This is a genomic window from Mycobacteroides franklinii (assembly GCF_001853795.1).
Taxonomy (GTDB): Bacteria; Actinomycetota; Actinomycetes; order Mycobacteriales; family Mycobacteriaceae; genus Mycobacterium; species Mycobacterium franklinii.
Genome location: NZ_MLIK01000004.1, coordinates 1,023,626 through 1,081,296 on the forward strand (window position 1 = coordinate 1,023,626; position 57,671 = coordinate 1,081,296).

Annotated in this window: 45 protein-coding genes (2 of these 45 running past the window's edge); 20 read left to right on the forward strand and 25 right to left on the reverse strand. The window is 65.2% G+C overall.

Annotated features, from left to right (window positions below):
• Nucleotides 1-665, forward strand: partial view of an NAD(P)-binding domain-containing protein gene (locus tag BKG76_RS05525; RefSeq protein WP_070936557.1) — the 3' portion only. Its footprint begins 433 nt before the window's first position; the window shows 665 of its 1,098 coding nt (coding positions 434-1,098); the start codon falls outside the window, past its left edge; its stop codon occupies nt 663-665.
• A 6-nt stretch (nt 666-671) separates the two neighbouring features.
• Here BKG76_RS05525 and BKG76_RS05530 read toward each other — a convergent pair whose 3' ends face one another.
• The gene (locus BKG76_RS05530) at nt 672-1,232 is read right to left on the reverse strand and encodes a hypothetical protein (RefSeq protein ID WP_109420629.1); all 561 of its coding nucleotides are present in this window, start codon (nt 1,230-1,232) and stop codon (nt 672-674) included.
• Between the two features lie 319 nt (nt 1,233-1,551).
• On the opposite strand from BKG76_RS05530, the gene BKG76_RS05535 reads away from it, so the two are divergent.
• Together BKG76_RS05535 and BKG76_RS05540 are read left to right on the forward strand one after the other, a co-directional pair.
• On the forward strand, nt 1,552-2,262 hold the full coding sequence (locus tag BKG76_RS05535) for a response regulator transcription factor (RefSeq protein ID WP_070936559.1): 711 nt from the start codon (nt 1,552-1,554) through the stop codon (nt 2,260-2,262).
• A gap of 105 nt (nt 2,263-2,367) precedes the next feature.
• The gene (locus BKG76_RS05540) at nt 2,368-3,681 is read left to right on the forward strand and encodes a sensor histidine kinase (protein WP_070936898.1); all 1,314 of its coding nucleotides are present in this window, start codon (nt 2,368-2,370) and stop codon (nt 3,679-3,681) included.
• A gap of 13 nt (nt 3,682-3,694) precedes the next feature.
• Here BKG76_RS05540 and BKG76_RS05545 read toward each other — a convergent pair whose 3' ends face one another.
• The 4 genes from BKG76_RS05545 to BKG76_RS05560 are packed head-to-tail and all read right to left on the reverse strand — an operon-like array spanning nt 3,695 to nt 6,712.
• The gene (locus tag BKG76_RS05545) at nt 3,695-4,054 is read right to left on the reverse strand and encodes an FKBP-type peptidyl-prolyl cis-trans isomerase (protein ID WP_070936560.1); all 360 of its coding nucleotides are present in this window, start codon (nt 4,052-4,054) and stop codon (nt 3,695-3,697) included.
• A complete protein-coding gene (locus BKG76_RS05550; protein ID WP_070936561.1) occupies nt 4,051-4,872 on the reverse strand; it encodes a GntR family transcriptional regulator in 822 nt (273 codons plus the stop codon). Before BKG76_RS05550 ends, BKG76_RS05545 begins: the two co-directional genes overlap by 4 nt.
• A gap of 25 nt (nt 4,873-4,897) precedes the next feature.
• Nucleotides 4,898-5,674, reverse strand: a complete 777-nt coding sequence (fabG, locus tag BKG76_RS05555) for a 3-oxoacyl-ACP reductase FabG (protein ID WP_070936562.1) — start codon at nt 5,672-5,674, stop codon at nt 4,898-4,900.
• A 21-nt stretch (nt 5,675-5,695) separates the two neighbouring features.
• Entirely contained in the window at nt 5,696-6,712 is a 1,017-nt protein-coding gene (locus BKG76_RS05560; protein ID WP_070936563.1) for a phosphotransferase enzyme family protein, read from the reverse strand.
• A 256-nt stretch (nt 6,713-6,968) separates the two neighbouring features.
• Here BKG76_RS05560 and BKG76_RS05565 point away from each other — a divergent pair, with 256 nt between their 5' ends.
• The 3 genes from BKG76_RS05565 to BKG76_RS05575 are packed head-to-tail and all read left to right on the forward strand — an operon-like array spanning nt 6,969 to nt 11,343.
• Nucleotides 6,969-8,531 carry an APC family permease gene (locus BKG76_RS05565; protein WP_070936564.1) on the forward strand — a complete coding sequence of 521 codons (1,563 nt, stop codon included), beginning with the start codon at nt 6,969-6,971 and terminating at the stop codon, nt 8,529-8,531.
• Nucleotides 8,528-9,847, forward strand: coding sequence for an aspartate aminotransferase family protein (locus tag BKG76_RS05570; protein ID WP_070936565.1), 1,320 nt, complete (start codon nt 8,528-8,530; stop codon nt 9,845-9,847). The genes BKG76_RS05565 and BKG76_RS05570 overlap by 4 nt, the downstream gene beginning before the upstream one ends.
• Nucleotides 9,848-9,873: 26 nt before the next feature.
• A complete protein-coding gene (locus tag BKG76_RS05575) occupies nt 9,874-11,343 on the forward strand; it encodes a phytoene desaturase family protein (protein ID WP_070936566.1) in 1,470 nt (489 codons plus the stop codon).
• A 7-nt stretch (nt 11,344-11,350) separates the two neighbouring features.
• Here the strand turns inward: BKG76_RS05575 and BKG76_RS05580 are convergent, their stop codons facing one another.
• The 8 genes from BKG76_RS05580 to BKG76_RS05615 form a co-directional block, all read right to left on the reverse strand.
• Nucleotides 11,351-11,737 (reverse strand): MarR family winged helix-turn-helix transcriptional regulator, encoded by a 387-nt coding sequence (locus tag BKG76_RS05580; protein WP_070936899.1) that lies wholly within the window; start codon nt 11,735-11,737, stop codon nt 11,351-11,353.
• A 28-nt stretch (nt 11,738-11,765) separates the two neighbouring features.
• Complete coding sequence (locus BKG76_RS05585) at nt 11,766-13,178, reverse strand: DHA2 family efflux MFS transporter permease subunit (RefSeq protein WP_070936567.1); 1,413 nt, start codon at nt 13,176-13,178, stop codon at nt 11,766-11,768.
• A 95-nt stretch (nt 13,179-13,273) separates the two neighbouring features.
• Complete coding sequence (locus BKG76_RS05590; RefSeq protein WP_070936900.1) at nt 13,274-14,551, reverse strand: citrate synthase; 1,278 nt, start codon at nt 14,549-14,551, stop codon at nt 13,274-13,276.
• 78 nt (nt 14,552-14,629) lie between these two features.
• On the reverse strand, nt 14,630-15,409 hold the full coding sequence (locus BKG76_RS05595) for a DJ-1/PfpI family protein (RefSeq protein WP_070936568.1): 780 nt from the start codon (nt 15,407-15,409) through the stop codon (nt 14,630-14,632).
• Nucleotides 15,406-16,383 carry a GlxA family transcriptional regulator gene (locus BKG76_RS05600; protein ID WP_070936569.1) on the reverse strand — a complete coding sequence of 326 codons (978 nt, stop codon included), beginning with the start codon at nt 16,381-16,383 and terminating at the stop codon, nt 15,406-15,408. The genes BKG76_RS05595 and BKG76_RS05600 overlap by 4 nt, the downstream gene beginning before the upstream one ends.
• Before the next feature lie 62 nt (nt 16,384-16,445).
• Nucleotides 16,446-17,822, reverse strand: a complete 1,377-nt coding sequence (locus BKG76_RS05605) for a DUF2252 domain-containing protein (protein WP_070936570.1) — start codon at nt 17,820-17,822, stop codon at nt 16,446-16,448.
• A 9-nt stretch (nt 17,823-17,831) separates the two neighbouring features.
• Nucleotides 17,832-19,085, reverse strand: a complete 1,254-nt coding sequence (locus BKG76_RS05610) for an MFS transporter (RefSeq protein WP_109420582.1) — start codon at nt 19,083-19,085, stop codon at nt 17,832-17,834.
• A gap of 102 nt (nt 19,086-19,187) precedes the next feature.
• Nucleotides 19,188-30,332: a type I polyketide synthase gene (locus tag BKG76_RS05615; protein ID WP_070936572.1), complete on the reverse strand. Its 11,145-nt coding sequence runs from the start codon at nt 30,330-30,332 to the stop codon at nt 19,188-19,190.
• A 299-nt stretch (nt 30,333-30,631) separates the two neighbouring features.
• On the opposite strand from BKG76_RS05615, the gene BKG76_RS05620 reads away from it, so the two are divergent.
• Genes BKG76_RS05620 through BKG76_RS05635 form a run of 4 tightly spaced genes read left to right on the forward strand, consistent with a single transcriptional unit; the run spans nt 30,632 to nt 38,090 of the window.
• Entirely contained in the window at nt 30,632-32,053 is a 1,422-nt protein-coding gene (locus BKG76_RS05620) for a condensation domain-containing protein (protein ID WP_083337947.1), read from the forward strand.
• A 32-nt stretch (nt 32,054-32,085) separates the two neighbouring features.
• Nucleotides 32,086-35,094 (forward strand): MMPL/RND family transporter, encoded by a 3,009-nt coding sequence (locus tag BKG76_RS05625; RefSeq protein ID WP_070936574.1) that lies wholly within the window; start codon nt 32,086-32,088, stop codon nt 35,092-35,094.
• A gap of 53 nt (nt 35,095-35,147) precedes the next feature.
• Nucleotides 35,148-36,314, forward strand: coding sequence for an acyltransferase PE (gene pe, locus BKG76_RS05630; RefSeq protein ID WP_070936575.1), 1,167 nt, complete (start codon nt 35,148-35,150; stop codon nt 36,312-36,314).
• A gap of 24 nt (nt 36,315-36,338) precedes the next feature.
• Nucleotides 36,339-38,090: an AMP-binding protein gene (locus BKG76_RS05635; protein WP_078282622.1), complete on the forward strand. Its 1,752-nt coding sequence runs from the start codon at nt 36,339-36,341 to the stop codon at nt 38,088-38,090.
• Between the two features lie 10 nt (nt 38,091-38,100).
• Here BKG76_RS05635 and BKG76_RS05640 read toward each other — a convergent pair whose 3' ends face one another.
• Both BKG76_RS05640 and pdxH read right to left on the reverse strand, forming a co-directional pair.
• A complete protein-coding gene (locus BKG76_RS05640) occupies nt 38,101-38,754 on the reverse strand; it encodes a GAP family protein (RefSeq protein WP_070936577.1) in 654 nt (217 codons plus the stop codon).
• 5 nt (nt 38,755-38,759) lie between these two features.
• Complete coding sequence (gene pdxH / locus BKG76_RS05645; protein WP_070936901.1) at nt 38,760-39,407, reverse strand: pyridoxamine 5'-phosphate oxidase; 648 nt, start codon at nt 39,405-39,407, stop codon at nt 38,760-38,762.
• A gap of 121 nt (nt 39,408-39,528) precedes the next feature.
• Here pdxH and BKG76_RS05650 point away from each other — a divergent pair, with 121 nt between their 5' ends.
• Both BKG76_RS05650 and BKG76_RS05655 read left to right on the forward strand, forming a co-directional pair.
• Nucleotides 39,529-40,665 (forward strand): citrate synthase 2, encoded by a 1,137-nt coding sequence (locus tag BKG76_RS05650; protein ID WP_070936578.1) that lies wholly within the window; start codon nt 39,529-39,531, stop codon nt 40,663-40,665.
• 49 nt (nt 40,666-40,714) lie between these two features.
• Complete coding sequence (locus BKG76_RS05655; RefSeq protein ID WP_070936579.1) at nt 40,715-41,179, forward strand: VOC family protein; 465 nt, start codon at nt 40,715-40,717, stop codon at nt 41,177-41,179.
• A 3-nt stretch (nt 41,180-41,182) separates the two neighbouring features.
• Here the strand turns inward: BKG76_RS05655 and BKG76_RS05660 are convergent, their stop codons facing one another.
• Nucleotides 41,183-42,865, reverse strand: coding sequence for an FAD-dependent oxidoreductase (locus BKG76_RS05660; RefSeq protein ID WP_070936580.1), 1,683 nt, complete (start codon nt 42,863-42,865; stop codon nt 41,183-41,185).
• Nucleotides 42,865-43,920 (reverse strand): AurF N-oxygenase family protein, encoded by a 1,056-nt coding sequence (locus BKG76_RS05665; protein ID WP_070936581.1) that lies wholly within the window; start codon nt 43,918-43,920, stop codon nt 42,865-42,867. Before BKG76_RS05665 ends, BKG76_RS05660 begins: the two co-directional genes overlap by 1 nt.
• A 200-nt stretch (nt 43,921-44,120) precedes the next feature.
• Here BKG76_RS05665 and serC point away from each other — a divergent pair, with 200 nt between their 5' ends.
• On the forward strand, nt 44,121-45,236 hold the full coding sequence (gene serC / locus BKG76_RS05670; protein ID WP_070936582.1) for a phosphoserine transaminase: 1,116 nt from the start codon (nt 44,121-44,123) through the stop codon (nt 45,234-45,236).
• A gap of 75 nt (nt 45,237-45,311) precedes the next feature.
• Here the strand turns inward: serC and BKG76_RS05675 are convergent, their stop codons facing one another.
• Together BKG76_RS05675 and BKG76_RS05680 are read right to left on the reverse strand one after the other, a co-directional pair.
• On the reverse strand, nt 45,312-47,198 hold the full coding sequence (locus BKG76_RS05675) for a glycosyltransferase family 39 protein (protein ID WP_070936583.1): 1,887 nt from the start codon (nt 47,196-47,198) through the stop codon (nt 45,312-45,314).
• Nucleotides 47,195-48,418: a bifunctional glycosyltransferase family 2/GtrA family protein gene (locus BKG76_RS05680; RefSeq protein WP_083337948.1), complete on the reverse strand. Its 1,224-nt coding sequence runs from the start codon at nt 48,416-48,418 to the stop codon at nt 47,195-47,197. The genes BKG76_RS05675 and BKG76_RS05680 overlap by 4 nt, the downstream gene beginning before the upstream one ends.
• 232 nt (nt 48,419-48,650) lie before the next feature.
• On the opposite strand from BKG76_RS05680, the gene BKG76_RS05685 reads away from it, so the two are divergent.
• Both BKG76_RS05685 and BKG76_RS05690 read left to right on the forward strand, forming a co-directional pair.
• On the forward strand, nt 48,651-49,655 hold the full coding sequence (locus tag BKG76_RS05685; protein WP_070936903.1) for an alpha/beta hydrolase family protein: 1,005 nt from the start codon (nt 48,651-48,653) through the stop codon (nt 49,653-49,655).
• Between the two features lie 5 nt (nt 49,656-49,660).
• Nucleotides 49,661-50,044, forward strand: coding sequence for a hypothetical protein (locus BKG76_RS05690; RefSeq protein WP_070936584.1), 384 nt, complete (start codon nt 49,661-49,663; stop codon nt 50,042-50,044).
• Here BKG76_RS05690 and BKG76_RS05695 read toward each other — a convergent pair.
• Together BKG76_RS05695 and BKG76_RS05700 are read right to left on the reverse strand one after the other, a co-directional pair.
• Complete coding sequence (locus BKG76_RS05695; RefSeq protein ID WP_070936904.1) at nt 50,037-50,897, reverse strand: PaaX family transcriptional regulator C-terminal domain-containing protein; 861 nt, start codon at nt 50,895-50,897, stop codon at nt 50,037-50,039. The two genes, BKG76_RS05690 and BKG76_RS05695, sit on opposite strands and share 8 nt — an antisense overlap.
• Before the next feature lie 74 nt (nt 50,898-50,971).
• Nucleotides 50,972-52,201 (reverse strand): saccharopine dehydrogenase family protein, encoded by a 1,230-nt coding sequence (locus tag BKG76_RS05700; protein ID WP_070936585.1) that lies wholly within the window; start codon nt 52,199-52,201, stop codon nt 50,972-50,974.
• 106 nt (nt 52,202-52,307) lie between these two features.
• On the opposite strand from BKG76_RS05700, the gene BKG76_RS05705 reads away from it, so the two are divergent.
• The 5 genes from BKG76_RS05705 (at nt 52,308) to sepH (ending at nt 55,043) form a co-directional block, all read left to right on the forward strand.
• Nucleotides 52,308-52,652, forward strand: coding sequence for a YidH family protein (locus tag BKG76_RS05705; RefSeq protein WP_070936586.1), 345 nt, complete (start codon nt 52,308-52,310; stop codon nt 52,650-52,652).
• Nucleotides 52,649-52,957, forward strand: coding sequence for a DUF202 domain-containing protein (locus tag BKG76_RS05710; protein WP_070936587.1), 309 nt, complete (start codon nt 52,649-52,651; stop codon nt 52,955-52,957). Before BKG76_RS05705 ends, BKG76_RS05710 begins: the two co-directional genes overlap by 4 nt.
• 89 nt (nt 52,958-53,046) lie before the next feature.
• On the forward strand, nt 53,047-53,523 hold the full coding sequence (locus tag BKG76_RS05715; protein ID WP_070936588.1) for a lipoprotein LpqH: 477 nt from the start codon (nt 53,047-53,049) through the stop codon (nt 53,521-53,523).
• A gap of 79 nt (nt 53,524-53,602) precedes the next feature.
• Nucleotides 53,603-54,085 carry a lipoprotein LpqH gene (locus BKG76_RS05720; protein WP_070936589.1) on the forward strand — a complete coding sequence of 161 codons (483 nt, stop codon included), beginning with the start codon at nt 53,603-53,605 and terminating at the stop codon, nt 54,083-54,085.
• Nucleotides 54,086-54,236: 151 nt separating this feature from the next.
• Complete coding sequence (gene sepH / locus BKG76_RS05725; protein WP_070936590.1) at nt 54,237-55,043, forward strand: septation protein SepH; 807 nt, start codon at nt 54,237-54,239, stop codon at nt 55,041-55,043.
• Between the two features lie 12 nt (nt 55,044-55,055).
• Here the strand turns inward: sepH and BKG76_RS05730 are convergent, their stop codons facing one another.
• The 4 genes in view from BKG76_RS05730 to BKG76_RS05745 are tightly spaced (at most 34 nt apart) and all read right to left on the reverse strand, a layout consistent with a single transcriptional unit that may run on beyond the window.
• Complete coding sequence (locus tag BKG76_RS05730; protein ID WP_070936591.1) at nt 55,056-55,328, reverse strand: DUF2537 domain-containing protein; 273 nt, start codon at nt 55,326-55,328, stop codon at nt 55,056-55,058.
• Entirely contained in the window at nt 55,325-56,137 is an 813-nt protein-coding gene (locus tag BKG76_RS05735; protein ID WP_070936592.1) for a TrmH family RNA methyltransferase, read from the reverse strand. Before BKG76_RS05735 ends, BKG76_RS05730 begins: the two co-directional genes overlap by 4 nt.
• Nucleotides 56,138-57,448: an MFS transporter gene (locus BKG76_RS05740; protein WP_070936593.1), complete on the reverse strand. Its 1,311-nt coding sequence runs from the start codon at nt 57,446-57,448 to the stop codon at nt 56,138-56,140.
• A 34-nt stretch (nt 57,449-57,482) separates the two neighbouring features.
• On the reverse strand, nt 57,483-57,671 hold the 3' portion of the coding sequence (locus BKG76_RS05745; RefSeq protein ID WP_070936594.1) for an Rv0880 family HTH-type transcriptional regulator. Its footprint extends 243 nt past the window's final position; only the last 189 of its 432 coding nucleotides appear in the window; its start codon lies off the right edge, out of view; its stop codon occupies nt 57,483-57,485.

The window sequence follows — 57,671 nt, forward strand, 5'->3', positions numbered from 1 at the left end:
ACAAGCCGTTCGTGCCGTTCGTGCCCGGTGCCGGCACCTTCCGGGGACGTCAACTGCACACCCACGACTACCAGCGTCCCGAGGAATTCGCCGGCCGGCACGTGCTCGTGGTGGGTGGCGGGATCTCGGCCGTGCAGCTGCTCATCGAGATCGCCGGAATCGCGTCCGTCACGACCTCCTGGGTCACTCGGCGCGAGCCGGTGTTCGTCACAGATCTCACCGTCGATCGGCTGCGGGCGGCGGTGGCGGGCGTCGACGAGCGATCGCGGCGGGGTGAACCGCAGCGGTCGGTGGTCTCGGCGACGGGGCTGCCGTGGACACCGGAAATCGCCGCGGCCGCACAGCGCGGGGTGCTGGCCCGGCGCCCCATGTTCAGCCGGATCACCCCGACCGGGGTCGCCTGGCCCGACGGCAGCTCCATGGATGTCGACGTGATCCTGTGGTGCACCGGGTTTCGGCACGCGCTGGATCACCTGGCGCCGCTGCACCTGCGTAACGGTCGGGGCGGCATCACCATGACCGGCCGGCTGCTCACGCAGGTCGCGGGGCAACCCGCCATCCATCTGCTGGGATACGGCTCATCGGCAAGCACCATCGGCGCCAACCGGGCATCCCGTGCCGCCGTCGTCGAGCTGATGAACTACCTGGACGAGCGCGCTTCCTAGGGCTTCCTAGAAGGAGGTGCTTCCCGAGGGCTGCAGCACGAAGCCGTGCTTCTGATCCCCCGTCGTCACCTGGCACGCGGTGACACTGCCCGCACCGACAGCACACGTGACGTTGCCGTACGTGAGCTTCTGCCCGACGTTGAGCTGCGGTGCCTCGGGTTTGGTGCCACAGGACCACGCGCCCTTGCTGATCTCGAAGGCGCCGTCACCCTTCTGTGCGACGGTGCCCATCGGACACGTGCCAACACCAGGGATGTTCACGCCGCCCAGTCCGGGCACATTCGCGCTCGCTCCACCGATACCGGGCACGTTCGGGGCGTTCGGAGCGTCTCCGGGAATCCCGGGAACCGCGCCATCGCAGCTGAGGCGTTGACGCGAGGTGGGCGTCATGTTCGGGGAGGCGCGGAACATGCAGCCGATCCCGTCGGGGGTGGAGAAGTGGATCGACCGGACCGAAGAGTTCTCGTTGGTGACGAAGAATCCGTCGGGCGGTACCACGGCGAAGCCGCTCAAATCGGGGAAGGCCGGATCGGCGTGCGCGACGGTCACACCGGCGAGACCACCCATGACCGCGGCCGATATCGCGACGCAACCTGCCATAACTCTGCCCATCCACATGAGATCCGATTGTACGGACGGCGTCCGGCACCGATTTCAAGCGTTGGGGACTTCCGCCGCCTGACGTGAATAAGAACGCACCGATACTGCCGCCCATGCACTCGCTGACCACCGCCGGCAGGACGGGGCTCACCGCCGGTAAGAGTGTCATCAGCTACCGCGCCGGGGGCGGCGAGGAAACAGGCTTCGTAGCGCCACCGCAAGGAAGTCGCGTCTGGCGCACCAAGCTGCGACGGCATCCCACCTCTGGGGACACTCATCGGGCAAGATGGCAGGCATGGTTGATGGCCAAGGCTCCCCGCGCGTACTGGTGGTGGACGACGACGCCGACGTGCTCGCCTCGCTGGAACGCGGCTTGCGCCTCTCCGGTTTCGAGGTGAACACCGCCAGCGACGGCGCCGAGGCGCTGCGCTGCGCCACCGAGCATCGTCCGGACGCGATCGTGCTCGATATCAACATGCCCGTACTCGACGGTGTCAGTGTGGTGACCGCACTGCGGGCCATGGACAACGACGTGCCGGTCTGCGTGCTGTCCGCGCGCACCTCCGTCGACGATCGCGTGGCCGGTTTGGAGGCCGGCGCCGACGACTACCTCACCAAGCCGTTCGTGCTCGCCGAGCTGGTGGCCCGGGTGAAGGCGCTGCTGCGCCGCCGCGGCGCGGTGGCCACCTCATCCACTGAAACCATCACCGTCGGTCCGCTTGAGGTTGAGATTCCGGGCAGGCGTGCCCGCATCAACGGTGTCGAGGTCGATCTCACCAAGCGCGAGTTCGATCTGCTGGCCGTGCTCGCCGAACACAAGACCGCGGTGTTGTCCCGGGCCCAGCTGCTCGAGCTGGTGTGGGGCTACGACTTCGCCGCCGACACCAACGTCGTCGACGTGTTCATCGGCTATCTGCGCCGCAAGCTGGAGACCAGTGGCGCGCCTCGCCTGCTGCATACCGTCCGCGGTGTCGGGTTCGTGCTGCGTTCGCAGTAACGACGGATGAGCAGCTTGCGCGAAAACCAACCAGTCATGGGCCGCCCCAGTAAGCACCGCAGCCAACGGATCACCGATCTGTCCTACCGGCTGCTGGAGAAGCCCATGCGGATCTTCTCGCTGCGCACCCTGGTCGCCATCGCCGCGCTGGGCGTGATGGTGCTTGTGGTCACGCTGGGCACCTGGGTGTGGCTGGGCGTCGAGGAAGACCAGTACAGCCAGCTGGATCGGCGGCTCGACTCGGTGTCCAGCCTCGGCGCCGTCTCGAACCTGCTGAATTCGGTGATCAGCTCCGATCAGAAGCTCGACAGCCCCGACGGTTTGGTGCTTACCGCGCGCGTCGCCGGAATCACCAAATCCATCCCGACCGATACCGAGCTTCCGCTCCTGGAACCCGGTTACGCCAACACCAAGATCAACGGCGTCGAGTACCGCGTCCGGTCATTCGTCGCCCCGGGCAACATCCCCGTTGCCGTCGGCGCCCCCGTCGCCGAGACGCAGCGGCAGATCGACCGGTATCACCTGCGCATCTTGGCGATCTGCGGCGGCGTGCTGGTCGGCACCGTGATCGTCGGCTGGGTGATCTCGCTTATCGTGGTGAGCCCGTTCCGGCTGCTGGCGCAGCAGGCCCGCCTGATCAACGCGCAATCCAACCCCGATGACGTGAACGTCCGTGGTGTGCGTGAGGCGGTCGAGATCTCCGAGGCCGTCGAGGGAATGCTCGAACGCATCAACACCGAGCAGGAAAAGACCAAGGCCGCACTGGAATCCGCGCGTGATTTCGCGGCCGTCGCCTCACACGAACTGCGGACCCCGCTCACCGCGATGCGAACCAACCTCGAGGTGCTGTCCACCCTCAATCTCAGCGCCGATCAACGCACCGAGATCCTCGACGAGACCATCCGCACCCAAAGCCGGGTCGAGGCAACACTTTCCGCGCTGGAACGGCTGGCACAGGGCCAGCTCACCACCGAGGACGACCACGTGCCCGTTGATATCACCGAGCTGCTGGACCGCGCCGCCCACGACGCGGATCGCAGCTACCCGAATCTCGAGATTTCCCTAGTGCCGTCGTCCACGATCCTGATGCTCGGGTTGCCCGCCGGGCTACGGCTGGTGATCGACAACGCGATCAAGAACGCCGTGAAACACGGCGGCGCGAACAAGATTCAGCTCTCGGCCACCAGCACCGTGCACGGGGTGGAAATCGCGGTAGACGACGACGGCAGCGGCATCCCCGAGGCCGAGCGTGTCCAGGTGTTCGAGCGCTTCTCACGCGGCTCCACCGCCTCGCACTCCGGCTCCGGCCTGGGGCTGGCGCTGGTGGCACAGCAGGCCGAACTCCACGGTGGCACTGCCGCTTTGGAGTCCAGCCCGTTGGGAGGCGCAAGACTGGTGCTGCGCCTCCCCGGGCATTGATCCTGGCGAAGCCCTAGCGAGCGCCCAGCAGGTCGATCACGAACACCAGCGTCTTGCCCGACAGCTGGTGTCCGGCACCGGCCTCGCCATAGGCCTGCGCCGGCGGCACAGTGAGCTGACGACGTCCGCCGACCTTCATGCCGGGAATACCGTCCTGCCAGCCCTGGATGAGCGCCTGGAGCGGGAACTCGATGGACTCACCGCGGTTCCACGAGCTGTCGAACTCCTCGCCGCTCTCGAATTCGACACCGACGTAGTGCACGTCGACGACCGATCCGGGTGTGGCCTCGGCGCCGTCGCCGACGGTGATGTCCTTGATGACCAGTTCGGTGGGCGCTGGACCGGGCTGGAAATCGATCTCTGGTTTCGTCATGCCAGCAGCGTATCGTCCGGCCGCCGGTGAGCCGCCAGCCTGCTCACCACACGTTCGACCTTGCCATCCACACCACGGGTTTCCTGCGCCACGGCCGATGTCATGGTGGCAGTCAGACGTACCCGATCAGCCCGGAACAGGTCGTAGCTGTATTCGAAAGGCCTGCCGTCGGTGTTGCGGGTCACCCGGGTGATCGCCAACAGGGGCCTGCGATGAGGCACGTCGAGCCATTCGGCCTCGCGTGGATTGGCACTCACCACTTCGATCGTCTCGGTCGAGGAGTCCGCCGTCAATCCGTAGCGCACCTGGCACAGCTCGTACAGGGATCCGCCGAGTGGTTGCTCCAGCAAGTCGGGCACCAGCTCGGCGGCAAAACACGCGGTATCGACCGAGAGCGGCACTCCGTCCGCATAACGAAGCCGCCGCACATCGAAAACTTCTGCCTCATCGCCGATTTCAAGAGCAGACCGCTCGGCCGCGGTGGCAGGTCGCCGGGAGGTACCGAGCACCCGCGTGTCGCTGGTGTGGCCTCCGATGTGCAGCCTGGTCGGCAGGCCCACCAGCTCGGCGACATTGCGTTGCACCACATCTGCCCGCACGAAGGTGCCCCCGCCACGACCGGTTTGACGCTCCAGGATGCCGGCCCGACTCAACGGCACCAACGCACTGCGCACCGTCGCACGCGATACCGCGAACCGCTCGGCCATCTCGCGCTCGGACCCCAACCGCGAGCCCGGGTGCAGCGTGCCCTGGGCAAGCATCGACAGAATTCGACGCCGCACATCCTCGGCTACCGGGCCGCCCTCCGACTCCTCCATCTGCTCAGTATCGCCGCAAGCGCACCTACGGGTTAACCGCCTCCGGCGATTCGGGCAATACCTGCCCGCCGTCGACCACGATGGCCTGCCCGGTGATGTATGCGGCCTCATCGCTGGCCAGGAATGCCGCCAGGTGCCCGATATCAATGGGGCTGCCCAGCGTGCCCAGCGGAATCGAGCGCGCCATCCCCGCGATGTATTCCTCGCCCATATCCACCAGCCCCTCGGTGAGGATGTTGCCAGGCAGGATCGCATTCACTGTCACCCGCCGCGGCGCCAGTTCGATAGCGGCAGTCCGCATGAAACCCAACTGCGCGGCCTTCGACGCGCCATAGTGCGACCAACCCGGATAACCCGTGACGGGTCCGGTGATGGACGAGGTGAGCACGACGCGCCCCCTACCAGAGGCCGTCAACGCGTCCAGGCAGGCCTGCACCGCGTACACGGTGCCCTTGACATTGATATCGAGCACCTCGGAGAGCTGCTCGGGCGTCATCGAGTCCAACCGCGCCTCCGGGAAGATTCCCGCATTGGCACACAACACATCCAGGCCGCCGAACGCGTCGACGACGGTCCGCGCGGCATCCGCACACGAACCCGGGTCGGACACATCCATCCGAACACCCATGACGTTGCCGCTGCCGAGCTGATCCAATTCCGCTGCCACTGAACTGGTCTCATCGGAGGACCGGGCGGAAACCGCCACATTTGCCCCGGCCCGCGCGAACACCGTGGCGATACCGCGGCCGATACCCTTGCTCCCGCCGGTCACCAACACAGACCTGGTGGACAGATCAAACATCACATTCCCTCTCCTGCCGGCTCAGCCGACTCGACGTCCGAAAATTGCTTCCCGCAACCATGTTTGGTCGCCGAGATACCGTTCCGCCAGACGGGCGGTGCGCGCGCCGAACCCATCGCTGACCCTCATCGCCGCATCGGCATCGGCATGCGAGGCAATCCAGGCGGTGAGCATGACGCGGCGCAACATCACAAAAACCGGGATCATGCCCAGATGGTCGTCGGACAGCCGGCGCACTCGTTGATAACCGTCGAGCCAATCCGCGACGGCAGCCTCGGCCTCGGGGGTGTCTTCCACCCACGACACCACGGCGCCGAGATCGGCCATAAACCAGGACCACCCGCAGTCGTCGAAGTCGATGACCGTGATGTCCGATCCCGGGCGGCCCGGGTCGACCATCAGGTTGGACAGTCGCATGTCGGCGTGTATCAGCCCGAATCGATCTGGGGTGTAACCATATTCGTCGAGTCGTCGGCTGATGTCCCCCACCGCGGCGTCGACGGCTATGCGGTCCCGGTCAGTCATGCCGGGGGCCTGCCGCCAATCACCCCAACGCGCCTGCGGGCCGAACATCGAGTCCAGGTCCCACCGAAACCGGGTGAACTCTGCCGGCACACGCCAGCGCTGGGCATGGTCGTGCATGTGCGCGGTCAGTTGGCCGAGATTCCCGTATCCGACCACGCCGGACGTTTCCTCGGCGGTACAACCCGGGACATAACCCATGGCATCGACATGCAACGTGGCCCTATCGACGCGGACGGCGATCACATCCGATCCGTCCCCCGCCCGCACGAGTTCCGGCGTGACGACCGGAGTCTCGGTGCGCAGCGCGCGCATCCACGCCAACTCGGAGCGGATGGCGGGCAGCGAGTGGTACCCGGGCCGGTGCACCCGCAGCACCATGGGCCGCTGATCGTCCACCAGGTAGGTGGCGTTCTCGGAGAGACTCAACAGCCGCAGCGCCGTATCCGGATCGCGGCCGTAACTCGCGAGGGCGGCGTGCGCGAACGCGCTGTGGTTCGACGGTAATCCCGGCATGGGTCGAGTGTGCACCACAACGAGCCGCCAAGCGGACCAAATCGGACCATTTAATGTCCACGAACCGCAATCGACCCAGAACGAAACATCACCGAAACCAATCGAGGCGATTTCCCTGATTCCCTTTCAACCAGGGCACACGGCCAGGTATAAATGACCGCGTCGCACCAAAACAGCACCGTCGACCTGATCCCCAGGCTTCGCCGGTCGCGGAGAACCAAACAAAACCAGACCAAATACGGAGAAGGGATCTTCCGTGAGCGACACCATCGACCCACCCATCACCACCGCATCCGAGCCGGGCAACATGCAGCGGCTCAAACCCAATGCCGTCGGCCTCATCGGGGTGCTGTTCATGGCGGTCGCCACGGCCGCACCGATCACCGCGATGGTCGGCAATGTGCCCATGGCGGTGGGATTCGGCAACGGCGCGTATGCCCCCGCCGGGTATCTGGTGGCCACGATCGTGCTGACACTCTTCGCCATCGGCTACGCGGCGATGTCCAGACACATCGTCGCCACCGGCGCGTTCTACGGATACATATCGCACGGCCTGGGCCGCATCGTCGGTCTTGGCTCAGGATTCCTGATCACCTTGGCCTACATGGTTTTCGAGGCTTCCCTGGTGGGAATCTTCTCGTTCTTCGCCAACGACCTCTTCCACACCTTCTTCCACCAGGACGTTCCATGGATCGTCTTCGCGCTGGCCATGCTGGCCACCAACGCCGTGCTCACCTACTTCGATCTCAACCTGGCGGCGCGGGTACTGGGCGTCTTCCTGGTGACCGAAATTCTGATGCTGTCACTGTTGGCGCTCTCGGTGCTGTTCACCGGGGGTGGACCGCAGGGTTGGTCCTGGGGATCGCTCAACCCGCTCAACGGCTTTCACGATCTCAGCGGGGTAGTGCACGGCCCCGCCGGTCCCCTCGCGGTCGCGGGTTCGGCCGGCGTCGGACTCTTCTTCGCATTCTGGTCCTGGGTCGGATTCGAATCCAGCGCCATGTACGCCGAGGAATCCAAGAACCCCAAAAAGATCATCCCCATCGCGATCGTGACCTCGGTTGTCGGCGTGGGCCTCTTCTACGTCCTGGTCTCCTGGCTCGCCATCGTGGGTACCGGACCCGACAATGCCGTGGCGCTGGCACAAGATTCGTCGACTGCCGGTGACATCTTCTTCGGTCCGGTCCGAAGCCACCTCGGGATATGGGCAGTCACCCTGTTCAAGGTGCTCCTGATGACGGGATCGTTCGCCTGCGGCATGGCCTTCCACAACTGCGCCGCGCGCTACCTGTACGCCATCGGGCGCGAAAACGTGATACCCGGGATGCGCCGGACCATCGGAGCCACCCATTCGTCCCATGGCTCACCACATGTGGCGGGCTTCGTCCAAACCGCCTTCGCCACAGTGGTTGTGCTCTTCTTCGCGCTGACCCACCGCGATCCGTACACCGGGCTGTATGGACTGATGGCGCTGCTGGGCACGACCGCGATCCTGATCGTCCAGGCACTCACCGCTTTCGCGGTGATCTCCTATTTCCACGTGCAGCGCAATCACCCCGAAACCGCACACTGGTTCCGCACACTGGTGGCACCGTTACTGGGCGGTCTGGGCATGGTCTACGTCGTCTACCTACTGGCCAAGCATGCCTCGTTCGCGGCCGGTACCGCAGCCAGTGACTGGATCTTCTCCTCGATTCCCTGGGTGGTCGGCGCCGCCGGAATCGGGGGTATCGCCCTGGCGCTCGCACTCAAGTACACCGCACCCGATCGCTACAACGACCTAGGCAGAACCGTGCTCGAGGAGGCACACGAACGATGAGCTTTTCCAACATCATGGATTCGAACAGTTACACAGGAGAACACGATGACCCGACCACCGACACACTGATCACGGCGCGCGAACGGGTACTCGGCCCCTCCTACCGGCTGTTCTACGAGCGGCCCGTACACCTGGTGCGCGGGCAGGGCAGCTATCTGTTCGATGCCGAAGGCAATCGCTACCTGGACGCCTACAACAACGTGGCGAGCGTGGGCCACTGCCATCCCCACGTCGTTGACGCGGTCACCCGGCAGATGTCCACCCTCAACACGCACACCCGGTATCTACACGAGGGCATTGTCGGCTACTCGGAACGTCTCCTTGCCACCATGCCCGACTCCATCGACCAGGTGATGTACGCATGCACCGGTTCCGAGGCCAACGACCTGGCGCTACGCGTGGCCCAGATGTACACGGGGCAAAAGGGAATCATCGTGACCAGCGATGCCTACCACGGGAACACCGCCGCGGTCACCGCCATCTCCCCCTCACTCGGCGGGAACTCGCTGGGCCCGCACGTACGTACCGTGCCTGCCCCCGACAGTTATCGCACTCCGCCTGGCCGGCTGGCGGATCGCTTCGCCGCCGAGGTATCGCGGGCCATCGACGAACTGTGCTCCGCGGGCTACGGATTCAGCTGCCTGGTAGTCGACACGATCTTCTCCTCGGACGGAATCTATCCCGACGCTTCGGTGCTGGAGCCGACAGCAGAGGTGGTGCGCAAGGCGGGCGGGGTACTGATCGCCGACGAGGTGCAGCCCGGGTTCGGCCGCACCGGCGATGCCATGTGGGGATTCCTGCGCCACGGCGTGGTGCCCGACATGGTCACCTTGGGTAAGCCGATGGCCAACGGCATTCCGGTTTCGGCGCTCGCGGCCACCTCCGAGGTCCTCACCGCGTTCTCGCAGGATGTGCCGTATTTCAACACCTTCGGGGGAAATCCCGTCTCCATGGCCGCGGCCTCGGCCGTCATGGATGTGATCGAGGATGAGAAGCTGCAGCTGCATGCCGCGGAAGCCGGCGCACTGCTGCGGACCGAGTTACGGTCGCTGGCCTCGCGCCACGTCAGGCTCGGCGATATCCGGGGTACCGGCCTGTACACCGGGGTGGAGGTCGTCGCCGACCCGGCCGCCCGCACCCCCGATCGAGCCGGTGCGCTAAACATCGTGAACGAGCTGCGGAACCGGCGGGTGCTGATATCGGTCTGCGGACAGGATGGAAATGTACTGAAAGTCCGCCCTCCGCTTGTATTCTCACGGTCGGACGTGGACTGGTTCTGCACCGAGCTCGACGACGTCCTGAAAGGCACCGACTGATCACGCGCAGGACGTACAGTCCTTCCATGGGCGTCACGCAATCTGATCGGTTTGACACGGTGATCGTCGGCGGAGGTCACAACGCGCTGACCGCCGCCGCATACCTGGCCCGCGCCGGCCAACGCGTGCTGTTGTTGGAGCGGCTCGATGTGCTGGGCGGTGCGGCGATATCTGCGCCCGCCTTCGAGGGCGTCGACGCGCGACTATCCAGATACTCGTATCTGGTGAGCCTGATGCCCCGGCAGATCATCGATGACCTGGGCCTGGAGATCCGGCTGGCACGGCGCAAGTACGCGTCCTACACACCGGATCCCGCCGACGGCGGACGGAGCGGATTTCTGGCCAGCACAGATGATTTCGCCGAGTTCGGGGCCCTGTGCGATTCGGTCACCCGGCCGATGTGGGATTCGATGCTGAAACCGCTGCGGCGGCGCAGCGATATCCGCGCCGGCGCCTGGGAGCAGCTGATTGAAGCGCCGATCGGCGAGGTGATCCGCGCTGCCACTCCCGATGATCTGCGGCGCGGGGTGCTGCTCACCGACGCGCTCATCGGAACCTTCGCGAGCGCCAACGACCCATCGCTGCAACAGAACATCTGCTTCCTGTATCACCAAATGAATCCCTGGGATGTCCCGATCGGCGGGATGGGCGCCGTGACCGGCTCGCTAGAAGCGTCCGCACGACGACACGGGGCCGAATTGCGCACCGGCGCAGAGGTTTTATCGATCTCCCTCGACGGCGAGGTGCGGTATGGCGCCAGCGGCGAGGAGCGCACTGTGGCAGGCGACCGCGTTCTCAGCGGTGTCAGCCCCACCGTGTTGGCCAACCTGCTTGGGGACACCCCACCCGCAGGACAACCGGGCGCGCAGGTCAAGGTGAACCTTCTACTGAAGCGGCTGCCCCGGCTGCGTGATGAAAATGTCACGCCCGAACAGGCTTTCGGCGGTACCTTCCACATCAACGAGACCTACACCCAGCTGGAAAACGCCTACCGGCAGGCATTCAGTGGGCAGATCCCTGATCCGCTGCCCTGCGAGATCTACTGCCATTCCTTGGCAGACCCGAGCATCCTGTCGCCGCAGCTGCGCGCATCCGGGGCACAGACGTTGACGGTCTTCGGCTTGCACACGCCGCACGGGCTCGATGCCACCGGCGAACAGCTCCAGGAGGCAGTGCTCGCATCGCTGAATTCCGTGCTGGCCGAACCCATCACCGACGTGGTGGCCACCGACGGACACGGTCGGCCGTGTATCGAGACCAAGACCACCACCGACCTGGAAAATGCCCTCGGGATGACCGCAGGCAACATCTTCCACGGCGGGCTGCAATGGCCGTTCGCCGAGGATGACGAGCCGTTGGAGACTGCCGCGCAGCGCTGGGGCGTGTCCACCGCACACGATCGAATTCTGCTGTGCGGCTCAGGTTCTCGCCGAGGCGGCGGGGTATCCGGGCTGGGTGGCTTGCATGCCGCCATGGCGGTGCTGGAGGCACGCTAGCCGCCCTTCAGGGACGCGCGCCGGTCGCCTTCTGCAGGATGACGTGCAGAGACCGCAGCTCCGTCTCGTCGAGCGTGGCCAGTGCGGCCGGCGCCGGGTCGTCGAGGTCGGCGATGACAGCCATGAGCTGCCGACCCTCGTCGGTCAACGACACCCGCTTGCACCGGCGGTTGTCCGGGTCGACGCGGCGCACCACCAACCCGCGCTGTTCCAGATCACTCACCGCCACCGTGGCCGCCGGGGCGTCCAGCGATGTGGCCTCGGCAATCCCCTTCATCGTCATGGACTGCCGGACAAGCCTTCTCAGAATGCGCACCCTGCTGAAGGGAAGTCCGGTCTCCTCGACCACCGTCCGTCGCCAGCTGTCCCGATTGTCGAGCACCAGGCTGGCCATGGAGCGCCACACCTCGTCCGCGAGCGGTCTATCCGACACGAGAAACCTCCCGCGTTGCGGTGCCCTCGATGAGCGGCGCGAGGCGTTGGGCGGACCGTACCGCGGCGGGCGAAGTGGACACCATACCCAGGGTAGCGATGAGCAGACCCAGCCCGGCGCACATGAACCAAAGCGCGGGCGCCCCGATCGAACCGCAGAGCGCCACACCGATACTCACCCCGATCTGGCGGCTCGTGGACGTGACCGCGGAGGCCGCGCCCGCACGGTCCAGCGGCATGCCGCTGACGGCGGCATTGGTGATCGGCGCATTCACCATGGCGAACCCGGCGCCGAAAATACCGAACGTCAACAGGAGCTGCCAGATGGGCGTGGTCACCGAGACTCGGGTCAGGAGCATCGACGCGGTGAAGAACAAGGTGCCCGCCACCAACAGTGAGGGCCGCGCGCCGAACCGGCCCACCAGGCGGCCGGAGATGGGTGAGAACACCAGTGCCCCAACGGCGATCGGGAGGTAGATCAATCCCGTGTGCATCGCGGAGAAGTGTCGCTGCCCCTGCAGGTACAGCGACATCGTGAACAGGAAAGCACTCCACGCCATGCACGCGCATATCGCCGTGAGAGTGGCCGAAGCGAACGGGATGCTCCGGAAGAAACGCAGGTCGATGAAGGGGTGCCGCCGCCGGGACTCGTATCTGAGGAACACCGCGAACGCCGACAGTGCGACCACCAAGACGGCGAGCAGGCGAGGCGTCGCCCATCCCAGCGACGGTCCTTCGATGAGGGCGAACACGATGCCGAACAGGAAGAGCACCGCCAGCGCCTGTCCCACCGGGTCGATGTCACGCATGGTGGCCGACTTGCTCTCCGGCACAAAGATCGCCGTCAGCGTGAAGGCGAGCACACACACCGGCAGATTGATCCAGAAGACGGCGCGCCAGCCCACCCATTCGATCAGCAGCCCACCGACTATCGGGCCCAACGCCATCGATATCCCGACGACGGCACCCCAAAAACCGAGTGCCCTGGCGCGTTCCACGCGGCCGGTAAACACCTGCGAAATAATCGATAGCGCAACCGGGTTTAGCATCGAGCCGCCCACCGCCTGCAGCAGGCGCGCGGCGATGAGCAACCCGACAGTGGGGGCCAGGCTGCAGAGCAGCGAGCCGATCGCGAAGATCGAAAGACCGATGTGGAAGACCTTCCGGCGCCCGAGCCGATCCCCCGCGGCGCCCGAGAGCATCAGCAGCGAGGCCAGGCCCAGGGTGTAAATGTCGATGACCCATTGCAGCTGCGAAGTGGTGGCACCGAAATCGGACCGAATGGTCGGCAGCGCCACGTTCACGATGGTGGAGTCCATCGACACGATGAGCAGACTCAGGCAGCAAGACCCCAAGATCACGATCTTGCGGCGCTCGCTCAATGCACCGACAGTCGCTTCCACACAATCATTGTGAAACTACAACTGTTAGCGATGCAAACTGATTTACATCACACTGTCAGATGTCAGCCGACATGCGGCCGGCAACGATCAGCGGATCAGGGGTACTGACGCTCGCCGTAGCCGGTGTAGATCTGCCGCGGGCGGCCGATCTTGCCGGGCTCCGAATGCATTTCACGCCAGTGCGCGATCCAGCCGGGCAGGCGGCCCAACGCGAACAGCACGGTGAACATGCGTGTCGGGAAGCCGATGGCCCGGTAGATCAGACCGGTGTAGAAGTCGACGTTCGGGTACAGCTTGCGCTCGACGAAGTAATCGTCGGTGAGCGCGGCTTCCTCGAGCGCCTTGGCGATCTCGAGCAGCTGGTCGTCGCCGCCGAGCTTGCCGAGGATCTTGTCGGCCTGTTCCTTACAGATCCGGGCGCGCGGGTCGTAGTTCTTGTAGACGCGGTGCCCGAAGCCCATGAGCTTGACACCGTCTTCACGGTTCTTGACCCGCCGAACGAAGTCATGGGTGTCGCCGCCCTCGGAGCGGATGCGCTCCAGCATCTCCAGCACCGCCTGGTTGGCGCCGCCGTGCAGCGGGCCCCACAGTGCGTTGATGCCGCCGGAAACGGAGGTGAACAGGTTTGCGTCGGAGGAACCGACCAACCGCACCGTCGAGGTGGAGCAGTTCTGCTCGTGATCGGCGTGCAGGATCAGCAGCATGTCGAGGGCCCGCACGATCTCCGGGTCCACCTCGTACGGCTCGGCGGGCAGACCGAAGGTCATCCGCAGGAAGTTCTCGACAAGCGTCAGCGTGTTGTCCGGGTACAGGAACGGCTGCCCCACCGACTTCTTGTAGGCGTAGGCCGCAATCGTCGGCAGCTTCGCCAGCAAGCGGATCGTGGACAGCTCCACCTGTGCGTCGTCATGCGGATCCAGCGAGTCCTGGTAGTAGGCGCTGAGCGCGTTGGCGGCACTGGACAGCACCGGCATGGGGTGCGCGTTGCGCGGGAAACCATCGAAGAATCGCTTCAGGTCCTCGTGCAGCAACGTGTGGCGCTGGATCTTGGTGGTGAAGTCCTCCAGCTGCTGCGGTGTGGGCAGCTCGCCGTAGATGAGCAGGTAGCTCACCTCGATGAAGGTGGACTTGTCGGCCAGCTGCTCGATCGGATAACCGCGATAGCGCAGGATGCCGGCGTCGCCGTCGATGTAGGTGATGGCGCTCTTCGTCGAGGCGGTATTGACGAAGCCCGCATCGAAGGTGGTGTAACCGGTATCAGCCAGCAGCTTGCCCAGCGCGAAGCCATCAGAGCCTTCTGTCGCGCGGACGATGTCCAGCTTGGTTTCGCCTCCGGGGTACTGGAGAGTAGCGAAATCGTTGTTGTCGGCCACAGGCATCCCTTCTGAGGTTCAGCGGCTCCATGAGAACGTTCATAGAGAAGGTAGTCGCTCCCTCTATGCGGCGCCTGGTCAGGGTCGAGATCGCAGACCAAACAGCCGCCGGCCCTCACCCCTGGTGCGCACGGCGTCGAGCGCACGGTCCCAGGCCAGCAGCGCTGCGGAGGCCATCACCGTCGGCCGGAAGGTGTCTTTGGCCAGGGAAGCTGTCGCCCTGGCCTTGGTCACTGCGCTCGCTTTGGACATGTGTCCCGAGTCGAATGGCGGCTGCGGGTCGTACTCGATACTCAGCTGAATTGCCTTGGCCTCTTCCTCCCCCGCGATCTGCCCGGCCAGCCACAGGCCCAGATCGATACCCGCGGACACCCCGGCCGCCGTGACCACGCCCGCATGACCGGTGCGCACGATGCGCTCGTCACCGACCGGAGTGGCCCCGAACGCCTTGAGCGCTGGCAATGTCGACCAGTGCGAGGTGGCCCGTTGCCCTTCGAGCAGACCGGCCGCCGCCAGCACCAGCGAACCGCTGCACACCGAGGTGGTCCAGGTTGCCGTGGGATGCACCCGGCGCAACCACTCCAGCAGTTCTTCATCGCGCGCGGCCATCGTCGTTCCCGGCCCTCCAGGCACCAGGACCACGTCGGGTGCGGGCGTCTCGTCGAACGAATGCGTGGCACCGATGACGAGCACGCCCGAATCGGCGGTGACAGGCCCCGGTTTGTGCCACACGAACCGGACCTCGGCACCGGGCATGAAACGCAAGACCTCATACGGGCCGATGAAATCCAGCGCGGTGAAATCCGGGTACAGCACGATTGCGATCTGTGTCACGCGGGAAGTCTTGTGTGAAGTCATAGGGAAACCCTTTCGGTCCGTTGGAAGGTCTTGCGGTACTGGTCGGGCGATACGCCCATGCGTCGAACGAAGTTGCGGCGCAAGGATTCCGCCGATCCAAATCCGCAGCGGTCAGCGATCACCACCATGGTGTCGTCGGTCTCCTCGAGCTGGCGGCGCGCGGCCTCGGACCGGATGCGCTCCACATAGGCCGATGGCGCCTCGCCAACCTCCGCGGTGAAAACCCGGGTGAAATGCCGCGGGCTCATCGCGGCAAGCCGGGCCAGCTCGGGCACTCGGTGCGACCCACCGGGCGCCGCCTCGATGGCCTCCTGCACGTCCCGGATCGGCATCCGTTTGGCCCGCGGCATCCACACCGGTGCCGCGAATTGCGACTGTCCACCGGGGCGGCGCAGATACAGGACAAGCACGCGTGCCACGGCCTGCGCCACATCCGCGCCGTAGTCGTCCTCAACCAATGCCAGCGCCAGGTCGATACCCGCGGTGACACCCGCCGCCGTCCACACCTTCTCCGAGCTGCGCAGGAAAATCGGGTCGGGATCCACAGTGATGCTTGGGAACTCGGCCGCGAGCGTCTCGGCCATCGCCCAATGTGTGGTCGCCCGGCATCCATCGAGCAAGCCGGCCTCGGCGGCCAGGAACGCGCCGTTGCATACGCTCACCACCCGTCGCGCGGACCGTGCGGTGGCGCGAATCCACGCCACGAGAGCAGCGTCTCGCTGCGCGGCCGGGACTCCGCCGCCGCCGGGTAGCAGCAAGGTGTCGCATCCCGCAGAGGCGTCCGGCAGTGGACCGGTGATCAATCCGAGCCCCGAGCCGGTACGGACCGGTGCGCCCCCGGCCGACACCAGGGATATCTCGTAACCGGGTTTCCCGGTCACGAAGTCCGACGCGTGCGCGAACACCTCGTAGGGCCCCACCAGATCGAGGGCCTGGACTCCCGGAAATCCCAGGATCACCACCGAGCGCGTCACATCTCTCAGTGTTCGCCCGCTGGGCAATGGCGTCCAGGTCGGGTATCCCACAAATTAGGACATCAGGGTTTCGGCAGCCACTCCTCATCGGTGGCCGCGAGCAGTCGCTCGTGATCGACGCGGTTGCGCCGCGCGTAGGCCTCGGCGAAATCGGCGAACGCCGTATCCGCGGCATTGGGATCCGATCCCGCGCCGAGGTACCCGGCCACCACTCCCGGCACACCCGATTGGGCGTGAGCACGCGCCAGCGCGATCGCACACAACGACCCGTAGAGCAGAAGGTCGTCAGGGTCGGTCAGGCTGCCGATATCCACCGAGCCCTTCATGTCACGGAACTGTCGGACGTAGAAACTGCCGCGCGTCTGCGAGGACACGTAGCCGAGAAAGGGATCACCGCTGGCCTGCATGATGCGCTGACCGGCCACCACCCGGCGCCCGGGCTCCAGCTTCAGCTCCTGCGGGAAGTAGGCCTCGACCACCGAGGCAGACGCCTCCTTGAGCTGCAGAAACAGCGGACCGCCGTCGGCATCGGTGAGTAACGCCAGATAGCAACGGGTGCCCACACTTCCCACGCCGACCACCCGCACCACGGCGTCCTCGAACTGATGGCAGGCCAGCACCGACACCACGTCCTCGGGGACCGAGCCGAAGTAATCGCCGACCATGGCGGCGGCCTCCGACAGGCCCACCTCCGGCACGTGCACCGCGATGTCCTCCTGCTCGACGATCCGGTAGTGGCCGTCGACGGTGGTGAAGGTCAGCTTCTTCAGCGCCCGTCGCGATGTGTTCTTGGTGGCCTTCGACACCGTCTCGGCGGCCAGCCGCGACGCACTCTTGGACAGTCGCGCGGCCAGCTCCATCACCTCGTCGGCTGTCGTCTTGAGATAGAAGCGCTCAAGGGTCGACATCTGCGCCAGCTCATTCATGCGGTTGCGGTACGCCGTCGCGGTCTTGAGGGCCGCCGAACGCACCACGTCCTTCGACATTCCGAGGTCATCGCCGAGGATCGCCACACTGGTCACCAGACGTTTGACATCCCACTCCCACGGACCGACAGCCGTCTCGTCGAAGTCGTTCACGTCGAACAACAGCAAACGGTCACGTGCGGCGAAGAGCCCGAAGTTGGATATGTGCGCGTCACCGCAGATCTGGATGTGGACGCCGGTGGTCGCCATGTGCGCCAAATCGGCCGCCATCACCGCGGCAGCCCCGCGATAGAACGCGAACGGCGACTCGGACATGCGTTGCCGCCGTACCGGCACCAGGGAGGCGATCCTGGATCGGTTCTGTGCGGCGAGCACCGCGATCGGATCTCGCTGCGGCCCGTCCGGAAGTTCCGCGAGGGTGCGACGTGGCATGCGCTCACGCAGTCCGCGACCGACAGCAAGCTGCTGTTCCCGCGGAAACCGTCGGAGGTCCTCGACCGTCGGGGTATCCATGGGATGAATCTATTGCGGGTCGAGCTGCGCTTCAGAGGAAGTCCGGAACCGCACGAACACCGGCACCAGCAGCGCCGCGATCATCACCCCGACCACCACCAGGGCGCCACCACCGGCGGCGGCCACGGTCGTCCCTACGGCAGCTGCGGCCGCACCGTGCGCGAAGTCCGCCACCCGAGGTCCCCCGGCCACCACCACCGTGAACACACCCTGAAGCCTGCCGCGCACATCGTCGGTCGCTACCGATTGCAGGATCGTCGTGCGGAAGGCGGCCGAGACCATGTCCGCGATGCCACCGATCACCAGGAAAAGCAACGACAGCCACAGCAGCGGCGCGTGCGCGGTGAGACCGAAACCCACCATCGCCAACCCCCACACCACGATGCTGACCACCACCGCGAAGCCCTGACGATCGATCCGCTGGAACCAGCCGGAGAACACCCCGCCGATCACCGCACCCACCGATATCGCCGCCGACAACAACGCGATCACAGTGCCCCCGTCGGGGGGATCGCCGAACCCCTCGTGCGCGATCTGCGGGAACAGGATGCGTGGCATCCCGAAGATCATGGCGATCAGATCCACCACAAACGACATCAGCACGATTTTGTGCCCGGCCAGATACCGGAAGCCCTCCAGCACGTCCTGAAGGCCGGAGGCGTTGGCGCGCAGATCCTTTGACACACCCGTCGGCGGCATCTTGTGCAGCCGTATCGTCGCCCAGATCGGCGCCACGCAGGCGATCGCGTCGATCAGGTACAGCGTCGACAGGTCCACCCACTTGAGCAGCACCCCCGCCAGCAGCGGCCCGGCGATGAAGCCGAACTGCTGCACCGTCATATTGAGCGCATTCGCCGCCGGCAGCTGATCGAGCGGAAGCATGCGCGGAATCGCCGCGGCACGGGTCGGCGAATTGACCGCGAAAAACCCCTGCTGCACCGACAGCAGGCACAACACCACCCACACGTTGTTGACCGACAACGCGGCCTGCAGCCACAGCAGCACCGAGGAGACACCCAGCCCGGTCGCGGTGATGATCAGCAGGGTCCGCCGATCCATCCGGTCGGCAAGCGCGCCGCCCCACAGGCCGAAGATCACCAACGGCACCAGTCCGAAAACACCCGTCAGTCCGACGTATGCCGAGCTCTGGGTGAGCGCGTAGATCTGCACGGGCACCGCGAAAAGGGTCAGCCCCGCACCGATGACCGTGACCACTCCGGCCAGCCAGAGACGCCGGAAATCAGCATTCCGGAGAGGTGTGATGTCTGCGAAAAAACGTCTCAGACCGCACCCGCTCCACTCGTTACCGGCTTGTCAGGCACCCGCGGTGCCCCGGGTAGCTAACTTACCCGGGGCACCGCCGGTTCACGCCTTCGCCTCGGATACTGCGTCAGATGACGCGGGTGTCGCATCCGGCGCAACCTCGGCCGACTCAGCCTCGGCGGACTCCGCAGCGGGTTGTGCCTCCTGCGGCGCCGCCTCGGATTCCGCGTCGGGCAGCTGACCCACGAGGTACTCGGCGAGCCCTCCGATGGTCGGGTAGTCGAACACCGCCGTCGCGTTGATGGTGAACTTGCCGCCGAACTGGCTGTGCAGACGGTTGCGCAGTTCGATCGCCATCAGCGAGTCCGTGCCCAGATCCAGGAACCGACTCGTCGCGGCCGGCGGCTGCGCCAGGCGCAGGAAGTTCTGCACCTCACGCTGAAGGAACTCGGTCACGAAACCCGCCCGCTGCGGCACCGGGATCTCCATCAGCTGCTTGAGCAGCTCGCTGTCGCCGGTCACCTCTCCGACGGCACTCGGCAACACCAAGTCCAGGATCGGCGGACGAGAACTGCCAAGCACCTTGGCGGCCCGCTGCCAGTTCGCCTTGAGAATGGTGGCCTGACCGGTTCCGTTGGCGATCACCTCGGCAAGTGCCGCGAGCGCCGCCGACGGATCCAGCGGAATCAGACCCTGCGCGCTGATGTTCGCGGTCGCCGCCTCCGAGGAGGCCATGCCGCCCTGACCCCAGGGACCGAAGTTGATACCCGTGGCCGGCAGACCTTGCGCCCGTCGCTGCGCGATGAGGCCGTCGAGCAGCGCATTGGCGGTCGCGTAGTTGGACTGGCCGGGTGAACCGAACAGGCTGGACACCGAGGAGGAGACGATAAAGAAGTCCAGCTCGTCGTCCTTGGTCAACCGGTCCAGATACTCGGCACCGAAGGCCTTGGGCGCCAACGTCGTCCGGAACCGCTCCACACTCTGCTGACCGAGCAGCGCATCATCGAGTACACCGGCCAAATGCGCGACACCGGCCAGCGGTGGCAGCTCGGCGCGGATCCGCTCCAGGAGCGCGGCAACCTCGGACTCCTCACCGACATCGGCGGTGAAGACGTGGATGCGGGTCTTGGAACGCTCGGTGATCTCCTCGATCACCCGCTGCGCGTCGGTATCTGGCGCGCGCCTGCTGGTCAACACGATGTCACCGGCACCGAGCTGAGCCAGATAGCCCGCCGTGTGCAGACCGATCGCACCGAGACCACCGGTGATCAGGTAGGTCCGATCCGGCCGCGGTGCAAGCGGATTCGGCATCTGGCAGACGATCTTGCCGATATGCCGGGCCTGCTGCATGCGCCGGAACGCCGCTCTGGCCTCCGTTAGCGGGTAGATCTCGGCGGGCAGTGGTGTCCACTCCCCCTTGGCCAGCCCCTCCGACACCTCGGTGAGCAAGGTGCGGATGCGGTCGGGCTCTTGGAACATCACCGTGTCCAACGCGACGATCTCGTAGTCGATATCGGGTCGAGCCTGCGCCATCTGCTCCGCAGTCCAGATATCGCGCTTGGCGATCTCGGCGAAACGGCCGTTCTTGCCGGTGGCTCGCAGCGTTGCCTCGATGAAGCCCTCACTGGTCAGGCTGTTGAGCACCACGTCCACACCGGCACCGTCGGTGTCCGCCAGGATCTGATCGGCGAAATCGGTTGTGCGCGAGTCATAGACGTACTTGACACCGAGCTTGCGCAGGGTCGCCCGCTTGAAGGTACTGGCCGTGGCGAACACCTCGGCCCCGAACTGTTGGGCCATCTGGATGGCCGCCAGCCCGACACCACCGCTGGCAGCGTGGATCAGCACCTTGTCACCCGGCTTGAGCTGCGCCCAGTCGAATGACAGCCGCACCGTCAGCGCGGCGGCGGGAATCGTGGCGGCCTCGACCCCACTGATCCCGTCAGGAATCGGTGCCAGGAACTGAGCCGGCACATTGAACCGGCTGCCAAAGGCACCCTGCATCGAGCCGTAAACCCGCTGGCCCACTTCGACTCCGGTGGCACCCTCGCCCAATTGCGTGACGATACCGGCGAAGTCACCACCGATCGGTCCGGGGTCACCCGGGTACAGACCCAGCACGTTGAGCACGTCGCGGAAGTTGAGGCCCGCAGCCTCCACCCGCACCTGCACGTAGCCCTCGTCCGGCGCCGGGACCTCCTTTTCGGTGATCCGCAGGTTGTCGATGGCACCGCGTTCGGTGGGCGCCAGCACGTAATCGCTACCGCGTGGCACCGTCAGATGCCCGGTGCGCGACCACGGCAGCAATCGGGAAGCCAGCAGCTTGCCCTGCCGCACAGCGATTTCCGGCTCTGCCGGCTCGTGTCCGGGAGTGACCAACAGATTCACCAGCGCCTGCACGGCCTCGGGTGAGCCGTCACCATCGACGAGCCTGGCGCGCAGCGCCGGTTCCTCGTTGATCGTCGTGCGCCCGAATCCCCACAGCGACGCCTGCACCGGATCGACCGGCTCACCGGACTCGGTGGCCACGGCCCGCTCGGTGACGATCCAGAGACCATCCGGGAGCTTCACACCGTTTTGGGAACCGTTCTGCACCGTGTGCACGGCACTGAGCAGGTTGGCGATCTCCGTTTCGAGGCGAGCGGCGGCATCGGCCGTCGACTCCTGCGCACTCGGTCCGGCCGCGCGCCAGACGACACCGGAGAACGGCACACCGCGCCCCTTGGCCTGCTCCAGCACCTGCCCGAGCAGCTCCGAATCGGTCGTGCGGTCAAACGGGATGCAGCCCGGCACCTTGGCGGCAAGCTCGTCGAACCCGGCGATCAGCCAGGTGCCGCTTGCCTCTGCGGCTTGCTCCTCCGAAGGCGGAACCGGAACCTCATGCCAGCCAAGGGTGTACAGCAGACGCGTGGCATCGCCACCGAGCCCGCGCAGCAGCGCCTCGCGCGGCGCACGCTTGACGGTGAACTCGCGAATCCCGCCCAGGTGACGGCCATCGCGATCCAGGTAATCCAGATCGAAGACTTGCGTCTCGCTGTCCAGTGGGCTCTCGTGCCAGCGTGCCCGGCAGTAGAAGCGCCGAGGCATCTTCTCCTTCAACGTCACCTGTCCGTACCGCAGCGGCAGGTACAGATCGTTGACTCCCTGCTCGGCGGCGAGCAGGGCGGGGAATGCCGGGAAGGCGACACCGGTGCACAGGTCCATCAGGACCGGGTGCATCGGCTCGGAACCCAGCTGCTCGGCGAGCTCTTCGCCGACGAGGACATCGCCGATCGCCTCGCCCTCACCGAGCCACAACGACTTCAGAGAACCGGACCAGGTTGGGCCCCAAGCCAATTCCAGATCGGCAAAGATCTCGAAGAGCTCCATCGGACGCATGCGTTCCATGCGCTCGATGGCCGCATCAACCGGCTCTACCGGCTCAGCAGTCTCAGACGTCGGCTCTGCGTCTTCACCGATCCCGGTGACGACGGTGCCTTCGGCGTTCAGCGACCAGTCGACGTCGCGTTCACCGTAGGGACGGCTGTGCACCTGGAATTTGGACCCGCTGCCATCCTCCAGCGGATGCAGTGTCAACTGCACCTCGCGAGAGCTCTTCTCCGGCAAGATGATCGGCTCGTAGAAGAACACATCCTTGGCCCGTGCCGGAGTGCCGACCGCGGCCAGGGCCATCGCGGCATACGTCGCGCCGGGGACGACGACGGTGCCGTAGATGACGTGGTCGGACAGCCACGGCTGCGACCTGACCGACAACCGGCTGATGTACACGGAATCGCCGGACGCGAGGTCCTCGCCTCTGCCGAGGATGCCCGCGGACAAGCCGCCCCCGCCTTCGATGGCGGAACCGGACGACTTCGGCCAGAAGCGGCGGCGCTGGAACGGATAGGTCGGCAATTCCAGCGTGCGGCGGGGCCGATGTTGCAGCGCGGCGAAATTCGGCCGATGGCCGCCGACATATGCCGACCCAAGCGCTTCGGCGATCTGACGGCGGTCGTCAACACCCTTGCGCAGCGACACAATCGCCCGCGGCGCGGCCAGGTGTTCCGGCCAGACCTGCACCGCGGCACCGGTCAGCACCGGCTGCGGGCCGATCTCCATCAACACCGAGCATCCCAGCGCGGCGACGGTGCGCACGCTTTCGGCGAACTGCACCGGCTGGCGCGAATGCCGACGCCAGTACTGAGCGTCGATCGGGGTCTGCGCCGTCAGCACCGCACCTGTGCGGTTGCACACCAGCGGCAGCGTCGGGGTGGCGAACTGCACCTGCCCCGCGTACGACTCGAATTCGTCGAGGACCGGGTCCAACAACTCCGAGTGGAAGGCGTGGCTGGTCTCCAGCCACGTGCAGCGGATCCCCTCCTCCTGGAATCGGGCGACCGCCTGCTCCAGGTCCTCGCCCGGGCCCGAGAGCACGGTGTTCGGTCCGTTGTAGGCACCGACCGACACGTGCGGGAACTCGCCGGCGACCTGCTCGACGTGCTTGGCGTCGCTGAACACCGCCACCATGCGACCACCCGCGGGCAGACTGCCGAACAACCGGCCGCGCTCGGCCATCAATCGCGCGCCGTCCTCGAGGCTGAACACTCCGGCCACGCATGCGGCCGCGTACTGGCCGACGCTGTGCCCCAGCACCACATCGGGCTCGATGCCCCATGATTGCCACAGCCGGGCCAGGCCCATCTCGACGGCGAAGATCGCGGGCTGCGCGAACGACGTGTGCCGCAACACCTTCCCCGCTTCGCCGCCGGTCTCGCGATCGGTGGCGAACATGACCTCGAGCAGCGGACGGTCCACGATGTCCTTGACTGCTTCCGCGCACCGCGTCACGGTCTCGGCGAAAACCGGTTCTGCGTCGAACAACTCACGCGCCATACCGGGGTATTGACTGCCTTGCCCGGTGAACAGCCATGCGGTTGTCGGGTGGTTCGTGTGCTCACCACGAACGACACCCGGGCGCAGACGGTTCTGGACCAGCTCGGCCAGCCCCTCACGCGCGGCCTGTACCGAATCCACGACCAGCGCGGCGCGATGTTCGAAGTGCGACCGACCGCGTCCGGCGGTAAGGCAGACATCGGCGAGGTCGACATCCGGATTGGCCGTCAGCCAGGACTCGTAACGCTGCGCCACCGCCAGCAGTGCCTCCGGTGACCGTGCGGACAGCGGGAGCACGCCCACCTGGGCGGCCTGAGATTCCGGCACGTCCGTGGTGCCGGCGTCACCCTCGAGCAACGCTGCCTGCGGCTGCGGTGCCTCCTCGATAAGTACGTGCGCGTTGGTACCGGTGAATCCGAAGGAACTCACCCCGGCGCGCCGCGGCCTGCCGGCCGCTTCCCACGGAATCGCCTTGTCCACCACCCGCACGGGCAGCGACTCCCACGGGATGTGCGGCGACGGATTATCGAAGTGCAGGCTCTGCGGCAGCACCCCGTTCTGCAGTGACAGCACCACCTTGATGAGACCTGCTGCACCGGAGGCCGATTCGGTGTGACCGATATTGGATTTCACCGAGCCCATCAGCAGCGGCCGGTCCGCATCACGCGAACCGCCATAGGCTGCCGCGGCCGCCTGCACCTCAATCGGATCACCCAGCGGGGTGCCTGTTCCATGCGCCTCGAGGTAGTCGACATCGCCGCCAACCAGACCGGCACGCGCCAACACGGTACCGATGAGCCGTTGCTGCGCACCACCATTGGGAACGGTCAACCCACTGGAGGCACCGTCCTGGTTCACCGCGCTGCCAGGAATCACCGCGAGGACCCGGTCGCCATCGCGCTCGGCATCACTCAATCGCTTGAGCACCAGAATTCCGCAGCCTTCGCTACGCACGTAGCCGTCGGCGGAGGAGTCAAAGGTCTTGCAGCGCCCGACGGGCGACAACATCCTGGCGCGTGAAGCGGCGATGGTCGTCACCGGACTCAGCAGCACGTTCACACCGCCGGCCAGCGCCAAATCGCAATCACCGGAATGCAGGGCCTGGACGGCCTGATGCACGGCCACCAACGCCGAGCTGCACGCGGTATCGACCGCGACCGCCGGTCCCTCGAATCCCATCGCGAAGGCAACGCGCCCGGAGATCGCGTTGAGTGCGTTGCCGGTGATGAAGTAGGGCTCGATCTTGTCGATCGATTCCGACGAGAGCAGGTGAGCGTATTCGTTGGCGCCCACCCCGGCGAAGATGCCGGTTCGGCTGCCGCGCAATGCGGCCGGCGCGTATCCGGCTCTTTCCAGGCCCTCCCATACGGTTTCGAGCATCAGTCGCTGCTGCGGCTCGATCCAGACGGCTTCACGTGGGGAGATGCCGAAGAACTCCGGATCGAATCCGTCGATGCCGTCCAGGAATCCGCCGAAACGCGTGTACGTCTTACCGGCGACCTCCGGATCCGGGTCGTAGAACTCGTCGATATCGAAGCGGTCCTCGGGGACTTCCCTGATCACATCGACGCCGCCGGACAGCACCTCCCAGAAGGCCTCCGGATCGGGTGCACCGGGGAACCGGCACGACACCGCGACGATCGCGATCGGCTCGTCGGTACGTGTTGTCGCTGCCGTCCGTTGCGGCGCCGACTTGGCCTGCTCATTGAGGCCGAGCACGTCACCGAGCAGATAGTCGGCAACATCGGAGATGCGGGGATGATCCATCACCAGGGTGACCGGAATCTCCTTGCCCACACCCTGTTCCATGCGACGCCGCAGTTCGACGGCCATCAGCGAATCCATGCCGAGGTCGAAGAATCCCGCGTCCTCGCGGATCTCGGACACGTCCACGCGAGTCACCTCGGCGACCGAGTCACGCAAGTAGTCGGTCAGCAGCTTCTTGCGCTGCTGAACGGGAGCGTTCGTGAGTCGCTCGACCAACTGCGTCGTGCCCGACTGCGTACCCGTGGCCAACGCAGCGAGATGCGAAGGTACCTCGCGCTCCAATTCGGCCAGGAATGCTCGCCTCCCCGCCTGCTGGTAGAGCGGCAGGAAGCGGGCCCAGTCGATACGCGCAACGACACCCTGTGCCCCACCGTTCGATGAAGAAGCCGCCACGATGTCGGCCAGACCGGCCAGTGCATCGGCAGGCGACAACGTCTTAATCCCGCGCTGCTCCAGTCGCGCACGGGATTCCGCGTCGGCCATGCCCGCCGACCAGGGACCGAAGTTGACGCTGGTTCCGGCGATACCCTGCTCGCGCAGACGCCAGGCCAGCCCGTCGAGGAAGGCATTCGCCGCGCTGTAGGCCGTCTGACCGTAACCACCCCACACCGAGGCGATGGAGGAGGTGTTGATGAAGAAGTCAAGCTTCAGGCCAGCCGCGGCTTCACTCAAATGCCAAGCGCCCCAAACCTTACCGGCGAAGACGCGGTCCAGTTCGGCTTGCTGAGATGGACCATCGAGGTCGCTCAGCGGGGTGGTGCCGATCTCGCCCGCAGCGTGAACGATGCCCGCCAATGGCGGCAGCTCGGCCTGCACACCCGCCAACAGACGTGCGACATCGTGCGCGTCGGCGACATCGGCGGTGACGACCCGGACATCGCAGCCGTGCTGGGCGCCGAGGGCGTCGATGCGCTGCTGCGTGGACTCACTGGGCTCGCGCCGGCTCGTCAGCACCAGATGCTTGGCACCACGACCGGCCAGGTACCCGGCGATCTCAAGCCCGATAGAGCCCAGCCCGCCGGTTACCAAATATGTTGCATCGCTGCGCACTTCCAGCGGCTTGCCGCTTGGCGCTTCCTCCCGCCGAACCAGTCGGGGAACGTAGACCCCTTGACCGCGCAGTGCGATCTGGTCATCCCTGGCGGCCGCGTCGCCCGATACGGAGACCCGGCTGATGAACTGCGACCATTCGTCGGCACTGGCATCGGACAGGTCGGCGAGTCCGCCCCATACCTGCGGAAGTTCCAGTGCCGCAGCGCGACCGAATCCCCACAGCGCAGTCTGCTCCGGGGCCACGGTGTCCGTGTCGGTGGTGCGCTGCGCACCCTGGGTAACCACCCAGATGGGCGCGCGCAGTTCCGCGGCGGCCGCGGCGCGGAAGAGCCGCCGTGTTCCGTTCAGAATCTGGTGCTGGATCCGCAGCAAGGACTGCGTCGAAGAACTTGCCTTGCCGCCATCCAGGGCCGCGACGTGCACGATGCGTAGCGTCTGCCCCTGCTCCGAGGCACCCGATGCCGCCGCGCGCAGCGCCTCCACCAGCTGCGCCTCGTCGGCTTCCGATACCGGCAATGCGAGGGTCTGGTGCTGCTGTCCGCGCGCGCTCAGCAGGTCGGCCAACGGCTGAGCCGCGCCCGCCGCATCGCCGACCAGGAGCCAGGTGACGCTGCCGGACGCTTCCGAACCGGACAGCGGTGTCGGTGACTTCTCCCAACGGAATTGGTAGCGGTCGTCCGCGATGGACTGAGTATTCCGTTGCTGGTTATGTTGTGCCGCAAGCTTTGTCAGCACAGTCAGGGTCTGCTGATCGCCACCGGCTCCGCCGAGTAGGTTCGCGAGTTCCTCGATCTTTCCGTCCTCGAGCAGTCGGACGGCTTGGGTGCGCGGACCGCTGGTGTTCTGTTGCTGATTGGGGCTATCCCGATTGTCGCGATACCAGTACTGGCGGTGCTCGAACGGATAGGTGGGTAGGTCGAGCTTTTGTGCGCGCCCATGCTGGAAGGCGCCGAATTTGGGCAGATGTCCCAACACGTACGCGTCGGCGGCAGCCTCGGTGATCTGCCGGTGGTCCGCGGTGTTCCGGCGCAAGGACGCGATCGCTCGCGGAGCGGTGGCCGGGTCCGGCCATGCGCGCAGGGCTGCGGCGGTGAGCACCGGCTGCGGGCCGATCTCGAGCAGCACCTTGCAGTTCATCTCGGCCAGCGTGCGCACGCTCTTGGCAAATTCCACCGGCTGACGCGCGTGGCGACGCCAGTAGGCGCCATCGAGTTTCACGCTTCTGCCGAGCGCGGTGCCGGTCCGATTGTCGATCAGAATCCGTTGCGGGGTCTTGTAATTGAACTGACTCGCGTAGGACTCGAACTCGTCCAGGATCGGGTCCAGCAGTGCCGAGTGGAACGCGTGACTGGTCTCCAGGAAATCGCAGCGGATACCGTCGGCCACCAGGCGCGCTACCGCCTTCTCCAAATCCTGTGCAGGACCTGACAATACGGTGTTAGCACCGTTGTAGGCAGCTACCGACAGACTGGGAAACTCGTCCGTCAGGCTCTCGGCGCGTACGGCGTCGGTGAACACCGCGGCCATCCGGCCACCCGCAGGCAGGCTGCCGAACAGTCGGCCGCGTTCGGCGATCAGCCGCGCGCCGTCCTCGAGACTGAACACGTCCGCAACACAGGCCGCCGAATACTGCCCGACGCTGTGCCCCAGCACTACGTCGGGCTCGAATCCCCACGACTGCCAGAGTCGGGCCAGACCCATCTCCACGGCGAACAAGGCGGGCTGGGCGTAGGACGTCTGCCGCAACGTCTCTTCGGCCTCGGGACCATCCGTATCGAAAATAACATCCAGCAAAGGCTTTTCGAGAACATCGGCCACGGCAGCGGCGCACCGATCCACAGTTTCAGCGAATACGGGCTCGGTGTCGTACAACTCTCGGGCCATGCCCGGGTACTGGCTGCCCTGACCGGTGAACAGCCAGGCCGTCTTCGGCGTGTCATGCGATTCTCCACGCCCCAACCCGGGCGCGGGGCGATCGTCTGCGACGGCACCGAGCAGCTCGACGGCGGCTTCGCGCGAGTTCACCACCAACGCGGCGCGGTGCTCCAAGTGCGCTCGTCCCACTCCGGCGGTGAGGCACAGATCGGCCAACGTGGCCTCGGGGTGCTCGCTCAACCAGTTGCGGTATCGATCAGCGATCTGCACCAACGCCGCGGGCGTACGTGCCGACAGCGGCAAAATGCTGTATTTCCGGCCGCCGGTGACGGCGGGCGCATCGACAGATTCCGGAGTCGCGACCGGAGCTTCTTCCAGGATGACGTGCGCGTTGGTGCCGGCGAATCCGAACGAGCTGACGCCCGCGATACGTGGCCGCCCGTTACGTTCCCAGGGAGTGGCCTCCTTGACGATCTCCACCGGCAGCCGGTCCCACGGGATGTGCGGCGACGGGTTCTCGAAGTTGCGGTGTTGCGGCAGTAGCTCGTTCTCGAGCGACAGGATGACCTTGATGACACCCGCGATACCCGCGGCCGCCTCCAGATGGCCGATGTTCGTCTTCGCCGAACCGATCAACAGCGGATCGTTCGCCTCGCGGCCGATACCGTATGCCGCGCCGGCGGCCTGCGCTTCGATCGGGTCACCCAGCGATGTCCCCGTGCCGTGCGCCTCCAGGTATCCGACCTCGCTTGGTGTGACACCCGCACGCTTGAGCGCATCGGCGATAACACGCTGCTGAGCAATGCCGTTGGGCACCGTCAATCCGCCCGATGCGCCGTCTTGGTTGATCGCGCTGCCCCGGATGACGGCACGGATCCGATCGCCGTCACGGACGGCATCCTCAAGTCGCTTGATGACGATGACGCCGGAACCCTCGCCGCGTACGTAGCCATCGGCTGCCGCGTCGAAGGTCTTGCACTTGCCGTCGGGCGCGAGCATGTGCGCGTGCGAGAAGGTGATCATTGTTGCCGGTGTCAGCAGGACATTCGCCCCACCTGCCAGTGCGAGATCGCACTCGCCGAGTTGAAGTGCTTGGCACGCTTGATGAATTGCTACCAGCGACGAGCTGCACGCCGTATCGACGGCAACCGACGGACCCTGCAACCCCAGCCGGTAGCTGATCCGGCCGGCCGCCGCGGCATTCGATGTACCGATGGCCATGTAGGCCTCGATCTCGGGATACGTCAGCTCGTCGGACGCCATCCCAAGGTAGTCGTGAGTAGCCAGGCCGACGAATACACCGCTATTAGTCTCAGCCAAATCCGTTGGGGCGATTCCGGAATGCTCTACCGCGCGCCATGCGGTCTCCAGCAAAAGCCGGTGCTGCGGATCCATCAGCCTGACCTCGCGCGTCGACATACCGAAGAACGGCGCGTCAAATCCCGTCACATCGTCGACGAACCCGGCGCGCCGAGTGACGACCTTGCCGGGAGCGCCAGGTTCCGGGTCGAAGAATTCGTCGGCATCCCATCGGTCGGCGGGCACTTCGGATATCGCATCGCGGCCCTCTCGCAACACATCCCAGAACGCGCCTGCGTCTTCGGCCCCGGGAAAACGCGCCGCATACCCGATAATGGCAAAGCGCGGGGTTGACTCGTTCGGGATTTCAGCGGACTGCATGCTGTGGCCTCCTTGCGTCGGCGGGTGAGAGAATGGTGCGCGACGTCTTCGGACGAGAATGTGACTCGGGACATCGACGGGTGCGAACGCGACTCTAGCCGAACAAGTATCGTGCGCACTGTTGTTCCCAAATTTCATAGTTCCTAGGACAGTCAGTTCTAGTTATTACCGGTATGCCATGTGGCGCATGGGGTTTCCGGGGTTCGGTTGACCGGCGACCATGCCGACAAACCGAGGGTATGTTGGGCCAGCGATGAGAGATGCCGGAGCGGGGCCGGCCGAGCGAGAGGGACGGCGTTTTGCGCATTGGCACGATAACGGTTGGGGCACTTGACGAATGGACGTTGAGTCCGGGCTCGGTCACCTCCTGGCACCCCACCTCGACAGCCGCCGAGAAAGCCCGGCAGGCTCCTGTGAGTTCGGTGCCAGTCAGCTACATGCAGACTCAGCATCTCCGTAATTACTACGAACGCAACACCGCGGGACAGAACTTTTCCCGCCAGATCATCGCCAGCTGTGACGTTCCTGGGAATTGTGACATCGCCGCCATGGACCATGCCCTGAACACCTATCTGCGCCGGCATGACACCTTCCGCAGCTGGTTCGAGCGCACCGACGATGGTGAGTTCATCAGGCACTCCATCAGCGATCCCAGTGAGATCGAATTCGCGCCTGTAACGCAAGGGCATATGTCTGTCGATGAGATACGTAGTCATGTCATCGATATACCGAGTCCACTGGAATGGGGGTGCTTCACCTTTGGAATCGTCCAGAGCGAGAACCACTTCACGTTCTTCGCCGCCATGGATCACGTGCATGGCGACGCGACGTTGATCGGCACCACCATGATGGAAGCCAACGGGATGTACTCCGCGTTGAGCGGGGGCGGCCAGCCCCTCACGCTTCCCGATGCCGGCAGCTTCGATGACTTCTGTACTCGCGAAAGGGAATTCACATCGGCGTTGACCCTGGACTCGCCGGGCGTACAGGCGTGGGTCGACTTTGCCGAGAACAACAACGGAACCTTCCCCGAGTTCCCGCTTCCGCTGGGTAACCCGTCGGAGTCCACCAACAGCACCATGACCTCGTTGCTCCTGCTGAACCCGGAGCAGACGGATCGCTACGACTCCGCCTGCTCGGCAGCCGGCGCACGATTTGTCGGCGGGTTGTTCGCCTGCCTGGGTCTGGTCGAGCACGAATTCACCGGGGCGCTCACGTATTACGGGCTGACCCCGAGAGATTCCCGCACAGCTAGCGACAACTTCATGACACAAGGCTGGTTTACCGGGCTGATCCCGATCACCGTCCCGATCGCGGCAACCTCATTCAACGACGCCGCCTACGCGGCGCAGACCGCTTTCGATTCCAGCCTGGACATGGCCCGAGTGCCGTACTACCGGGTGCTGGAACTGGCACCGTGGTTGAAATGGCCGCAGCCGAACTTTCCGGTGTCGAACTTCTTCCACGGTGGTGCCGCACCACTCAACGCGATCCTCGCGGCGGGCGAGCTGGGCCTGGCCAACAACATCGGCATCTACCCGGACGGCCGGTTCTCCTACCAGTTGACCATCTACATATTCCGGTACGGCGAGGGCACGGCGATGGCGATCATGCATCCCGACAATCCGATCGCCGAAAAGTCAGCCCTGCGCTACATGGAGGCAATGAAGTCGGTGTGCGTGCGCGTCGCTGACACCGGCCACTGGGGACGCGTCGCGTAGCTTGGCGACATCAGAGTGATGGTGAGGAACATATGCGGCGGCTAGCCGATCTCGTGGTGCGATGGCCATGGGCGGTGATCGGCGCTTGGGTTGCGCTGGCGATAGCCCTGCCGCTGACCTTCCCCTCACTGACCGAAATGGCGGAGAAGCATCCGCTGGCCATCTTGCCCGCCGACGCACCATCGAGTGTCACGGCCAAGAAGATGACCGAGGCGTTCCACGAATCGAGCAACGACGACCTGCTGCTGGTCGTATTCATCAACGAGAACGGCCTGGGGCCCGACGACTCCGCGGCCTACCGCAAGGTGGTCGACGCGCTGCGGCACGACCTGACCAGCGTCGTGTCCGTACAGGACTTCATCGGCACGCCCGAGCTACGAAAGTTCCTGACGAGTCAGGACAACAAGACCTGGGTTCTGCCGATCGGCCTCGCGGGCGAGTTGGGCACACCCAAGGCCTTCGACTCGTACAACCGGGTGACGAGCCTCATTCAGCACAGCATCGACGGCAGTCCGACCTCCGTGCACATCACCGGTCCCGCGGCCACCGTCGCCGACCTCACCGTCGCCGGCCAGCAGGATCGCCTGCCGATCGAGCTCGCGATCGCCGTCCTGGTGCTCGCGGTGCTGCTACTGGTCTATCGCAGCGCGCTGACGATGATGCTTCCGCTGGTGACCATCGGCTCCTCGCTGGTCATCGCGCAGTCCGTGGTGGCGGCATACTCGCAGCTGACGGGCGCGGGCGTCTCGAACCAATCCATCGTGTTCCTGAGCGCGATCTTGGCCGGCGCCGGCACGGACTACGCGGTATTCCTCATCAGTCGCTATCACGACTATCTGCGGTCGGGTAAGACCTATGACCAGGCGGTCAGGGCCGCGATGATGTCGATCGGAAAGGTGATCACCGCATCCGCCACCACGGTCGGTATCACCTTCCTACTCTTGAGCTTCGCCAAGATGGGCGTCTTCCAGACCGTCGGGATCTCGTCGGCGATCGGCATCGGTGTCGCATACCTGTCCGGCCTGACTCTGCTGCCCGCAATCCTCGTGCTCGCCGGACCCCGCGGCTGGGTCAAGCCGCGGCGCGAACTGACTGCCCAGTTCTGGCGGCGGTCGGGTATCCGCATCGTCCGTCGGCCCATTCCGCATCTGGTGGCCAGCGTGCTGGTGTTGGCGCTGCTGGGCAGCTGCGCGCTGCTCGCGCGCTACAACTACGACGACCGCAAGGCCGTCTCGCCGTCGGCACCGAGCTCGGTCGGATACGCCGCGCTGGAGCGCCACTTCCCTCTCAGCCAATCGATCCCCGAATACATCCTCATTCAGTCGCCGCGCGACCTGCGCACCCCGCAGGCCCTCGCCGACTTGGAACAGATGGCCTCGCGCATCGCGCAGCTGCCCGACGTGGGCCTGGTCAGCGGGGTCACTCGCCCGCTCGGTGAGGTACCGCCCGAGTTCCGGGCCACGTATCAGGCCGGACTTGTGGGCACCCGGCTGGCCGACGGCTCCAACCAGATCAACCAGCGCAGCAGTGACCTCAATCGACTCACGTCCGGCGCGAACACCCTGGCCGGCAGCCTTACCGATCTGCGCAATCAGCTCAACAAGATCACCCCCGGTCTGCAAAGTCTGCTCGAGGCGTCGAACTCGCTGAAGACCAAGTCCGGTGGCGACGAGCTGGTGCGGAACGTGGACAACGCCGCCAAACTCGTCGACGAGATCAACGCACTGGCCAACGACATGGGATGGAACTTCTCCGCCGCGAAGGACATGTTCGGCTGGATCAACCCGGTGCTGGCAGCACTCCAGGGCAACCCGGTCTGCGACGCCGACACCTCGTGCAGCAACACTCGTGGCCAGTTCGAACGTCTTGTCGGCGAGCGCAACAGCGGTCGCCTCGACGAGATCGAGCGGCTCGCGCGCCAGCTCGGGAACTCCTCGGGCAACAAGGCGACCCTCTCCACGACGGTGACCAAACTGAACGCCTCGCTGCTCAGTGTCGTCAATGGCCTTCATGCCATGGGCCTGGACAAACCCGGTGGCCCGCAGGCCGGACTCAACCAGTTGCGGCAGGGCGCCGACCGCCTGGCCGGTGGCAGCCAGCAGGTGGCCGGTGGTGTGGATCAGCTCGTCGGACAGATCAAGGTGATCGTCAACGGCCTCAACCAGGCATCGAACTTCCTGCTGACGATGAAGACCAATGCCGCGGACCCGTCACAGGCGGGCTTCAACATTCCCGCCGAGGTGCTGAACAACCCGGACTTCCAGCGCGCGGCCAAGGCGTTCATCTCACCGGACGGCCACTCCGTGCGGTACCTGGTCCAGACGAAGCTCAACCCGTTCAGCCCCGAGGCGATGGACCAGGTCAACGTGATCAGTGACGTGGCCAAGGGCGCCCAGCCCAACACCACGCTGGCCGACGCCACGATATCGATGGGCGGGTTCCCCACCGCGCTGCGGGACACGCGCGACTACTACCAGCACGACATCCAGTTCATCATCGCGGCGACGCTCATTGTCGTTCTGCTGACATTGATGGTGTTGCTGCGCGCGATCGTCGCACCGCTGTATCTCGTCGGTTCCGTGGTGCTGTCGTACTTCGCGGCGATCGGCATCGGGGTGCTGACATTCCAGTTCCTCCTCGGTGAGCCGCTGCATTGGACCGTGCCGCCTTTGGCCTTCGTGGTGCTGGTCGCGGTGGGTGCCGACTACAACATGCTGTTCGTGTCGCGAATGCGCGACGAGTCGGCGAGCAGTGTGCGCTACGGCATCATCCGCGCCCTGAATTCCACGGGCGGCGTCATCACGGCGGCCGGACTGATCTTCGCTGCGTCGGTGGGCGGCCTGCTCTTCTCTAGCATTGGAATCGTGGTCCAGGGCGGCTTCGTGATCGGCGTGGGAATTCTGCTGGACACCTTCGTGGTCCGGACCATCACGGTGCCGGCCATCGCGGCACTGGTAGGCAAGGCCAACTGGTGGCCGTCGCAGGTCAGCGCACGTCCGAAAGCGTCGGCTAAACCCCAGGCCGCCACGCCGACGGTTTAGCAAGCACCCGTTATGTATGTGAGACTGAAAACGAAGTTGAGTCAGGAGCACGGATGAAAGACCTCCTCGCAGGCGCCGCAGTACTGGTAGTTGCCTGCGTAACAGGATGTCTTGGCATCCCGTCCGCGATGGCCGACGACCAGCAGGTTCCCGGCCCGCCCATCCCGATGGTCACACCGGATGGGACGGTCCTGGCCGCCCCATCGTCGCCGGACCGGACCGCGTACGCCCTGGGCGGTGCGCATGTGCTCGGCATCCCGTATGACGAGTACATCCGGATGACCGGCAAGGACTGGTTCCCCAACATGAAGCGGGCCAATATCTGGTACCCCGCGGGACAGGTTCAGGGCCACACCCTGGAACGCTTCTTCCCCGGCATCGGTCCGATCGGTGAGAAAATCCTGCCCGGCCTGGGTCTGGACGGTCCCAGCATCGGCGAGTCGATCGACATCGGGGAACCCAATCTCGAAAACGCCGTGCGTACCGGCGGTCCTGGCACGGCGATGGGATTGTCCGAGGGCGCGCTGGTACTCAACGCGGTCAAGAATGCGCTGGCGACGGATCCCACCGCACCGTCTCCGGATTCACTGACATTCGCGACGTTCGGTGACCCGATCGCGAAGAGCCCCTTCAGCGAAAGCTTCTTGACCCAGAACTTCGCTCCCGGCTCCGTGGTGCCGTTCATGGACTATCCGGTACCGGCCCGGGTGGACAGCCAGTACCACACCGACCAGTTCATCTCCGCGTACGACAGCATCGCCGACTGGCCGGACCGGCCGGACAACCTGTTCGCGGTCGCCAACGCCATCGCCGGTCTGGCCACCGGTCACACCGCGATTGCCTTCACCAACCCGAAAATGGTTCCGGCGCGGAACATCAGGACAGAGTTCAACTCCCGGGGAGGGTCGACGACGACCTATTTCATCCCCGAGCAGCACCTTCCCCTGGTGCTGGGCTTCAAGTATCTCGGAGTGCCCGAGGAAACACTGAACAGGCTGGACGCGATCCTGCAGCCGCGCGTGGACGCCGGCTATTCGCGCAACGACGATCCGGCAACGGCGCCGATCACGGTCGACCCGACGCAGGGCTTCGACCCTGCGAAGGTCACGGCGCCCGCCTCGCAGGCGACATTCGGTGGCGGATCCGATCCGATTTCCCAGATCACCAGCGGCGCTTTGGCCGTTCTGGGCAACGGCACCCGCCAGACCCCTCCCAATTAAGCACCGCATGACTTGGACAAAAATATGACACCTTCAACCCAGTCATCCATCCTGTCGATGTTGCACGGCCGTGCCAGCCTGCGCCCGGACGACATCGCCTTCACGTTCACCGACTACACCAACAACCCGGCTGGTGTCGCCGAGAGCCTGACCTGGTCGCAGCTGTCGCGCCGCACTTTCAACGTGGCCCGCGAGCTCAGCCAGCACGCGTCGCCCGGCGACAGGGCGTTGATCCTGGCTCCACAAAGCCTCGAGTACATCCTGGCGTTCCTCGGCTCCATGCAGGCCGGGCTGATCGCGGTGCCGCTGCCGCTGCCGCACCGCGGCTCGAGCTTTGACCGGGTCAGTGCCGTCTTCGATGACACGTCACCGTCCGTGGTGCTCACAACATCGGCAGTCGCTGAAGACGTCGGCGACTACGTCGACCAGTCGCGCCTCGATATCGCCCCGAAGATCCTCGAAATCGACGCCCTACGCCTCGACGTCGACGCCGGACCCAGCATCGCACCGGGCGATATGCCCAATATCGCGTACCTGCAGTACAGCTCGGGTTCCACCCGCACACCCACCGGCGTCATGCTCTCGCACCGCAACCTTCAGGTGAACTTCGAGCAGTTGATGCGCAGCTTCTTCGTGGACACCGGCTCCACGATCCCGTCGACCGCCACCATCGTGTCGTGGCTGCCCTTCTATCACGACATGGGCTTGGTGCTGGGTGTCTGCGCCCCCATCCTGGGCGGCTATCGCGCCGACTTGACCAGCCCACTGGCCTTCCTGGAAAAACCGTCCCGCTGGGTGCGGGCGCTGGCCACGAATCCGCACGCCTGGTCGTCGGCACCCAACTTTGCCTTCGACATGGCGGCCCGCAAGACAACAGACGCCGACCTGGCAGGGCTTGACCTTGGTGGGGTCCTCGGCATCATCAGCGGCGCCGAGCGGGTCGAGCAGGCCACCTTGCAACGCTTCGTCGATCGGTTCGCTCACTTCAATTTCCGGGACTCCATGATGCGTCCCTCCTACGGGCTGGCGGAGGCGACGGTGTTCGTGGCCTCCGGGACCTGGAGCGAATCGGAGCCCGCAGCCCACTTCGACGTCGAGGAGCTCTCCGCGGGCCGCGTGCAGCGTTGCGCGGCCGGGGCCGGCACGGCGCTGATCAAATACCATGCGCCGCGATCCCCCATCCTTCGGATCATCGACAGCGACACCCACCGGGAGTGCCTGCCGGACGTGGTGGGCGAGATCTGGGTGCACGGTGAAAACGTCGCCTCCGGCTACTGGCGCAAGTCCCCCGAGGAGCAGCGCTGCTTCGGGGCGAAGATCGTCGACCCGTCGTCCGGTACTCCGGACGGCCCGTGGCTGCGAACCGGTGACCTCGGCTTCGTCTCCGAGGGTGAGCTGTTTATCGTCGGCCGCATCAAGGATCTGCTGATCATCCGCGGGCGTAATTACTACCCCGAAGACATCGAGGCAACGGTTCAGGAGATCAGCCGCGGCCGCGTCGCCGCGATATCGGTGCCGTTCGACAGCACCGAAAAGCTGGTCACCATCATCGAGCTCAAGACGCGCGGCGATTCCGATATCGAGGCCGTCAAGAGCGAGATCACCTCGGCGATTTCGAACGCCCACGGCGTGAATGTCGGGGATATCGTTCTCGTGCCACCGGGGTCGCTGCCCACCACGACCAGCGGCAAGATCCGGCGTCGCTCGTGTGTCGAGCAGTACGTCCAGAACGAGTTCACCCGATTGGATGCGGACTCTCCGGTGGGTGTTGCCTGACCTTCGGGTGTCAGATACCGGCCAGGCCGACCGCGAGCAACACGCATCCGACCACGGCTAGCACCAGCGCAATATTGCGGCGGCGGTTGGACTGTATCCAGCTGTTGAGCCTCTCCATCGCCTCGCCGGTCCGCTCCGGCGCCACGGCGTGCGCGAGGAAGGGAATCTCCACCAGCGCAAAAGCGATGACGTTGAACATCAGCAGCGCGGTGACCTGCGTGGCCGCCGGGGAACCCGAGGCCACGATCACTGCCAGTGCGGCCAGGAAGTCCACCGACGGCAGCGCAATCCCCAGCCCCGCGACGGCTGCCACCCAGAGCGAGCCACCCGTCGCGATCGCCTGAATGCGTGCGGAGACCTTGTCCAGCTGTGCGTTGGGGGCCGGTCCACGCAGCCGGGAGGCCAACAAGGCGGCGACCAGAAGCGCCGCCACCCCGATGCCGACCTGCACCCGAGGCAACGTGAAATGAGCCGACCCGGTCGATACGTTCCGGAAGGCGAACAGCACCACCAGACCCACGGCCATTCCCATCACGAACCCACCGGATAGGAACGCGAACAGCTGCAGCAGGGGGCGCGGACGATTCAGCATCAGCACCGTCATGCCCAGACGGAAGGGTTCGAAGCTGACGGCGATGGCCATCACGAGCAGTGTGATCCACATGGTTGTCAGGGCTGCAACCGCTGCACCCGACCGTCAGCGACGACGATCCGGTTGTGCACACGGTTCTCCCGGCCCTGCCAGAACTCGACATTCTCGGGGGCGATGACATATCCGCCCCATTGCGGGGGCACCGGTATCTGATCCAGATCGGCGAACCGTTGGGTGATGTCATCGAGCTGGGCCAACAACGCCGCTCGGGACTCGATGGGCGCGGACTGCTGTGAGGCCCACGCCCCCAGCTGTGAACCGCGCGGCCGCTTGGCCCAGTAGTCGGCGGTCTGCGCCGGATCGACTTTGGTCACCCGGCCGCGCACATGCACCTGGCGCCCCAGCGCGTACCAGGGGAACGTGACGCTGGCGTACGGCGCCTCGTCGAGCTGGCGCCCCTTGGCGGAGTCGTAGTTTGAGAAGAACGTCACACCCGCCGGGTCGAACCCCTTGCACAGCACTGTGCGCGTTACCGGCCGGCCGTTGTCGACGGTGGCGAGCACCATCGCATTCGGTTCGGGGATGCCAGAGGCCACCGCGAGGTCAAACCACTTGTGCAACAAGGGAAGCCAGCCGTCGGCGAGCCAGTCGGCGTCCAGATCACCACTGCCGTCCTTCTCTCCGGGGCGGTAGTCAGAGCGCAGCCATTCGGTCACGAAAATCACGCTACAGGCGACCCCCATCGCCGCATCTAAGAGACACCGACCTGACTAAGAACTGGCCTTATTTGCGAGTGCAAGAATCGCCTTTACCGAGTTGTTACCCACAGGTAGGGAGTCGAGAATCATGACGGTTGCAGCGCCGCTACCAGCGGATTTCGCACCTGGACTGGAAGGCGTGACCGCCTTCGCCACCGAAATAGCCGAGCCCGACAAGGACGGCGGTTCACTGCGCTACCGCGGTGTCGACATCGAGGACCTGGTCGCCCAGCGGGTGACCTTCGGCGATGTGTGGGCACTGTTGGTCGATGGCAAGTTCGGCCAGGGACTCCCGCCGGCCGAGCCATTCCCCATCCCGGTACACACCGGGGACGTCCGTGTGGACGTACAGGCCGGGCTCGCCATGCTGGCACCTATCTGGGGTTTTGAGCCGCTACTGGACACCGAGGACTCCCTCGCGCGTCACCAGCTTGCGCGCGCCTCGGCCATGGCGCTCTCCTACGTCGCGCAGTCGGCGCGGGGCAACTCCCAGCCCGCCGTTCCGCAGCTGATTATCGACGAATGTTCAACCGTCACATCGCGTTTCATGACCCGCTGGCAGGGTGATCCCGACCCCAAGCATGTCGAGGCCATCGACGCGTACTGGGTTTCGGCCGCCGAGCACGGCATGAACGCTTCGACGTTCACCGCCCGCGTCATCGCGTCCACCGGTGCCGACGCGGCCGCCGCGCTCTCCGGCGCGGTCGGTGCGATGAGCGGTCCGCTGCATGGTGGCGCACCCGCGCGCGTGCTGCCGATGATCGAGCAGGCCGAGAAGACCGGTGACCCCCGCGGTGTCATCAAGGGCATCCTGGACCGCCGCGAAAAGCTCATGGGCTTCGGACACCGGGTGTACCGCGCCGAGGACCCGCGTGCGCGCGTGCTGCGCAGCACCGCCAAACGCCTCGGGGCCGCCCGCTACGAGGTAGCAGCCGCCCTCGAGCAGGCCGCCCTTGCCGAGCTGCGGGAACGCCGTCCCGACCGCATCATCGAGACCAATGTCGAGTTCTGGGCCGCCGTCATCCTCGACTTCGCCGAGGTACCGACCCGGATGATGCCCGCGATGTTCACCTGCGCCCGCACCGCGGGGTGGAGCGCACACATCATGGAGCAGAAGCGACTCGGCAAGCTGGTGCGTCCGGCCGCGCTGTATGTCGGCCCGGGACCGCGCACCATCGAATCCGTCGACGGATACGGTCTGCTGCACGCCCGCGTCGGGGCGTAAGTATCCGAACGCCTGGCGTCACTCTGCGTGAGGTGGTTGGGTAGGTCATATGACCTCCGAAGTACCTCCCGTAGCACCCTCCGTTTCCCCGTACATCATCGTCGAGGACTCACGCGCGGCCATCGAGTTCTACAAGAACGCCTTTGGCGCCGAGGAACTCGGCCTGCTGGAGACTCCTGACGGCAAGGTGATGCACGCCGCCGTCAAGATCAACGGCACGACGATCATGATGAACGACGACTTCCCCGAGTACAACGACGGCAAGTCCAGCACTCCCACGGCGCTCGGCGGCACCCCCGTCACCATCCATCTGACGGTGCCCAATGTCGACGACTGGTTCCAGCGCGCGGTCGATGCCGGAGCGAGCATCGAGATGCCGCTCGAGGACCAGTTCTGGGGCGACCGCTTCGGCGTCATCAAAGACCCGTTCGGCCACCAGTGGTCCCTGGGTCAGCCCGTCAAGGTGGTTGACCCCGAAGAACTCAAGAAGTACGTGGCCAGCGGCGGCGAGTAAGCCCTACCGGAGCAGGTCTTCCAGCACCGAACCACGAATCGCCTTGCGCCACAACGGTGGTTGCGGGGCATTCGCAGCGACGCGCAGCATCTCGGGCACCGAGACGAACTTGTCACGGGGACGGCCCTCGCCCTTGCCGCGCGCGATTTCCGCGCGGTCGATGGCCAGCCAGCCCTCGTGATCGATGATCGTCGGTTGACGCCGCTGGATCAGCTTGGCCAGGCCCGACAGTCGTTGCGTCGGATCGGCGAGGAGTCCGTTGTTGTAATCCTCGACCAGCGAGGTCACGGTCTGCTGCGAGCACGACTTGTTGGTTCCGATGAACCCGGTCGGACCGCGCTTGATCCATCCCGCCACGTAGGTGCCGGGATGCGCCTTACCGGTGGATGAATCTGTCACGCGCCCTTGCTCATTCGGGATGGTCCCGCGCTCGTTGTCGAACGGCACGTCGGGCATCGGGACACCGCGATAGCCGATCGAGGTGAGGAACAGACCAGCCTTGATGGTGTCGGACGCATCGCCGTGTTCGAACTCGATACCTTCCACGCGGCCCTCGCCCAACACCTTGGCCGGGGTGCGGTTGTAGGCGAAGCGGATGGTCTTACCGCCCGGCTCCCGCGCCTCACGCGGGCAGGTGCTGAGCACCTCCAGCTTCTGCCGGGTCAGCGGTTCCAGATGCGTCTGCAGCGCTTGATCAACGAGGTCGGCCGTCTCTTGGTCGATGACGACCGTCATGTCGGGCAGTCCGACGAGCCCGAGGAGCTCCGGCAGGGTGAACGCCGAGTGCTCGGGGCCGCGGCGGCCGACGATGACCACCTCGCGCAACTTGCTGTTGCGCAGCGCAGTCAGCGCGGTATCCGAAATATCGGTGCGCGCAAGACGATCGGTGTTTCCGGTGAGCACCCGCGCAACGTCGAGCGCCACGTTTCCGTTGCCGATGACGACGGCACGTTCGTGGTCGAGGTCGACCCGGAAATCGCTGTAGTCGGGGTGCGCGTTGATCCAGGCGACCACCTGGGTGGCGGTGGCATTGCCCGGCAGTTCGATCCCGGGGATGTCCAGGCGACGATCCGAGGAGGCGCCGACGGAGTAGATCACCGCATGGTGATGCGCCAGTAGTTCCTCGTGGCTGATGTCCTTACCGACCTCGACGTTCAAGTAGAACTCGAAGTTGGGCTGTGCAGCCATCGTGTCGAAGAGCTTGGTCACCCGCTTGGTCTGCTGGTGGTCGGGGGCCACCCCGGCACGCACCAAACCGTATGGGGCGGGCAGCCTTTCGAACATGTTGACCTTCACGTTCGGCTGAGTCAGCAGCTCGTCGGCGGCATACATGGCCGCCGGGCCGGAGCCCACGATCGCCACCTTCAGTGCCCGGCCGGTCTCACGCACCGGCGGCGCCTGAATGACCGGAGCCAAACTGGCGCGAGGGATTTCGCGCGGATAAAACTCGGAGTTGATCCGCAGGAAGGGCAGCTGCTCTTCCTTGAGGACCGAGTCCGGCTTGATGGCGTCGACCGGGCAGGCGGCGACGCAAGCACCACAGTCGACGCACGAGGAGGCGTCGATGTGCAGCATCTCCGCCTTGAGGAAATCGGGTTCGTCAGGCGTGGGGTGAATGCAGTTGACCGGGCACGCGTAAACGCACGACCCCTCGTTACAGCACGCCTGGGTAACGACGTGTGGCATCAGGCGGGAACAGCGCTGTGTGAATCAGACACCGCGGCCTCGGGGGCCGAGTAGTTCACCAGCGGACCGCGCTGCGGCTCGCTGCGGTAGCGGGCTGCCCGGCCATCGATGTGCAGCAGTCTCCACACCAGCTTGGCGACCGGGTTCATCATGCCAACCTCACGGCACAGCATCCGAACGTCGGAGAAGACCTCGCTCATGGTCTGGCGCGAGGCCGGACTCTTCCAGAAGATCTCCTTCATCACGTCCTGCGGGATGTCGAACTTCTTGGCGAAGCTACGCGGCGGCGTCATGATCGCGCCCATCAGCACCCGCATGGTGATGGGGGTGGCGATGGACAGCACGAAGCGGTTGAGCCAGTGCATGCTCGGGACGCGCTTACGCAGGTACTCGTGCGCGAACGAGATGTGCCGGGCTTCCTCGGCCACGTGGATCTCCATGACGCGCTTCATGATCGGGTGCAGGTTGTCACCCTCGCGCAGCACGTTCTTCTGGGTGTGATCGATCGGCTCCTCGCCGGCGAGGACGCCCACGAAGAACATCTCCGGGAAGGGGGTGGCGGCCAGCGGGACGAACGGCGATAGCCAGCGCAGCAGGCGCGGCATTCCGGGCACGTCGACGCCGAGGCGGTTCACCATCTCCTGGAACATCAGGGTGTGGTTGCACTCTTCGATGGATTCGTGGTTCAGGTAACGGAACTCCGGGGATCCGTTGGGCACGCTGAAGGCGTACTGGATCAGGCCACGGATCAGGATGCTCTCGAAGTGCAGGCCCACCTTGGCGACGTTGGCCTGGCGCCACATACCGATCTCGATCTGCTTTTCCAGCGACTGCGCCTGGTACCAGGGGTGCCGGCCGAAGGGATCGGTCCGGTGCGGAAGCACCCAGCGCGGGTCATTGGGGGTGACGGCGTATTCAGGCGCGTCCCAGTCGATATCGATGAACGGGTCGAAGTTCCGGTTCGTCGATCCGTGCGACAGGGTCTCGAGCACCTGGACGTACTTGGCATCGCCACGCACTTCCTTCTTTGCGCGCAACTTCTCGCGGAGCGACATGCCAATCTCCTTTGATTAGGTAACGGACCTGCAAACTTTTACGTTCGGGGGCTACTTGGAAGTCTACAAGCTCTGGGCGAGTGTAAACAGGGCGAGAAGGCCCTATCTAGGTTTGGGACGAAACGTCCCATGTGACGTTCCCTGCGGGCTTTGTTTTATGTGAGGCAGGTCTCATTGGGCCACCGTTTAGGCTGGTAGTCGTGGCTGAATTGACCATCCCCGCTGACCTGCTCCCCGCCGACGGACGTTTCGGCTGTGGCCCCTCCAAAGTGCGGCCCGAACAGCTGCAATCACTCGTGTCCGCCGGCGCTTCCCTCTTCGGCACCTCGCACCGGCAAGCGCCGGTCAAGAACCTCGTGGGTCGCGTCCGCGAGGGCCTCAAGGAGCTGTTCTCCGCTCCCGACGGCTACGAGGTGATCCTTGGCAACGGCGGCTCGACCCTGTTCTGGGATGCGGCCGCGTTTGGCCTGATCCGCGAGAAGTCGCTGCACCTGACCTTCGGCGAGTTCAGCGCCAAGTTCGCCTCCTGCGTGGCCAAGAACCCGTTCGTCGGTGACCCCATCACGGTGGTCGCGGATGCGGGTAGCGCACCTGCCCCCGTGTCGGACCCGTCCGCCGATGTCATCGCGTGGGCTCACAACGAGACGTCGACCGGTGTCATGGTGCCGGTGCAGCGTCCCGCCGGTTCGGAGAACGCGCTGGTGCTGATCGACGCGACCTCCGGTGCGGGCGGCCTGCCGGTGGATCTGTCCGAGGTGGACGCCTACTACTTCGCGCCGCAGAAGAACTTCGCCGGCGACGGCGGACTGTGGCTGTCCATCATGAGCCCCGCCGCCCTGGAACGAGTGGCGGAGATCGGCGGCAGCGGACGCTGGGTGCCCGACATTCTGTCGCTGCCCATCGCGGTGGAGAACAGCCTCAAGAACCAGACGTACAACACCCCCGCCATCGGAACGTTGCTGCTGCTGGCCGATCAGATCGACTGGCTGCTGAGCAACGGCGGCCTGGACTGGGCCACCAAGCGGACCGCCGACTCGGCATCGCGGCTGTACTCCTGGGCCGAAGCCACCTCGTACACGACGCCCTTCGTGGCGGACCCGGCGCAGCGTTCGCAGGTGGTGGGCACCATCGACTTCAACGACGACGTGGATGCCGCCGCTGTCGCGAAGGTATTGCGCGCCAACGGTGTTGTGGACACCGAGCCGTACCGCAAGCTGGGCCGCAACCAGCTGCGGGTGGCCATGTTCGCGGCCATCGACCCGGAGGACATCTCCAAGCTGACGCAGTGCGTCGACTGGGTCGTCGAGCGCCTCTGACTCAATGCTCCTCGGCTCGAGCGGGAAGCTCGCACGGAAAAGCACAAAGCCGCGCCAGGTTCCCGCTCGACGGGGCTACCGCACCGTCAGGTCGTAGACATCGACATCGTCGACGGTCTGCTTGGTGAAGGTGCGCTCCACCCACTCCTGAATGGACTTCGAGGTCTCGCTACCCGGGGCACCGAACCCCTCGCCGGCGTGGTTGCCGCGCTCCCCATCGAGGAAGTAGTGGATCTGTCCATCCGCCACGTACTGCTGGAATTGCGCCAGTGTCGGTGACGGGTCGGTTCCGTTGAACCCACCGATGGGCATCACCGGCCGACGAGTGGCCAGCTGATATCCCGACGCTTGGTTGGAGCCGATCGCCGCAGCCACCCAGGTGTAGTGATCGGCGTTGTCCTGCAGGGCGGCAACGATATTCGGGCCCGGGTCACTCCCGTCCAGCAGACTGCCACCGCGCTTGGATCCGGGTTCGAATTCGGGCCGATGTTTGCGCTCGGGCATATCCGGGAACTCCGGGAAGCCGCCGCCCTTCACCTCGGGTCCGGCAGAGGGAAGCGCCCCGCTGTGCGGGGTGGCAATGGTCTGTACGGAGTATGCGACCGGTCCGGCCAGTGCCACGACCAGCGCGGCGGCGACAACAGCAGTGGGATACCTGGTGAGTACCAGTCCGATGAGCGCAAGTACACCCAGGGCCACGATCGACCAGCGCAGCCACGGTAGGAACTCCGGCGACCGCCCCAGCAGCAGCCACGCCATCGCCACGGTGAGCACCAGAGCGGTCGCGACGCAGGCGCGCACCCAAGGTTTTTCACGTTCACTCCAGGCCAGTGCCGACCCTGCGCCCACGAGTGCGGCGACGGCGGGCGTCAAGGCCATGGAGTAATAGGGGTGGAAGATGCCCTGCATATAGCTGAACACGCCCCCGGTGGTGAGTACCCACAACCCGAAGACGGTGAGCACCGCACGCCGCGCATCGGTGCGAGAGTTTTTGCGTAACAGCACTATTCCCAAAACTGCGAGAAACAGTGCTGTGGGCAGCAACCAGGCGATCTGGCCACCGAGTGCGGGCTGGAACAGCCTGCCGATTCCGGGTTCGCTGCCGAAGTGGCCGCCGAAGGCTTCCATGCCCTCCCGCGGTCCCGAGGCACTGCCCTTCTCGTTGCCGTTGATACGGCCCAGTCCGTTGTAGCCCAACGTGAGCTCGAGAATCGAGTTGTCGGGCGATCCGCCGATCCACGGGCGCGAGCCCGGCGGCCACAGCTCGACCGCGGCGATCCACCATCCCGCCGACACCACTGCTGCGGCTGCCGATCCGGCGAGCTGCGCCAACCGCTTGCCAACGCCCACCGGGCCGGCGATCAGGTAGGTCAGCGCGATGGGCGGGATGACCAGTAAGACCTGTAGCTGCTTGGTCAGGAACCCCAATCCGACGAAGACACCAATGAGCAGCAGCCACCGGGTGCGTCCATCGTCGATGGCACGCATCATCGCCCACACGGCGGCGATCATCAGGAACACCAACAGGGCATCCGGGTTGTTGAATCGGAACATCAACACGGCCACCGGTGTCACCGCGAGTACCAGGCCGGCCAGCAGACCGGCACCATGCCCGAAGTATCGGCGAATGATCACGTAGAGCAGGCCGACGGATGCCACACCGAGCAGCACCTGCGGCACCAAGATGCTCCAGCTGCTCAGCCCGAAGACACGCACCGACAGTTCCATGAGCCACAGCGAGGCCGGTGGCTTATCGACGGTGATCGAGTTCGCGGCGTCCGAGGATCCGAAGAAGCCGGCCTTCCACGAGACCGAACCGGCCTGGACCGCAGCCGAATAGAACGAGTTGGCCCAGCCGTTGGAGCTGAGATTGACCAGGTATGCGACGGCCGTGCCCACCAACAGCAGAGTCACCGAAAGCGGCTCGCGGGCGAACCCGCGAGCCGTCATCGAAACAGTCATCGGCTATGCGAGCTTCGGAATACCCAACGCAGCCCGACGAATCGGACCAGTGTGGCAACGAGGTTGGCGATGGTCAGCACGATCAGCAACACGTGTTTGGAGGCGTCCGGGACCAGGTGATGCATCGCGACGAGGGACCCGCTGGTCAGGGCGAGCCCTATCCCGAAGATGACAAGCCCCTGGAACTGATGCTTGGCGACATTGCGCCGCCCACGCACCCCGAAGGTGAAGATGCGATTGGCGGAGGTGTTGAGCACCGCGGTGATGAGCAGTGCCAGGAAGTTGGCCACCTGGTCACCGACCATGCCGTGCAGCACCAAGAACAAGATCGCATAGGCCAATGTGCTTGCCACACCGATGATCCCGAACCGCACCAGCTGGCCGACCATACCGGGCGGCACGCCCTCCACGAGCGGTTCGCGGCCCAGGCTGTGCCGGAGCTCCTCCAACGGCAGGGTGCCCAACATGAGGGCGCGGCCCAACCGCCAGATCCCGAGCAGATCCTTGCGGACGGTGTCGACGATGTCGACCCGGCTGTCCGGGTCATCGACCCAATCGACGGGCACCTCGTGGATACGCAGGCCTACCCGTTCGGCGAGCACCAGCAGCTCGGTGTCGAAGAACCATTCCTTGTCTTCGACCAATGGCAGCAGTTGGCGCGCCACGTCGGTGCGGATTGCCTTGAACCCACATTGAGCGTCGGAGAACCGGACCTGCAGCGAGGCGTGCAAGATCAGGTTGTAGGTGCGTGAGATGAACTCGCGCTTGGGGCCGCGGACCACACGGGAGTTGCGATTGAGCCGTGAGCCGTACGCGACATCCGAATGGCCGGAGATCAGCGGCGCGACAAGCGGCATGAGCGCATTGAGGTCGGTGGACAGATCCACGTCGCAGTAGGCGACCACCTCCGCATCCGAGGAGAGCCAGGCCGCGGCCAAGGCCCGTCCCCGGCCCTTCTCCTCCAGGTGCAGCACCTCGACCCCGTCGAGCTCCTCGGACAGCCGATGCGCAATCTGCAGCGTGCCGTCGATGCTGGCGTTGTCGGCGATGGTGATCCGCGAGGAGTACGGAACCTCGCTGGCCAGGAATGCGTGTAGCCGGCGCACACATGGCTCGAGGTCGTTCTCCTCGTTGTACACGGGGATCACGATGTCGAGGGTCGTCGCGCGGATTGCGGTCGGTGCCGTCGCTGTGTCGATCGGCTGCATCACACTGGTCACGACACTCACAATGCTTGTTTCGACTCTGTTGTCACTGGGTTGCCGCTGCGAGTTTCCTGTGAACGGTTATCCCGAGGTAGAGCGCGCACCTTGCGGCGGCGATTGACGCGGCCTTCCGCCCAGCACAGATCTCGCCCGAGAATCGGCAATCCCAGCACCCGCCAGTATCTATCACTACTGATACGATCGTCTTGTGTTCAATAGTTTCTATCCACGGTGGAGCGAGCGGCCCATGCTCATCGCCGCCGCCTGTGTGATCGCACTGGTCCTCGGCACCGGTGGCTGGGTCATCTACGCCAATGACTTCGCGATCAGAGAAGAACGGTTGACGATCCCCGGCTCGGTGCAACCGCTCCAGGCCACCCTGGCGCTGCCCAAACACGGCAACGGCCCCTTCGGTCTGGTGGTGTTCGTGCACGGGGACGGACCCGCCAATGCAACGAGAGACGACTTCTACAAACCGATCTGGGAGTCGTTCGCGAAGGCCGGATACGCCTCATTGTCGTGGAACAAGCCCGGAATCGAAGGTGCTGCGGGCAATTGGCTGGATCAAAGCATGCACGACCGTGCCGCCGAAGCCGAGGCCGCAATCGACTGGGCTCGTACCCGTACCGACATCGACCCTCGCCGCATCGGGATGTGGGGTATCAGCCAAGGAGGATGGGTGGTGCCCGACGTCGCGGCGCATCGGCCCGATCTGCAATTCGTCATCCTCGTCGGTGCGGCGGTGAATTGGCTGCGGCAGAGCGAATTCAACATGCTGGCCGAGATGCGGCACCGAGGCGCCTCGCAATCCGAGATCGCCGTGGCCCTGGACCATCACAACGCGACGTTGAAACCGCTGCGCGACAACGGGACCTACGATCAGTATCTTGCAGCCCAAAAGGATTCGGATCCCATGTCTGCGGATCGCTGGAACTTCGTCCGCAAGAACTACCTGTCGGACGTCACCGACGCCCTACCTCAGGTCAAGGTGCCGGTCCTGCTGGCGCTGGGCGATGAAGATCTCAACGTCGACGTCAACGAGACCGAGCGGGTCTACCGCCGGATACTGGCGCCGCCGCAGTTGACGGTGCAGCGGTACCCGAACGCATCGCACAGCATCGTGAAGGCAGATCTCGACAACGACCAGACGTGGCGCTCGACACTGATCGCGGTGTTCAGCCCGCGTTCTCTCTATGCCCCCGGATATTTGGACAACTTGCGAAACTACGTTGCGGGACAACCAGTGCGCTGAACACGATGGGCAAACGGTGCATGACACAGCGACTGACGTTCTACGAAGCAGCTGGTGCGGTCACTCTCGCGGCGGCGACGGCGCCCTTCTCCACTCCTTGGGCGGGCGCCCCGCCGCTGTGGGCGCAGTTACTCGGCCTGATGTTTCTGCTCGCCATGCTCGCCGCCAACCTATTGACCGCGCGCCGTATCGGCGCCGCAGTGACGCTCGCGAGCCTCAACGACGTTCTGCGCCTTCGCCTCACCATCGGGGCATACGTGTTGGCGCTGTTTGTACTCTTTCCGCTGCCACCGTCATGGGGATGGTTCTGGTTCGCGCTGACAATTTTGGGCGCCTTGCTGGGCAGCGCGACACTGGCGCGGATACTGCGTACCGATCCGTTCAGATGATCTGCCGAATGGCATCGCTGTACCAGCGGAACAGCCGAATGGGTTGGTCGGCTTCAGTTTTGGCAAGCTCAGCCCAGCCTGCCGCGACCGCAGCCCGGGCGGCTGTACCCACCCACGGCTGTGGGAGCAACTGCGGTGGCAGCAGCGGGTCGAACTCGACCGCCTGCGTGAACTCCGCCGCCAGCGCGATGGCCAGGGTCAGTAGTTCGGTCGGTGATGCGCCGCGTACCGCACGAAGGATCCCGTCGGCCACCGCCAGCAGCCTGCGGTGGCGCTCGGCGATCGTATCGATCGGCCACAGCCGCTGGGCCAGTTCACGCGCCCCGGACTGGCCGCCGAGCACGAGGTCGGTCGTGGTGAACGTCGTGACATGTTCGCTCACGCCGAACTGGTGCGCGGCCACGCCGATCCGGGACTCCCAGGGGTTGGCGCACACGTAGAGACCACCCTGGATTGACGCGCCGCCCAACCGCACGATCGCTTCACGCATCGCGTCGCGGGCCGAACGAGCGGATTCGGGTACGGCGAACGCGACAAGGTGCCACCGGTCATCCCATGGGACAAGTCCGCGATCCTGTTCGTACATGTAGCGCACGAATTCCAGATCCGGTTCGAGGGTGCTCCTCGTCGCCCCGGTGGCATGCAGGATTGCCTTGCGACCCCGGCCTTCTTGGGTGAAACGCCCCTCCGCGACAAGGCGTTTGACGCACAGCCGGACCTGTTGGTCGCTCATACCAAGGACGTTGGCGACGTCGTAGAGCTCACCGGCCGCAATCGTCGCGTCTTCACGAATCATGCTTTCGACCACGGTCCGGGTGGAGACGTCGGAGTTCAGGATGTGTTGGATGTCCAAAACATTCACCTCACGAATCGGTCACCATGCGAATTGTGTTCAATCATCCTACGTTCGGTACCGCAGCGGTCGAATCATGGCAGCCGTTCCTGCTCAACCAGGTACGGCGAGACCCCGTCGGCACACCCCAGTGCCACCCCGAGGTCGGCGAAGAAGCGCCCGGGCTCGATGACCGCCTCGGGGGGATGCACTCCCGGGCGGCGCACCGACCCGTCAATCACCTGTGCCATGCCCAGTGCTAGCGGCACGCCGGTGATGCAAGCCATGTCGCGTAGCGCATTTCTGATCGGGTGTGACTGCGGCCCATCGAGATTCATCCGTGCGAGCACGGTGCACCGATCTCCGTTCCGCCCGCCCGTGACCGCAGCGAAGAACGGCGGAAGCGAACCCGGCCCCCGTAGACGAAGCGCCTTGAACCCCGACCGCACCGTGCGCCGCAATCCGGGCACCGCGAAGGCGCGCGCCGCCTCTTCCCTGGTGAGCAGGCCCGCATCCATATCACGACGCAACGTGTCGAGATATGCCACCGTCCAGGGTTTGATGACCATCAGATTCAACGCACTACCACTGGGTTTCAGGGTGCGCTGCAAGGTGATCGGCTCCGGATGACCTATCGAGTAGGCGGTGCCCCGTTGCCCTGCAGGCAATTCCAACGACACCGGACTCAGCGGGCGCTTCTCGACGAGCCGTCCGCCGCCCACGCCGCTGATCGTGCCACTGGCCTGCTCCATCCAATGCACCGCCGCGGCGGTGGGCCGGCCGTCGGGGCCCAGCAGTTGGGACTTCCCTTCGGTGTCCGCACCGCTGCCGCCCACATCCACCGGCCACGCCGTGTAGACGTCGTGGACCGCATCGAGTTCCGACGCGGCGACGGCCGCCAGCAGGTTACTGATGCCCGGGCTGGCGCCCATACCGATCACCGCACATACCTCGCGCGCACGCGCCTCCTCATCGAGTTGGAGCATCTGCAACGTCGGTTCCCAGTCATCGCAGATATCGAGATAGTGCGTATCAGTCTCGATCGCGGCGCGCAGCACCGTCAACCCGAAGCGGAAATACGGCCCCACGGTATTCAGCACAAGATCAACCGGCTCCAGCGCCGCTCGCAACGCCGCCTCGTCCGTGACATCAACCTCGAGTGCACCGAGTGCGACGCGCCCCCCGCTCAGCCTGCGCACCAGATCCTGGGCCGCACCGAGGTCCCGATCGGCAACAACAATCTTCTCAACACCCGGTATGTCGAGCGCGGTGCGTACGGCTACCGCGCCCATGGCACCCGCGCCGCCCAAAGCCAAAATCTCCATGCCACCATCATAACTATCAAATTCGAAACTATCGTTTTTATTTTGATAGATAGGGCAGGTTTCGAACGGCCCCAGCGCCCGCGCCGCGCTCGGTAAGTTGGGCGGAGTGACGGAACCCCCTGAGGATCAGGAGATCGACTACCGATTCACGCTCGCCAACGAGCGCACCTTCCTGTCATGGATCCGCACGGCGCTGGGCCTGCTTGCCGGTGGCGTAGCGGTACAGACCCTGGTGCAGCCGTTCCATCACGCAGGTGTCCGGCACGCGCTCGCGGCCTCGTGCTTGGCTCTCGCGGTGGTGGTCTCGATCGGCGCCTATGTGCGCTGGCGTGATGTCAAGGACAGGATGGACCACGCCCAACCGCTGACAGGCACGCTGCTGGTACCACTGGTCGCCGTCAGCGTCGGCCTGATCGCCATCCTTGCCTCCGTTGCGGTCTTCTATCGATGAACGCCGCCAGCGCGACGCACGCCGTCGAACGCACCGCGCTGGCCTGGCGGCGCACCGGATTGACTGCCGCGGGAACCGCCGCCGTGTTCATGACCCACACCCTGCTCAACAAACAGGCCATGGGAGCGTCTTTGATCGCGACCGCGATAGTGCTCGGCATCGTGGCGATCAGCACGGCACGTCACTTTTCACTGGAACGCGGGCAATGGCATCGCGGCAGCAAACCCATCGCACTGACCACCGCGGCAGTGGTCCTGATTGCCCTGTTGTGGGCGGGCATCGATATCTCAAATCTGGATACGTAGGTATACCCGCGTTCCGCGTACCGCACTCTTTTGCCGCCCCATACTTTGTCCTGTTCGGCTCCACCCCCATCACATATAAGGAGAACGCTATGAAGCGTGGGCTTGTGGTCGCCATTGGCGGCGCGGCGATTATCGCCGCAGGTCTGGTCGGTTGTTCGAGCGATAAGGACAAGCCCGAGACCAAGGGCACCACCGTGAGCAACGGCGCCGGCGCGGTAGCAACGAATAGCAGCGCCAAGGTCACCATCGACGGCAAGGAACAGAAGATCGAGGGCGCGGTCGTCTGCCAGGCCTCGAACGGCAATGTCAACATCGTCATCGGCAGCGGAGCCCAGGGCTTTGGCGCGGTGGTGACGGACGGCGATTCTCCGACAGTGAAGTCTGCGGGCCTGGGCAGCCTCAACGGGCAGTCCCTGGCATTCTCCGCGGGCACTCCCGGCGCCAGCGCAAAGGCAACCAAGGACGGCAAGATGTACCACATCGAAGGCACCGCCATCGCCGTGGACATGGCCAACCCGACGCAGCCTTCCAACAAGCCCTTCGAAATCGAGGTCACCTGCCCATAGCCGCAAGCAGTCACGATCTAGCCGGGCAGCACCGCCGTGTTGCCCGGCTAGTCTGTATCGGGACATCAAGGGGGACACCATGAAACGAATGCGGGCCGTCGTCGTCGGCGTGGCTATGTTGGCGGCCACCCAGTCCGGCTGCGCCACAAGCACGCGGATCACGAAGATCACCGATACCGCCACCAGCCCTGCCAAGCCCGGACAGTCCAGCAAGCCGGAAGGCGGCACCGCGACGATGATGGTCGGCGCCCTGGCCGTGGTAGCCGGGGCACCCGTCAGATGCGACACGTATGAGCACAGAACGTTCATCAGCGTCGTGAAGGACCCCGATGCTCGCGGGCTGACTCTCACGGGAGAGCCACCCGCACTCGAGACCGTCAACCTGGGCGAGGTCAACGGCCGCAAATTCATGTACTACGAACTACTCAAGAAAGACGGCGAGAGCGCCAGCCTCACCCGAGACGGTAAGCACTACACCGTCAAGGGCACCGTGTGGGGAAGCGCCGACCAGGGAACGGGCGGCATGATCCAACCGTTCCAGGTCGACGTCACGTGCCCCTGACGGCAAACAACATCTGCCACATACGTCACATAGCGCGAACTACCCGTAAAAGCAAGTAGGGCCCACCCCCGCGTGTCACCAGGGAACGGCCCTCTACCTGCACTAAGGTCGCGAAGAACTGGGTTATCCAGTCCAGGGCGAGGAGGTCAACATGCGCGAACTGAAAGTCATCGGCCTGTCAGCCGACGGCAAGCGGGTGATCTGCCAGGACGCCAACGGCACCGACAGATTCGCGATCGACGCCGACGACAAACTCCGTGCAGCCGCGCGGGGCGATCTGTCTCGCCTGGGGCAGATCCAGATCGAAATGGAGAGCTCGTTGCGACCCCGGGAAATTCAGGCCCGCATCCGCGCCGGCGCTACTGTCCAACAAGTCGCTGCCGCCGCCGGAGCCGATGTCTCGCGAATCGAGCGTTTCGCCCATCCCGTGTTGCTGGAGCGCCAGCGCGCGGCCGAGATGGCCTCGGCGGCACACCCCGTCCGCAACGACGGCCCCGCTGTCAGCACGCTGGCCGATACCGTCGCCGGCGCAATGTTCGGACGCGGACTCGACCCCGACGCCATCGAATGGGACGCCTGGAAGGTCGAGGACGGCCGCTGGACGGTTCAGCTGCAATGGCGTGCGGGCCGGTCGGACAACAAGGCGCATTTCCGGTTTACTCCCGGGGCCCATGGCGGCACGGTGACGGCGCTCGACGATTCCGCACGAGAGCTGATCGATCCGACGTTCACCCGCAGCCTGCGCCCCGTCGCGGCGGTCGCTCCACTGCTGCCCGAGCCCGCGCCCGAGTTGTTCATCGAACGCCCCGCGCCGCTACCCGAGCCGGAGCAGGTGGTGGTCGAGGAAAATGCCGACAACTCGCCGGCTCCCACGCCGCGTCGCACACGACGGAACAAGCCGGCCGTACCCACGTGGGAAGACGTGCTGCTGGGCGTTCGTTCCAGCGGTCAGAACTAGCAGCGCCGCGCCCTAGGTGATCAGCGCGGTCACCACCGCGGCCACCCACCCGCCGGCCACGCCGATCGCGATGCCCAGCACAAACCATCGCAACACCGGGCGCTCCCGCCAGCTCCACAATGTTGGCGAAAGCCCGCCCACGGCAACGACGTTGAGCAGAATAGCCCACAGCGGATGCACATGGACCAGGCCAAGGCTCAGCACCACCACACCCACCGCGACCACGACGGCCACACACATCGACGAGACGATGCCCTCTACCCACGGGGTGTCGGAGTCGGTCATGGCGCGAGCCTAGCGCGCTCATAGAACGCCAACGCCGCGGCGGTGGCGACGTTCAACGAGTCGGTGCCATTGGCCATGGGGATGCGCACGCGCACATCGCTGGCACGCAACGCGACATCGGTCAGCCCCGGCCCCTCGGCGCCCACCATCAGCGCCACCTTCTCGTCCCGCAATGACGGGATCGCATCGGACAGGGCCTGCGAGTCGCCGGCCGGAGTCATGGCCAGCAACCGAAATCCGTTGTCCCGCAGCCTGTATAACGACTTCGGCCATTCCGGAAGACGAGCGAAGGGCACCAACAACGCATGCCCCATGGACACCCGTACCGCCCTGCGATAGAGCGGGTCGGCGCAGCCGCTGCCGAAAAGCACGGCATCGACCCCCATTCCGGCAGCGTTACGGAAGATCGAACCCAGATTCTCGTGATCGTTGACGCCCTCGAGCACCGCCACGGTGCGAGCGCTCTGCATCAGTTCGGCCGCCGACAGCTCCTCGGGGCGACGCGACGCCGCGAGCACCCCACGATTGAGATGGAAGCCAACGACTTCCGCCATCACCTCGGCGCTGGCCCGGTAGTACGGAACGTCAACCGGTTTGAGATCGGCTGCCAACTCGGCCAGGCGACGATCGGTACCCAGGAGCGCGAAGGGCTGGAAGCGCGAGGCCAGCATGCGCTGCGCTACCAATACGCCCTCGGCGATCACCAGCCCCTTGCCGCTGGGCAGATCGGGCCGGCGGTCGACGCTGTTGAGATCGCGGAAGCTGTCCAAACGCGGATCGGCCGCATTGTCGACGTCGATGACCAACATCTAGGCCCGCCTGCCCAGCGGAGTCGGTTCGCACACCGGGGTTGCGGCGGGAGCGGGTGGGACAACACCGCTGCCTTCCGGAACCTCTTCGGCGACAACCGGACACGGATGCCAGCGCAGATACACCGCACACGCCAGACCCGCGGCCAACGACACCAACCCACCGACCAACAGCGGCATACGGCCGCCGTGAAGATCTGCCAACCAACCCACCAGCGGGCTGCCCAGCGGAGTCCCGCCCAGGAATGCCACCATATAGATGCCCATCACCCTTCCCCGCAGCTGCGAATCCACGGACAACTGAATGATATTCATCGCCGATGTGGTGAACGTCAGCGCCAGCAGGCCCGCCGGGACAAGGGCGAGCGCCACCGACAGATAGGTGGGCATCACACTGACAATCGCCTCGGAAACTCCAAAAGCCATTGCCGCGCCGTAGAACAACGTCATACGCACCTTCCTGGTGCGGCGGGCCGCGAGGGTGGCACCGAGCAGCGTGCCGGTGGCAAGGGCCGTGGACAGCAGCCCGTACGACTCCGCGCCCCGGCCGAAGGTCTCCCGGGCCAGCACCGCAAGTGTCAGCGAGAAGTTCAGCCCGAAGGTCGAGACCAGGCACACCGTCAGCATGATCATGAACAGGTCGCGCCGGTGCCACACATAGGAGAAGCCCTGGCGTAGTTGCCCCTTCGCCGCAGGCACAGGATCACTCTGGTGCAGCTCGTCTGGTCGCATGCGCCACAGCGCGATTCCCACACCGATGAAGCTGACGAAGTTCAACAGGAAGACCCAGCCGGTACCGACCAGACCTATCAGCACGCCGGAGATCGCCGGCCCGATGATGCCGGCGAGATTGAACACCATCGAATTGAGCCCGACCGCGTTGGGTAGGCGTTCCGGGCCCACCATCTCGATGGTGAAGGACTGGCGGGTGGGTGCTTCGATCGCCGCGGCACATCCCATCGCGAAGGCCACCGCCATCACATGCCAGATCCGGACCAGTCCGGTGACCTGCAACAGGCCCACGGTCAACGCGAACAGCGCCATCAGCGCCTGGGTCACCATGAGCATCCGCCGCTTGTCGTAACGGTCGGCGAGCATCCCGCCCCAGACCGAGAGCAGCAGCGTCGGCCCGAATTGCAGGGCCATCACCACGCCGAGCAGGAAAGCGTTGCCATGGGAGAGGTCCAGCACCAGCCAGTCCTGCGCCACCCGCTGCATCCAGGTGCCGACGAGCGACACCATCTGGCCGCTGATCCACAACCGATAGTTACGTGTGCGCAGCGATACGAATATCCCGCCGCGGTCAGCCACGGGAGTTTATTTTAGAGACTAACGAGGTTGTCAGCTAACCGTTTTCATTGACCAGTGCCGACAACAGGTCGGTTGCCTGCCGCAGAATCGCTCGTTGATCCGGGGTGAAATCCGTCAGGTGCTCGCGCAGCCATTCCTCGCGGGCGCTGCGATCGGCCTGCACAATGTCCGCTCCGGCCTCCGACAGCGAGACGACCACCTGGCGTCCGTCGGTCGGATGTGC

Coding starts and splice junctions, on each gene's coding strand:
- BKG76_RS05530 (WP_109420629.1), bottom strand. CDS start 1,232: ATGGGTGGTCTCGCCGGTGTGACCGTCGCGCACGCCGATCCGGCCTTC.
- BKG76_RS05535 (WP_070936559.1), top strand. CDS start 1,552: ATGGCAGGCATGGTTGATGGCCAAGGCTCCCCGCGCGTACTGGTGGTG.
- BKG76_RS05540 (WP_070936898.1), top strand. CDS start 2,368: ATGCGGATCTTCTCGCTGCGCACCCTGGTCGCCATCGCCGCGCTGGGC.
- BKG76_RS05545 (WP_070936560.1), bottom strand. CDS start 4,054: ATGACGAAACCAGAGATCGATTTCCAGCCCGGTCCAGCGCCCACCGAA.
- BKG76_RS05550 (WP_070936561.1), bottom strand. CDS start 4,872: ATGGAGGAGTCGGAGGGCGGCCCGGTAGCCGAGGATGTGCGGCGTCGA.
- fabG (WP_070936562.1), bottom strand. CDS start 5,674: ATGTTTGATCTGTCCACCAGGTCTGTGTTGGTGACCGGCGGGAGCAAG.
- BKG76_RS05560 (WP_070936563.1), bottom strand. CDS start 6,712: ATGCCGGGATTACCGTCGAACCACAGCGCGTTCGCGCACGCCGCCCTC.
- BKG76_RS05570 (WP_070936565.1), top strand. CDS start 8,528: ATGAGCTTTTCCAACATCATGGATTCGAACAGTTACACAGGAGAACAC.
- BKG76_RS05575 (WP_070936566.1), top strand. CDS start 9,874: ATGGGCGTCACGCAATCTGATCGGTTTGACACGGTGATCGTCGGCGGA.
- BKG76_RS05580 (WP_070936899.1), bottom strand. CDS start 11,737: ATGGCCAGCCTGGTGCTCGACAATCGGGACAGCTGGCGACGGACGGTG.
- BKG76_RS05595 (WP_070936568.1), bottom strand. CDS start 15,409: ATGACTTCACACAAGACTTCCCGCGTGACACAGATCGCAATCGTGCTG.
- BKG76_RS05605 (WP_070936570.1), bottom strand. CDS start 17,822: ATGGATACCCCGACGGTCGAGGACCTCCGACGGTTTCCGCGGGAACAG.
- BKG76_RS05615 (WP_070936572.1), bottom strand. CDS start 30,332: ATGCAGTCCGCTGAAATCCCGAACGAGTCAACCCCGCGCTTTGCCATT.
- BKG76_RS05625 (WP_070936574.1), top strand. CDS start 32,086: ATGCGGCGGCTAGCCGATCTCGTGGTGCGATGGCCATGGGCGGTGATC.
- pe (WP_070936575.1), top strand. CDS start 35,148: ATGAAAGACCTCCTCGCAGGCGCCGCAGTACTGGTAGTTGCCTGCGTA.
- BKG76_RS05635 (WP_078282622.1), top strand. CDS start 36,339: ATGACACCTTCAACCCAGTCATCCATCCTGTCGATGTTGCACGGCCGT.
- BKG76_RS05640 (WP_070936577.1), bottom strand. CDS start 38,754: ATGTGGATCACACTGCTCGTGATGGCCATCGCCGTCAGCTTCGAACCC.
- BKG76_RS05650 (WP_070936578.1), top strand. CDS start 39,529: ATGACGGTTGCAGCGCCGCTACCAGCGGATTTCGCACCTGGACTGGAA.
- BKG76_RS05655 (WP_070936579.1), top strand. CDS start 40,715: ATGACCTCCGAAGTACCTCCCGTAGCACCCTCCGTTTCCCCGTACATC.
- BKG76_RS05660 (WP_070936580.1), bottom strand. CDS start 42,865: ATGCCACACGTCGTTACCCAGGCGTGCTGTAACGAGGGGTCGTGCGTT.
- BKG76_RS05665 (WP_070936581.1), bottom strand. CDS start 43,920: ATGTCGCTCCGCGAGAAGTTGCGCGCAAAGAAGGAAGTGCGTGGCGAT.
- BKG76_RS05675 (WP_070936583.1), bottom strand. CDS start 47,198: ATGACTGTTTCGATGACGGCTCGCGGGTTCGCCCGCGAGCCGCTTTCG.
- BKG76_RS05685 (WP_070936903.1), top strand. CDS start 48,651: ATGCTCATCGCCGCCGCCTGTGTGATCGCACTGGTCCTCGGCACCGGT.
- BKG76_RS05690 (WP_070936584.1), top strand. CDS start 49,661: ATGGGCAAACGGTGCATGACACAGCGACTGACGTTCTACGAAGCAGCT.
- BKG76_RS05700 (WP_070936585.1), bottom strand. CDS start 52,201: ATGGAGATTTTGGCTTTGGGCGGCGCGGGTGCCATGGGCGCGGTAGCC.
- BKG76_RS05710 (WP_070936587.1), top strand. CDS start 52,649: ATGAACGCCGCCAGCGCGACGCACGCCGTCGAACGCACCGCGCTGGCC.
- BKG76_RS05715 (WP_070936588.1), top strand. CDS start 53,047: ATGAAGCGTGGGCTTGTGGTCGCCATTGGCGGCGCGGCGATTATCGCC.
- BKG76_RS05720 (WP_070936589.1), top strand. CDS start 53,603: ATGAAACGAATGCGGGCCGTCGTCGTCGGCGTGGCTATGTTGGCGGCC.
- sepH (WP_070936590.1), top strand. CDS start 54,237: ATGCGCGAACTGAAAGTCATCGGCCTGTCAGCCGACGGCAAGCGGGTG.
- BKG76_RS05730 (WP_070936591.1), bottom strand. CDS start 55,328: ATGACCGACTCCGACACCCCGTGGGTAGAGGGCATCGTCTCGTCGATG.
- BKG76_RS05735 (WP_070936592.1), bottom strand. CDS start 56,137: ATGTTGGTCATCGACGTCGACAATGCGGCCGATCCGCGTTTGGACAGC.